The sequence below is a fragment of the Streptomyces sp. NPDC031670 genome, assembly GCF_055580545.1.
Genome location: NZ_JBVILC010000005.1, coordinates 341,196 through 397,601 on the forward strand (window position 1 = coordinate 341,196; position 56,406 = coordinate 397,601).

Sequence of the window (56,406 nt, forward strand, 5' to 3'; positions counted from 1 at the left end):
CGCAGTCCTCGGGCGAGGGGTGCCCGGTGAGGTTGGCGGAGGAGACGGCCATCGGGCCGACCTCGGTGAGCAGTTCGATGGCGACCGGGTGCAGCGGCATCCGGATGGCGACCGTGCCCCGGGTGTCGCCCAGGTCCCACTGGAGCGAGGGCTGGTGCTTGGCGACGATGGTCAGCGCGCCCGGCCAGAACGCGTCGACGAGCTCCCACGCCTGCTCGGAGAAGTCCGTCACGAGGCCGTGCAGCGTGTTCGGGGACCCGATCAGGACAGGGGTGGGCATGTTGCGCCCGCGGCCCTTGGCGTCCAGCAGGGAGGCGACGGCCTCGGCGCTGAACGCGTCGGCGCCGATGCCGTAGACGGTGTCCGTCGGCAGGACGACGAGTTCGCCGCGGCGCACCGCGGAGGCGGCCTCGCGCAGACCGGTCGTGCGGTCGGTCGCGTCGTTGCAGTCGTATCGCCGAGCCATTTAACGGGCCTCCTCGTACACGTACGCGGTCATGAAGCGGTAAGGAATCCAGGCGGTCACGGCAGCGCCTTGCGGGCCGTGGCGAAGCGCGGACGGTTGTTCAGGTCGGGGTGGTCGGCCGCGTCCGCCCAGCCGGCCTCCTCGTTGAAGATCCACGGCACCTGGCCGCCCTGGGTGTCGGCGTGCTCGACGACGACGAGGCCGCCGGGCCGCAGCAGCCGGTGGGCGGTGCGCTCGATGCCCCGGATCGTGTCGAGGCCGTCCTCGCCGGAGAAGAGGGCGAGTTCGGGGTCGTGGTCCCGGGCCTCAGGGGCGACGTACTCCCACTCGGTGAGCGGGATGTACGGCGGGTTGGAGATGACCAGGTCGACCTGGCCGTCCAGCTCGGGCAGCGCGGTCAGGGCGTCGCCCTGGTGCAGCACGACGCGCGAGCCCTCGACGTTCTTGCGGGTCCAGGTGAGGGCGTCCTCGGAGAGCTCCACGGCGTGCACCCGGGAGCGGGGCACCTCCTGCGCCATGGCCAGCGCGATGGCGCCGGAGCCGGTGCACAGGTCGACGATGAGCGGCTCGACCACGTCCATGGCCCGTACGGCGTCTATGGCCCAGCCGACGACCGACTCGGTCTCGGGGCGCGGCACGAAGACGCCGGGGCCCACCTGGAGCTCCAGATAGCGGAAGAACGCCCGCCCGGTGATGTGCTGGAGCGGTTCGCGCGCCTCGCGGCGGGCGATGGCCTCCCAGTAACGGGCGTCGAAGTCGACGTCCTTGACCAGGTGCAGCTCGCCCCGCTTGACGCCGTGGATGTGGGCGGCGAGCTCCTCCGCGTCGAAGCGCGGCGAGGGCACGCCGGCGTCGGCCAGCCGCTGGGTGGCCTGGGCCACCTCCGCGAGCAGCACACTGCGGGGGCCTGGGGTTCGCCCCCCAGAATGTTGCGGCACGCTGGTCCTCCGGGCTGCAATGGGCCTCCCCCGCCCGGTGGCGGCGGCGGGAGAGGTACCGGGTGTCTTACGGGTGTCAGCTCGCCGCGGCGAGCTTGGCGGCGGAGTCGGCGTCGACGCACGCCTGGATCATCGCGTCCAGGTCGCCGTCGAGCACCTGGTCCAAGTTGTACGCCTTGAAGCCGACGCGGTGGTCCGAGATGCGGTTCTCCGGATAGTTGTACGTGCGGATCTTCTCGGAGCGGTCCACGGTACGCACCTGGCTGCGGCGGGCGTCGGCGGCCTCGGCCTCGGCCTTCTCCTGGGCCGCGGCGAGCAGCCGCGAGCGCAGGATGCGCATGGCCTGCTCCTTGTTCTGGAGCTGGCTCTTCTCGTTCTGGCAGGAGGCGACGACACCGGTCGGCAGGTGCGTGATGCGCACGGCGGAGTCGGTGGTGTTGACGGACTGGCCGCCGGGGCCGGAGGAGCGGTACACGTCGATGCGGAGGTCGTTCATGTTGATCTCGACGTCGACCTCCTCGGCCTCGGGCGTGACGAGCACGCCGGCGGCGGAGGTGTGGATACGGCCCTGCGACTCGGTGGCGGGCACGCGCTGCACGCGGTGCACCCCGCCCTCGTACTTCAGCCGCGCCCAGACGCCCTGGCCGGGCTCGGTGGCGCCGTTGCCGCCCTTGGTCTTCACCGCGACCTGGACGTCCTTGTAGCCGCCCAGCTCGGACTCGGTGGCGTCGATGATCTCGGTCTTCCAGCCGACGCGCTCGGCGTAGCGCAGGTACATCCGCAGCAGGTCGCCGGCGAACAGGGCCGACTCGTCGCCGCCCGCGCCCGCCTTGATCTCCAGCAGGACGTCCTTGTCGTCGCTGGGGTCGCGCGGGACCAGGAGGAGCCGCAGCTTCTCCGTCAGCTCCTCGCGCTGCTTCTCCAGCTCCTTGACCTCGGCCGCGAAGTCGGGGTCGGCCGCCGCGTACTCCTTGCCCGTCTCGATGTCCTCGCCCGCCTGCTTCCAGGAGCGGTAGGTCCCGACGATCGGCGTCAGTTCGGCGTAGCGCTTGTTGAGCTTGCGCGCGTTCGCCTGGTCGGCGTGGACCGAAGGGTCGGCGAGCTTCTTCTCCAGATCGGCGTGCTCGCCGATCAGTTCCTCGACCGCCTCGAACATCGGGGGCTCTCCTGGGTATGTGCGTGAAAGGGGCTGCGGGCAACGGCAAAACGCCGGTCCCAGCCGCCCCCACGGGGGCGGCCGAAGACCGGCGCAGTGGCTCGCTACTTCTTGGCGGCAGCAGCCTTGCCGAAGCGGGCCTCGAAGCGGGCCACACGGCCACCGGTGTCGAGGATCTTCTGCTTGCCCGTGTAGAACGGGTGGCACTCGGAGCAGACCTCGGCACGGATGTTGCCCTCGGCCAGGGTGCTACGGGTGGTGAACGACGCGCCACAGGTGCAGCTGACCTGCGTCTCGACGTACTCGGGGTGAATGTCGCGCTTCAAGGGTGTCTCCTATGTTCATGGAGGGCGCCGGGTCGTCCGCGCGGGACTGCGCGCACGTGAACCGGGGCCGACGTACCAGTCTGCCAGGACTGGGCACATCTCCCAAAACCGGGGTCGGCCCCGATCTATTCCACGCGCCGCCCGGCAGGACGAAAGCGCAGGTCAGCCGGTTTTCACCACACCGCCGACATCACCCTTGTCACCCGCGGAGTCCCGGGTCGCGGAGGCGGGGACCGGCTGGTCCCGCAGCAGCGCGTCCCAGACCTCCTTGGAGTGGGCCTGCTGCGGCAGTACGCGGTTGGGGTCCGCCGGGTCGTACATCACCGGCAGGGTGATCATGTGGACGTCGTCGGAGCCCAGGCCCTTGAGCCCGTTGCCGAAGCCGATCAGCTTGTTGACCGAGTTCAGGTCGGAGTCGGTGGTGATCGCCTTGGTGGCGGCGTCCGCGAGGCCGTAGAGCCTGGTGGGGCTGCTGAAGACGCCGACGCCCTTGACGCGCTCCATCAGGGCCTTGATGAACGCCTGCTGGAGCTGGATGCGGCCGAGGTCGGAGCCGTCGCCCACACCGTGCCGGGTGCGCACCAGGCCGAGCGCCTGCTCGCCGTTGAGGGTGTGCCTGCCGGGCGGGAGGTCCAGATGGCTCTTGCTGTCCTTGATGGGCTTGGCGGTGGTGACGGGCACCCCGCCGAGCTCGTCGATGAGCTTCTTGAAGCCGGTGAAGTCGACCTCGATGTAGTGGTCCATCCGGATGCCGGACATCTGCTCGACGGTCTTGACGGCGCAGGCCGGGCCACCGACCTCGTACGCGGTGTTGAACATCTGCCGCTTGCCGCCGGGGTCCTCCTTGCCGTCCGTGGTGGTGCAGGAGGGCCGCGTGATCAGGGTGTCGCGGGGGATGGAGACGACGCTGGCCTTCTTGTGGCCCTCGTAGACGTGGACGACCATCGCGGTGTCGGAGCGGGCGCCGCCGTCGTCCTGGCCGTACTCCTTGTTGGCACCGGCCCGGGAGTCGGAGCCGAGGACCAGGATGTCCAGGGAGCCGTTGTCGACGTCCTGGGGGCGGTCGGTGCCGAGCTGGGCGTTGATGTCGACACCCTTGATGTTGCCGTTCAGCTTGAAGTAGACGTATCCGAGGCCGGCCCCGCCGACCATGATCACGCCCGCCGCGGACCAGGCCGCGATCGTCAGCACACGGCGGCGCGGAGCCGGGCGCCTGCGGCGCCGGCCGCGGCCACCGCCGGATATTCGGTCGCTGCCGCTCTCACTCTGGTCGGCCATGGTCTCCTCAGTCCTCGTCGCTGCTCCTGGTACCCCCCCGCCGTGTCTGTCAGGCACGGTTTGTCGACACTTGTCAGACGGAGAAGCACCAAGAAGGGTTGCACAGGGTTCTAAGAACCCCTTGAGAACGCCCGGGGCCTGTGGTGAAGCTCTCCGCGCGCCCCGGATACGCGAAAACGCCCCCGGCACCGAGGTGCCGAGGGCGTATCCGCAGGTCGCGGCGGTGACGTCAGTCGTTGCCGTTGCCCGGGGTGGTCTTCTGGATCTGGAGCAGGAACTCGGCGTTCGACTTCGTCTGCTTCATCTTGTCCAGGAGCAGCTCGATCGCCTGCTGCTGGTCGAGCGCGTGCAGCACCCGGCGCAGCTTCCAGACGACCGCGAGCTCGTCGCTGCCGAGCAGGATCTCTTCCTTACGGGTGCCGGACGCGTCCACGTCCACCGCCGGGAAGATGCGCTTGTCGGCGAGCTTGCGGTCGAGCTTGAGCTCCATGTTGCCGGTGCCCTTGAACTCCTCGAAGATCACCTCGTCCATGCGCGAGCCGGTCTCCACGAGCGCGGTGGCGAGGATGGTCAGCGAGCCGCCGTCCTCGATGTTGCGCGCGGCACCGAAGAAGCGCTTGGGCGGGTAGAGCGCCGTCGAGTCGACACCACCGGACAGGATGCGGCCGGAGGCCGGGGCCGCCAGGTTGTACGCACGGCCCAGACGGGTGATCGAGTCGAGCAGCACGACCACGTCGTGGCCGAGCTCCACGAGGCGCTTGGCGCGCTCGATGGCGAGCTCCGCGACCGTGGTGTGGTCCTCGGCCGGACGGTCGAAGGTCGAGGAGATGACCTCGCCCTTGACCGACCGCTGCATGTCGGTGACCTCTTCCGGACGCTCGTCGACCAGGACGACCATCAGGTGGCACTCGGGGTTGTTGTGGGTGATCGCGTTGGCGACCGCCTGCATGATCATGGTCTTGCCGGTCTTCGGCGGGGCCACGATCAGACCGCGCTGGCCCTTGCCGATCGGCGACACGAGGTCGATGATCCGCGTGGTCAGGATGCCCGGGTCGGTCTCCAGACGGAGCCGGTCCTGCGGGTAGAGCGGGGTGAGCTTGTTGAACTCGGGACGGCCACGGCCGGAGTCGGCCGCCATGCCGTTGGCGGAGTCCAGGCGGACCAGCGCGTTGAACTTCTCGCGGCGCTCGCCGTCCTTGGGCTGGCGCACGGCGCCGGTGACGTGGTCACCCTTGCGCAGGCCGTTCTTGCGGACCTGGGCGAGCGAGACGTACACGTCGTTCGGGCCCGGCAGGTAGCCGGAGGTCCGGATGAAGGCGTAGTTGTCGAGGATGTCCAGGATGCCCGCGACGGGGATCAGCACATCGTCGTCGTTGACCTGCGGCTCGGCGCCGAACTCCTCGCGCCCGCCACGACGGCCCCGGCGGTCGCGGTAACGGCCCCGACGGCCGCGGCGGCCCTCGTCGTCGAAGTCGTCCTGGGGGCCGTTGTTCTGCTGGCCCTGGTTGCCCTGGCGCTGCTGGCGCTGGCCGCCCTGGCCCCCCTGCTGGTCGTCGCCCTTGCCACGGCCGCGCTCGCCGCGCTCGCCGCGGTCGCCCCGCTCGCCGCGGTCACCACGGTCACCACGCTCACGGTCGCGCTGGCGGCCCTGGCGGTCGCCCCGCTCGCCGCGGTCGCGGCGCTCGCGCCGGCCCTCGGCGCCGTCCACGGCCTCGGTGGCCCTGGCGTCGGGCTGGGCGTCCGTCTTCTGCTCGGCGCGGGTCTCCGTCTTGGCCTCGGCCTTGGCGGTCTGCGGCTCGGCCACGGCGGTGGCGGACTCCGGGGAGCCGGCCGCGGCGGTGGCGCGCCGACGGCGGCGCTCGCCCGCGGGCTGGTCCTCTCCGCCGGTCTCCCGGCCCCGCTCGGCCTGGGCCGCGCCCCCGGCGGGCTGGCCGGGGATCTCGATCTGCTGCTGGGCGGCGGGCTTGCCGTCGGCCTCGTCGCCCGTACGGGCCTTGGAGGTGGCGCGGCGCTTGGGCTTGCTCTCGGCCGCGTCGGCGCCCTTGGCCGGGGCGGCGGAGCCGGAACCGGCCTGCGCCTCCTTGATGACCTCGATCAGCTGGCTCTTGCGCATCCGCGCGGTGCCCCTGATGCCGAGGCCGGACGCGACCTGCTGCAGCTCGGCCAGGACCATGCCGTCGAGGCCGGTGCCGGAGCGGCGGCGCCGTGCGGTGGTGCCAGAGGCAGCACCTGCGGCGGGCGCGGCGTCGTCGACAGAAGTGTCGGCTGTCACGCCCATCAGATCGGTGGTGTCGCTCACGAAGGGTCCTTCCCTGGAGCGGACGTCGGCCTGTCTGGCTCGGCGACCGGTTGTGCTGTCCGAACATGGCCCGTGACCTGGGGTCACTGACCGTGCCGGGGCGGTGGTCCGCCGCGTACGGCGGAGAGGTAAACGTGCGTGGGGTCCGGCCCGAGTTCCCCTACTCGGCCCCCTGAGGAAAAGCGGGGGGTGTCGTGCCGGTTCCGGAGCGTGCTCGGAAACTGCTCATGCAGGCTGCGCAGGCGGTTTGGGAGGCTCCCGGAAGAAAGGCGGTCCCTGAAGGGGACACGAAGCACCGCGCCACGAAGACGACCGATGCAGACTTGAGGTTAACACTACCGGATCCAACAAACATTCCCCCTCTCGTTCACCGGTAAGCCGCGCGTCCCGCCGGGACGGTCCCGGACCCCGATGGCCTAGGCCCCCAGCGGCAGAACGCTCGCGCCCGAGGCGTCGAGGCGGAGCCGGTTCGCGGCCCACCCGTCGCCCGCCAGCCGTGCGACCTTGTCGGCCGCACCGTCCTCGACCAGCGCCAGGACCGTGGGTCCCGCGCCGGAGATGACCGCGGGGACACCGTCCGCCCGAAGCCGGTTGACCAGCGCCACGCTCTCGGGCATGGCCGGTGCCCGGTACTCCTGGTGGAGCCGGTCCTCGGTGGCCGGGAGCAGCAGCTCGGGGCGCCTGGTCAGCGCCTCCACGAGCAGCGCCGCCCGCCCGGCGTTGGCCGCCGCGTCCCCGTGCGGGACGGTGCGCGGCAGCAGTCCCCGGGCGGTCTCCGTCAGCACCGGCCGGCCGGGCACGAAGACCACCGGAACGACGGAGTCCGCAGGGTCCATCCTGATGGCCCGCGCCGCTCCCCCCTCCATCCAGGAGAGTGTGAACCCGCCGAGCAGACAGGCCGCGACGTTGTCCGGGTGGCCCTCGATCTCGGTGGCCAGCTCCAGCAGCGCGGTGTCGTCGAGCCGGGTGTCGCCGCCTATGGTCACCGCGCGCGCGGCGACGATCCCGGCGCAGATGGCGGCCGACGAGGAGCCGAGGCCCCGGCCGTGCGGGATGCGGTTGGCGCACACGACCTCCAGGCCGCGCGGCTGCCCGCCGAGGAGGTCGAAGGCGGTGCGCAGCGACCGTACGAGGAGGTGGCTCTCGTCGCGGGGCAGCGTGTCCGCGCCCTCGCCCGCGATGTCGATGTGCAGGCCGGAGTCGGCGACGCGGACCACCACGTCGTCGTAGAGCCCCAGTGACAGGCCCAGGGAGTCGAAGCCCGGGCCGAGGTTGGCACTGGTGGCGGGGACGCGCACCCGTACGGCGGCGGCGCGGAATGCGGGACCGGCCATCGCTCTGATGACTCTCCTTGTGAGACTGCTGCGGGATTTTCGAAGAGGTATCCAGGAACCCGACGGCCACAGGGGCAACTGCACCGCGGCATATGCGGCGGGGCGGGTTGGGTACAGCCTATCGAAGGAAGGTTCAGTGGCGACATAGGGCGCACAGGAGGCGCACGATGCGTGTCGCGAGCCCCCTGCGCCCCTACGTGCCGAGTTACCCGGAGTTGTGCGGTTTCGACTACGCCAGACCGAGGCGCTCGGCCGCGACCGCGGCGTCCACCGGCACCGTGACCGGCTGCGGAGCGCCCGCGACGGCCCAGTCCGGGTCCTTGAGGCCGTTGCCGGTGACCGTACAGACGATCTTCTGGCCCGGGTCCACCAGGCCCTGCTCGGCGGCCTTCAGCAGCCCCGCGACCGAGGCGGCCGACGCGGGCTCCACGAAGACGCCCTCCTGGGCGGCGAGCAGCCGGTAGGCCCGCAGGATCTCACGGTCCGTCACCTCGTCGATGAGACCGCCGGATTCGTCCCGCGCGGCCTCCGCGAACTGCCAGGACGCCGGGTTGCCGATCCGGATCGCGGTGGCGATCGTCGACGGGTCCTTGACCACCTCGCCGCGCACGATGGGCGCCGAACCGGAGGCCTGGAAGCCCCACATGCGCGGGGTGCGGCCGGCGGTCCCGTCCGCCGCGTACTCCCGGTACCCCCGCCAGTACGCCGTGATGTTGCCGGCGTTGCCGACCGGCAGCACATGGATGTCGGGCGCGTCGCCGAGCATGTCCACGATCTCGAACGCGGCCGTCTTCTGGCCCTCGATACGGACCGGGTTGACCGAATTGACCAACGCCACCGGGTAGTTGTCGGAGAGCCCGCGCGCCAGCGTGAGGCAGTCGTCGAAGTTCCCGTCCACCTGGAGGATCTTCGCCCCGTGGACCAGCGCCTGGCCCATCTTGCCGAGCGCGATCTTGCCCTGCGGCACCAGGACGGCGCAGACCATGCCGGCCCGGACCGCGTAGGCGGCGGCCGAGGCGGAGGTGTTGCCGGTGGAGGCGCAGATGACGGCTCGCGCGCCCTCCTCCTTCGCCCGGGTGATCGCCATCGTCATCCCGCGGTCCTTGAAGGACCCGGTGGGGTTGGCGCCCTCGACCTTGAGGTGGACCTCGCAGCCGGTGCGCTCGGAGAGCACCTGCGCGGGCACGAGCGGCGTGCCGCCCTCGCGCAGGGTGACGACCGGGGTCGTAGCGGAGACGGGGAGCCGGTCCCGGTACTCCTCGATGATTCCGCGCCACTGGTGGGTCATTGCTCGTTACTCCCCTTCAACACGCATGATGCTGGCGACACCCCGCACGGTGTCGAGCTCCCGCAGGACGTCCACGGTCCCGGTGAGGGCCGCGTCGGCCGCGCGGTGGGTGACGACGACGAGCGAGGCCTCGCCGACCCCGTCCTGTCGGCTCTGCTGGCGCACGGTGTCGATGGACACCCCGTGCTCGGCGAAGACGGTGGCCACCTGGGCGAGCACACCGGGTTTGTCGGCCACGTCGAGGCTGATGTGGTAGCGGGTCACCACATCGCCCATGGGGCTCACGGGCAGCTGGGTGTACGCGGACTCACCGGGCCCGGTGGACTCCGCGAGCTTGTTGCGGCAGACCGCGACCAGGTCGCCGAGGACGGCGGACGCGGTGGGCGCGCCGCCCGCGCCGGGTCCGTAGAACATCAGCTGGCCCGCCGCCTCGGCCTCGACGAAGACCGCGTTGTAGGCGCCGCGCACGGAGGCCAGCGGGTGGTCGAGCGGGATCATCGCCGGGTGGACGCGCGCGGTGACGGACCCGCCGTCGGCGGCGCGCTCGCAGATGGCGAGCAGCTTGATGGTGCAGCCCATCTCCTTCGCGCTGGCGAAGTCGGCGGCGGTGACCTCGCTCATGCCCTCGCGGTAGACGTCGTCGAGGCGGACGCGCGTGTGGAAGGCGATCCCGGCGAGGATGGCGGCCTTGGCGGCGGCGTCGAAGCCCTCCACGTCGGCGGTGGGATCGGCCTCGGCGTACCCGAGCGCGGTGGCCTCGTCGAGGGCCTCCTGGTACCCGGCGCCGGTCGAGTCCATCTTGTCGAGGATGAAGTTGGTCGTGCCGTTGACGATGCCGAGCACCCGGTTGACCTTGTCGCCGGCGAGGGACTCGCGCAGCGGCCGGATCAGCGGGATGGCACCGGCGACGGCGGCCTCGTAGTACAGGTCCCGCCCGTGCTCGACGGCGGCGGCGTGCAGCGCGGCCCCGTCCTGGGCGAGCAGCGCCTTGTTGGCGGAGACGACGGAGGCGCCGTGCGCGAGGGCGGTGGTGATGAGGGTGCGGGCGGGCTCGATCCCGCCGATGACCTCCACCACCACATCGATGTCACCGCGTTTGACCAGGGCGGTCGCGTCGGTGGTGACGAGGGCGGGGTCGATGCCCTCGCGCACCTTCGAGGGCCGGCGCACGGCGACACCGGCGAGCTCCACGGGCGCGCCGATGCGCGCCGTGAGGTCGTCGGCGTGCGTCGTCATGATGCGCGCCACCTCTGAGCCGACCACTCCACAGCCCAGCAGCGCCACTTTCAGCGGACGCGTACGCATCATCCGACCTCGTCTCCTTCTACCGGCTTGAATGCCGACCAGTCTCACTCACCGGACGGGGGTTTCCGTCCCTCGTCCGGATTCTGAGACACATATTCCACTATCAATTCATCGTTCTCTTCATTTATTCGTCATCCGACGTCGAGCCGCAGGAGATCTTCCTCGGTCTCGCGCCGGACGATCGTCCGCGCCCGGCCGTCGCGGACCGCCACGACGGGCGGGCGCAGGGCGTGGTTGTAGTTGCTGGCCATGGAGCGGCAGTACGCCCCGGTGGCCGGCACCGCGATCAGATCGCCGGGCGCCAGGTCGGCGGGCAGGAACGCGTCCCGTACGACGATGTCGCCGCTCTCGCAGTGCTTGCCCACGACCCGTACCAGCATCGGCTCCGCGTCGGAGGTCCGCGAGACGAGCGCGACGGAGTACTCGGCGTCGTAGAGGGCCGTACGGATGTTGTCGGACATGCCCCCGTCGACGCTCACATACGTCCGCAGCCCCTCCAACGGCTTGATCGTCCCGACCTCGTACAGCGTGAACGCGCTGGGCCCGACGATCGCGCGCCCCGGCTCCACGGAGATACGCGGTGTGCGCAGCCCGGCGGCCTCGCACTCACGGGTGACGATCTCGTTGAGCGCCTTGGCGATCTCATGGGGCTCGCGGGGGTCGTCGTCGGAGGTGTACGCGATGCCGAGGCCGCCGCCGAGGTCGATCTCGGGCAGCTCGACGCCATGCTCGTCCCGCACCTCGGCGAGGAGCTGCACGACCCGCCGGGCGGAGACCTCGAACCCGGCCATGTCGAAGATCTGCGACCCGATGTGGGAGTGGATCCCGATGAGTTCGAGCCCATCGAGCTTCAGAGCCCGCCGGACGGCCTCGGCCGCCTGCCCCCCGGCGAGGGCGATACCGAACTTCTGGTCCTCGTGGGCGGTGGCGATGAACTCGTGGGTGTGCGCCTCGACGCCGACGGTCACCCGGATCTGGACGCGCTGGCGCCTGCCGAGGCTCTGGGCGATGTGGGCGACGCGGACGATCTCCTGGAAGGAGTCGAGCACGATGCGCCCCACACCGGCCTCGACGGCCCGCCGGATCTCGTCCTCGGACTTGTTGTTGCCGTGGAAGGCGATGCGCTCGGCGGGCATGCCGGCGGCGAGGGCGGTGGCGAGCTCGGTGCCGGAGCACACGTCGAGGTTGAGCCCCTCCTCGTGCAGCCACCGCACGACGGCGCGCGAGAGAAAGGCCTTCCCCGCGTAGAACACGTCCGCGTCCTTGCCGAAGGCGCCGGCCCAGGCGCGGCAGCGGGCACGGAAGTCGCTCTCGTCCAGGAAGTACGCCGGCGTGCCGAACTCCTCGGCGAGCGCGGCGACATCGAGCCCGCCGACGTGGACGACACCGTCGTCGTTCCGCCCGACCGTCTGCGACCAGACCTTGGGATCAAGGGAGTTGAGGTCGGCGGGCGGCGCGGAGTAGTGCCCCTCGGGCAGGACGTCGGCGTGCCGGGGTCCGGCGGGATGTGCGGAACGGCTCATGCTGTCACTCTCACAACTCTCACGACTCGTACGTCTCTGACGAGTTCACAGGAATTCAGGGGCGTCGATGCCGAACAGGGACAGGCCACCGGCGAACACCGCCCCGGCGGCTTCGGCGAGCGCGAGCCGGGCACGGTGGGCGGCCGAGGGTTTCTCGTCCCCGAGCGGCAGCACGAGGTGCTGGAAGTCGAGCAGAGCGTCGGCGACCGCTTCGAGCTGCCGGGCAACCCGGTCGGGCGCCCGGAGCTCGGCGGCACGCAGGAGGGCGGCGGGGTGGTCCGCGAGGAGGGGGAGGAGGGGGGTGGGGGTGGCGTCGTTCTGGTGCGGGCCGAGGGCGGCAGGGGTACTCGCGGAAGGGCGTCCGGCGGTATCGGCCGGGAGGTCCAGGTCGCCGGGGGCGCCGGTGAAGCCGAGGGCGCGGGCGTTGCGGGTGAGGGCGCGGGCGCGGGTGTGGGCGTACCGCACACGGAAGTACGGATTGCTTTCGCGCTGGTCGAGGAGCTCGGCGGCGGGGGCGGGCCGGTCGTGGGCGGCGGCGCGGAGGTGGGCCCAGCGGGCGGCATCCGGGCCGACCAGCTCGGCCAGGGGGGCGGCGGTGCGCGGGTCGGGCAGCACGTGCAGCCGCTCGCTCCCGTACGGCCCGATGTCGGCGGTGGCCCCCTGCGAGCGCAGCAGCGCGACGACGGCGGAGGTGACGGCGAGGGCGCGGGGCTCGTCGACGGACGCGAAGGAGAGGTGCTGCCCGGCGAGGGCGTCGCCGTACCCGTAGCGCGGCCCGAGGGCCAGCACCCGGCGGACCAGCTCGGGCCGATCCGTTGACGTGCTCAGGGTGAAGTTGAGGAACCCGGGCCCGGTGATGTCGACGCGCGCGAGCCCGGGTACACCGGCGAGCCGCCCGCGCAGGGCCTCGGCGACGGTACGGGGGGCGAGCCCGGAGGCGGCGGCGAGCTTGAGGGCGACGGCACTGGCGTAGTCCCCGCCACCCCCGGGCCGGGGCCGCTCGACCTTGACGTCCCGGGGCACGTCCACAGCGAGCACACCCTCGTCGACGACACCGCGCACGGCGCGCACGACGGTACGGGAGAGCTCTGCGGGGGTCACGGGACCAGCGTATGGGAGAGGGGGGGTGGGGCGGGTAATCGGTTTCGGGATGTGGGCAGGGGGTGGCCGGCCGGGGGCCGGGGGCCGGGTGTGTGGGGGCGGGGTGGTCGCCGGGGCCGCACGGGGCTGGGGCGCGTGGGGGCGGGGTGGTCGCCGGGGGCGCACGGGGCTGGCGTGCGTGGGGGCGGGGTGGTCGCCGGGGCCGCACGGGGAGGGCGGGGACGTTTGAGGGTGGCTGGGGCCGGGAGTCGCGGGCCGCGCGCGGGTGGTGCGGGCCGGGGTGGCCTCGGGGGCGGGGGCGGGGGCGGGAGCCCAGAGAGTGCAAGTCCCCGGAGTCATCCGAGGGAGATCCCGGGCGCTCGGGAACCCAGGCACCCAGGCACCTGGGGGCTCGGGCGCTCTTAGCCGCGGGAGGTGCCGGCGGCCCGCCCGGCGCGTCCGGGTTGCCTGTTGCCGTCGGCGGACGGCGGGGCCTCCCGGTGCATCAGCTGCCGTACGACCTTGACCAGCTCGGCCGGCTCGAAGGGCTTGGCCAGGAACGCGTCGACGCCGGACGCGAGCCCGGTCTCGACCTCGTACTGCGTACAGGCACTGATGATGGCGAGCGGCAGATGGCGCGTACGGGCGTCCGCCCGCAGCCGTGTGGCCGTACGCAGCCCGTCGAGCCGAGGCATCACGACGTCCAGGGTGATCACATCAGGACAGACCCGATGCACCACTTCCAGACACTCGGCACCATCGGCCGCGGTCACGACCTCGAAGCCCTCCAGCTCGAGGTTGACCCTGATCAGCTGCCGGATGACCTTGTTGTCGTCGACGACAAGGACCCGGCCGGACGCGCCTGGCACATCTCGAGGTTAGGTCCGCGACCACCGCCGCGTCCGGGTTTTCCCCACTTCCGCCCCCTGCGGGGGACCCCGCCCCCGCCGACCACCGGAAATACCTGTTCACAGCCACCCCACGGGAGCTGGTAGGGTTCTACCCGTCGCCGCCAAGCGCGGCGGACGCCCCCGTAGCTCAGGGGATAGAGCAACGGCCTCCGGAGCCGTGTGCGCAGGTTCGAATCCTGCCGGGGGCACCTGTTAGTAGGTGCCTAAGACCCCGCCACCAGCCATTGCGCTGGGTGCGGGGTCTTCTTGCTTGTGCGGGTGGGTACTGCGAATGCGCGTACGCGCTCTGACGCCGTGTTGGCTCAGAGCTCCGCCACTGCCTCAAAGCCCCCGCCGGCGCGTGCTCACCAGGGACGGCACCCAGCTCGTTGCCCTCCACCCGCAAGGGGAACGTGACTTCGACTCCCCTCGGCAAGCAATTCGGCCGGACGCCCAGCTCTCCGGTCACGACTGGCCAAGCTTGGCCCCGAAAGCATCACCTGACAGCGCCGCGCCGCAGGCACCTGCGCCCACTTCCTGCCTGGAGCGCAGCTAGCTAAGATCATTTTCAACCATGCCATCAGCGAATAGACGGGGGTCATGCCCGGTATGGCAGTAGCACAGCAAAGGGGCCGACTCTTCCCTATTGTGGAGATTTACGGCCATCCGCACGACTCGCGCACCCCTGAAGCTCAAGCGGCACAGAAGGCATGGCACTGCCCCTTCTCCAACAATCCCTGCGAGAAGAAGAAGCAATACAAGTTCGGCTACTGCTCTGTAACATATCAAGCCGAATGGGATGAACAGCAGCATACATATGCCGTATGCGACCACAGGCTCGATGGCATGCCAACTCAATTGGCAGTGCAAGACTACTTCGGAAATCAGCCCGTCCACCTGGTGCCCGAGGTTGCGGTGACACAACGACCGAGGCTGAATCTCGATTACGTTGCCTACACGACAAATCCCAGCCGACCCGGGGACATTTCGGCGATCGCCATCGAAACTCAAGCCATCGATCTACGCGGCGGGGGCGTCGGACCCGCTTTCAGGGCTTGGGAAGCCGGCGAGCCAGAGAAGTGGCGAGAGTACTTCACTCGGGAAGCTGCAGAGAAGAAGCGACAGGACACGGTCGCCTACGGGGTAAACACGAGCAACGTTTACAAGAGGCTCGGCACGCAAGTCGCAGAGAAGGGAACCCACCTGGAGCGCATCTCCGTCCCGCTCTATGTGGTGATGCAGCAGAAGATTTTGGAACAGCTCAGGTCGCGAGTCAACTTCATTCCGCTCGAGGACTCCGACCCGTGGAACATCACTTTCATGGGGTTCGATTACGATGGCACTCTGCTGGCGGACGGCCGACTCGCAATGTCTCATGTGGAAACTGTGCGAACCAGCATTGAAGAGTACACGCGGGCGATGTTTTCAGGTGGGGGATCCTCCCTCACCAGAAGTGACTTCGTGGAAAAAGTGAAGCGCAAATCTGCAAACCAGTTGCGGCAACGGCAGGCTGCCTCGCGACTCTTTTAGAAAAGCGCATCCTTGCCTTGTTCACTATCTGTGGCACCAAGCTCCGCGTCATCCGGCGCAAGTTGGCCCGTGACGGTCTGACGCGCGGATGCAGCAAAGTGGGGCGCAATCTCAAATCCGATTGCCCGCCTGCCGTTCCGGGCAGCAACGGAAAGGGCGCGACCTGTTCCGCAGAAGGGGTCCAGAACGAGACCTCCGGGCGGGCATGAGCTCAGGATCCTGGGTTCAATCAGCTTGACGGGGAACGTGGCTGAGTGTCCATCAGAGCCAGGTGCCGCGTTGACGGTCACGACGTCGCGTGCACCGTCCTCCACTGCCGACAGATCGTAGTAGTACTTGGCCCGGCCCTCCTTGGGGCGCTTCACAAAGTGGAAGAAGTGCTCGTGTGCCAGGCGGAGACGGTCCTTCTCCGGACGAGGCGGCACGTTACGCTTCTCCCAGATCAGGTCGTTTCGCAAGATCCACCGATTCTCCTGCATGGCGATAGCAAAACGCGCCGGGATGAGGAGCAGCTGCTTTTCCTGCCGGAATCCCCCCATAGGGGTTTTCCTTCGCATGCGAGGATTATCCCCCAACCCCTGTCGGCCGTCCATTCTGATGCTGGACCAGCGGGCGAAGTATGTGTCGCCGATATTCACCCAAAGACTTCCACCAGGCTTCAGTGCAGCGACACCCCGCTGGAAAAAATCGGCTAGGTAGGATACATACCACTCGGGCAGGGGCTCCATACCCAAGCAGCCTCCATGCAGGCGGTACCAATCGTAGGACGGCGGCTGCTCTTTGCTCCCCCCTTCGTCCAGCCACTCCTGCAGAATATTCTCATTGTGGGTCAGACCGTAGGTGCGGAGCCCCCAGTAAGGCGGCGAAGTGATGATTAGGTCGACGGACTCATTAGGGAGCTTTCCCAGCAGATCATAAGCGTCCCCCTCGTGCACCTCAGCTACTGGGTGCTGCTGGGGGATCGAGATCGCCCGGGAACTCTCCATACTCGTGACTCCATGTCGTTTCCGCTACATCTACGGTGCGGTAATTCTAGCATCACTTAATGCCGGTCCGGGCCCCGGACCGCAAAAATGGCATTTCTCGACTTGCCGCGATTGAGTGTCCGATAATGACATCAACCGACCGGCATGAATTTATCCGGCGGGTGAGTCAGCGCCCAGGTGACGGACATTTCCACCCGTGCAGCCATCCTGCGCTTTCCCGCGAAGTGTCGGCGAAAGGCCAATGTGAATTGCTGTACGAGTGAGAACCCCGTTCAAGGCGATCTCGGATCACATCAATGCGGGGCTCGGACAACTCTGGCGCGTGGTTCCCGCTCATCGCGTTCTCGGATTTGGCGACGGCCTGCCTGCCGAGCGGTCTGGGATGCACCGGATCGAGGGCAACTGGAGTCCGCGGGATCGCTGCGCAGTCGGGCTGTGTGGGCGGCGTGACTCCGGCTCCGACAGGCAGTGCAGCCGCCTCGGGAGGTCAGCAAGGGAAAACGTGACGGTCTGCCCTGCCAAGACCCCTCCCGGGGGACCGTCAGCCCACGTCTGGCCATACCTCCGGGGACCGGGGGGACCGAGGCGGCTCCGGCTCGTCCCGTTCCGTCTGCCGCGCGTTCTCCCCTCGCAGGGCTGTCAGCCACGGCCACAGATCCGGCACTGGCTGGGCCGGGCAGGCCAGACGGTGTTCTATACGGCACCGCTGGAGCTGATTCGGCGGGCAGACCCCGTAAACGGTCACCCGTCCATCGGACAACTCGATCCACCGATGCTCCGTCGGCACCGTGTGGGCCAGTGGAGCCATGTCCGGCTCCAGCATCACCCAGTCATACGCAAGCGTGGCGACCCGATCTCGCGGCAAGCCGCAGTAAGGGCAGCGTGATTGTCCGCCGCCCAGCCGACGCGGTGTCTCCTCCAAAGCCCCCATATGGTGAGGGTCGGCACCTCGGCGACCGGTGCGTAGAGGGCGAACGGGTCGGGACACCCGGGGCAGGTGTGCGCTGGTGGAATTGGGTGCGACGCGGTAGCTGAAACCAGCAACGAGCGGCAGAGGAGCCGTGGCCGAGATACGACGAAACGCCTGTACTCACCATCGCCGCCGCGACCGCACCCCCCTCACCCCGACCCCTATACCCCTACCCCTCCCCCTCCCCCGACCAGAACTCCGACCGCTCGCGAGGCCGGACATCCTCCCCCTTCGGGCCCCCCGGCTTCCCCGGTGTCCCCGCCGGATACGTCATCTCCGCGTCCTCCGCGCACGCGTAACTCGCGCTGAGGAACACGTTCCCCACACTCCCGACCTGGAGCGACACGCTGAAGCCGTCCGCCCGGGTCGCCCGCACCCACGGCATCGACTCGTCGTTTCGGACGCTCGTCACCTTGAAGCCCGCCGACTCCCAGTAGCGCTGCACCACGCCCAGGAGGCTGCCCCGGCGGTGGGGGGAGACGATCGTCAGGATGTTGCGGCTGCGGGTGACCGTCGTCCTGCCCGTCGGCTCGTTGAGGTCCGTGCTGCACGCCTCCTGCATGGGGGTGCCGTACGCCCACTTCACCGGGGGCTGGATCGCCGCCAGCGTGGCGTCCAGGATCTTCTCCGAGCCCTCGCCCGCCTGCTGCATGTTCATCTTCGGTGCCTTCTGGGTCTGTCGTACCTGCTGGTCGCTCGGACCACTGCTGCCCGTTCCACAGCCGGTCAGTGCCGCCGCGAGCAGCAGCGCGCCCACCGCCCGGCGTCCCCGGAGCCTCATCGCGGCCTCGTCGCCGTGATGCGGTCGCCGTGGCCCGTGACCACGCTCGCGATGTTGGGGAGGGAGTCGCCGCCCGCGTCGGGGTCGAAGTAGATCGAGTGCGCGGGCAGGTTGCCCGTGGCCAGGCCCGCCAGGCCGGTGTCCTTGCCCGGCGCCACGGCGAAGTGGTGGCCGCCGAAGTGGTCGTCCGCCGGGTCCGTGCCGAACCAGTTCTTCTTCGGGCCGTATTCGCTGCCCGGTGCCACGTACTCCAGAAGGTTGGGCGAGGGCAGATACGTCACCTGGTCGTTCTCCGCCGCGCCTATGTAGACGTGGTCCGCGCCCACCCCCAGGTCCGACGCCTTGTCCACGCCGACGCCGGGGCTGCCGACCAGGACCACGTCGTCCGCCGGGATGCCGCCGGACTGCTGGGTCGCCTGGCCGACGGTGAGCGAGCCGTACGAGTGGCCGATGGCCGTGACGTGCGGTGAGCCGGACTCGTGGGTGGCCCGGATGCCGCTCAGGAACTTGTCGTACGCCGGCGCCCCCGCCTTCGCGTCGTCCTCGCTCATCACGTCCGTCGCCGACCACTTGAAGCCGTCGAGCTGCGGGCAGTCGTAGCCGAGCCAGACCACCGAGGCGGTGGTGGTGTCGGGGTACATCTTGTTCGCCATGGTCGCCACGTTCCGGGCCCGGTCCACGTCCGAGGACGCGAAGTGGCCGCTGAGCTTGGTGTTGAGGCCGGGCACGTACGCGGAGACGTTCTTCGACGTGTCCGGGTTGCCGAAGGAGACTATGGCCCGGCCCTTGCCCTCCGAGCCGATGCCCAGCAGGTACGGGCGCGGCTCGCCCTCCGCCGCCAGCTGCTTCTGGATGCCCTTGAGGCCCTCGATCTTGTCCTTGAGGGCCTTCGCCTTGTCGCCGTCGGCTCCCTCGTACTCCGACTGGAGGCTGTCGAGCAGCATCGGCAGATACGTCCGGTTGGCGCGGTCGCGGTCGGTGGCCGGTATGCCGTCGCGGTTGCCGATCTGCTGCGGGTAGTCCTGGATCAGCTCGGCCTGGAGGCTCGGGGAGAGCTGGGACCACCAGGCCTGTACAGCCGCGGGCGAGCCGTTCTTGTCGGGCATGCCGAGCTCGTGCAGCAGCTCGCCGTTGAGCGCGCCCGCCGTCGACATCTCCGCGAAGTTGGTGCTCCAGTCGCCCCTGCCGCAGCGGTTGGCCGCTTCGGTGAAGAGCCTGATCGCCTTCGCGTACTCCTTGTCGGCCTTCTCCGCCGCCGCCAGCGCGTCGCCGATCCGGTCGGCGTACCCCTGGGCGCGGGTGGTCTGGTCGCGCTGCATCATCGCCACGTCACCGGGCTTCATCCCGCTGGTGTCGACGCTCGGCGCGGTGACCTTGCCGTCGTCCGCGACGTGGTACCCGGCGCCGGTCGCGTCCTCGATGGCGTGCGCCAGCTTGCCCTGCTGGGCGGCGAACACCTCGCCGCAGGCCCGCAACACCGTTCCCACGGCGTCGAGTTCCTGCTTGGCCACGAGGAGGTCGCGCTGCATCCGGGCGAGCCGGTCGGCCGCGGACTCGGCGGTGATCCCGCCCCAGTTGCCCTGCTGGATCGGCCGGTGCAGGTACTTGCCGCAGTCGGTGGTGTGCGTGGTGAACGTCTCCGCCAGCTTGTCCCAGGCGTCGCCCGCGTCGGTGAGCAGGAGCGGCTTGGCATCGCGCAGTTGCGAGACCCGCATCGGTCAGTGTCCTCCGTCGGACGCCGGGGGAAGGGTCACTCCCGGGGCTTGAGGGGTGTAGGGGGTGTGGGGGGTGTTCGGTGCGTACGGGGCGTACGGGGGGTGCACTCCCGGGGCCGAGACGCCCGGTGCGTACGGGGTGTAGGGGCCGAAGCCGAGGAACGACTGCTTGCGCGCGTGGTCCTCGCGGACGAAGCTCGTACTGGACGAGGCGACCGCGTCCGCCGCCCCCTCCACCATGCCCGCCAGCGAGCGCAGCGTCTTCGCCCACGCCTCCAGGCACTCGTCGATGGCCTTGGCGGTCTCGAAACCGGCCAGGCCCGCCACCGCCGTGTCGGTCGGCTTGTACAGGGTCTTGATCTCGTCGGGGATGTCCTTGGCCACCTTGCGGGCCGAGTCGCCGGCCTTCTGGACCTCGCCCGGCGTGATCCAGAAGCCCCGTGTGGGACCACCGATCGGTGTGGACATGCCGTTTGCCCCTCCCCTTGCTGATCTTCTTTCCGGCAGGGTACTGGGCGGATTCAGGCCAGCAATGAGTACGGGTACTCAGTCCGGCCCGGCCGTGCCCGGCCGGGCGCCCGGCGGCGCGGCCCCGATGTCCTCCGCCCACAGCCCCGGCTCCGCCGCGATGAACTCCCCCAGCAGCGCACGGCATTCGGCGTCGTCGAGCACCACGACCTCCACTCCGTGCCCGGCCAGCCACTCCTGTCCGCCGTCGAAGGTGCGCACCTCGCCGATCACCACACGGGAGATGCCGAACTGGCGGATCAGGCCACTGCAGTACCAGCAGGGGGCGAGGGTGGTCACCATCGTCGTACCGGCGTACGTGGTCCGCCGCCCGGCCGCCCGGAAGGCGGCGGTCTCGGCGTGCGTGGACGGGTCGTCGTCCTGGACGCGGCGGTTGCGGCCACGCCCGAGGAGGGTGCCGGCCGCGTCGAAGAGCGCCGCGCCGATGGGGATCCCGCCCTCGGCCCGTGAGGCGCGGGCCTCTTCCAGGGCGGCGGGGAGCAGGGTGCGTGCCGCTTGCGGGTCCATCGGGACAAGGTCCATGGGGACAGTGTGGGACACACCGTCGGCCCCGGCCCGGCGCCACGACCGGTGGCGGGGGCCGGGGCCGTGGGGCGCCCGGGGGCTCAGGTGTTGGGGCGCTTCCCGTGGTTCGCGCCCTTCTTCTTCCGTGCGCGCCGCTTGTTGCCTCGCTTGGACATGGACCGCATCTCCCTTACCGGTACGAAAATGGGCATATTGTCGAGGTCAGTCTATGAGCGGCCCTTTCCGCCCGCATGGCGGCCGTCCGGCGGCGCGCGTCGCCCGCCGGAGCCGGAGGCCGTCCACCCCCTGCTCCCCCGTCCGCGTCACCTCTCCATGAGCTCCCGCAGCGCGATGTTCAACTTCAGGACGTTGACCCTCGGCTCGCCGATGAAGCCCAGGACGCGGCCGGCGGTGTGGTCGGCGACCAGCCGCTCCACCCGCGCCACCGGCAGGCCGTCGCGCTGCGCCACCCGGTGGGCCTGGAGCCGCGCGTACGCCGGGGAGATGTCGGGGTCCAGGCCCGAGCCGGAGGACGTGACGGCGTCGGCGGGGACGTCCGCCGGGTCGACCCTGTACGTGGGCGTGGAGTTGTCCCGGACCACCGCCGCCCTGGCGGCCTTGACCTGCTGGACCAGCTTCTCGTTGTCGGCCGCGAGGTTGGTCGCGCCGGACACCAGCAGTCGGTAGCGGGTGTTGCGGGTGTTGGTGCCCAGGCCGGCGGAGGGGCGCGGCTGGAACCAGCGCAGGTCCGGGCGGGCCGCCTCCCCGGGGCCGGACGGGTCCTTCCCGGGGAGGTCGTACCGCTGGCCGATCAGCTCCGAACCGACCACCCTGCCGCGCGACTCGACCTCCGACCCGTTCGCCTTTTCGGGGAAGGCCAGTTGGGCGACGCCGGTCACCGCGAGCGGGTAGACCACTCCGCAGACCAGGGTCAGTACGAGCAGGGCCCGTAGGGCGGCGCCGGTCAGCCGGGCCGTGGTGGTTGCCGAGTTCTTCATGACGATCAGCCGATTCCGGGGATGGGGGAGACGATGAGGTCGATGAGCTTGATGCCGGCGAAGGGCGCGACCAGGCCGCCCAGGCCGTAGATCCCGAGGTTGCGGCGGAGCAGCCGGTCGGCCCCGGCCGGCCGGTACCGCACGCCCCTCAGGGCCAGCGGTACGAGCGCGACGATGACCAGGGCGTTGAAGATCACCGCGGAGAGGATCGCGGACTCGGGGCTGTGCAGGCCCATGATGTTGAGCCTGTCCAGGCCCGGGTGGACGGTGGCGAACATCGCCGGGATGATCGCGAAGTACTTCGCCACGTCGTTGGCGATGGAGAACGTGGTGAGCGCGCCCCGGGTGATCAGAAGCTGTTTGCCGATCCCGACGATCTCGATCAGCTTGGTCGGGTCGGAGTCGAGGTCGACCATGTTGCCGGCCTCCTTGGCGGCCGACGTGCCGGTGTTCATCGCCACGCCCACGTCCGCCTGGGCGAGCGCGGGGGCGTCGTTGGTGCCGTCGCCCGTCATCGCGACCAGCTTGCCGCCCTCCTGTTCCTTCCTGATGAGGGCGAGCTTGTCCTCGGGGGTGGCCTCGGCGAGGAAGTCGTCCACGCCCGCCTCCTCGGCGATGGCCCGTGCGGTCAGCGGGTTGTCACCCGTGATCATGACCGTCCTGATGCCCATCCGGCGCAGCTCCTCGAACCGCTCCCGCATGCCCTCCTTGACCACGTCCTTGAGGTGGACGACACCCAGGACCCGGGCGCCGTCCGCGTCCTCCACGGCCACCAGCAGCGGTGTGCCGCCGTCCCGGGAGATCGTGTCGGCGAGCCGCCGGGCGTCCCCCGCCACCCGGCCGCCGCGCTCCTCCACCCACGCCAGGACCGCGCCGGCCGCGCCCTTGCGGACCCTGCGCCCGTCCACGTCCACGCCCGACATCCGGGTCCGGGCCGTGAAGGCGATCCACTCCGCGCCCGCCAGGTCCTCGCGGCGGCGCTCGCCCGGCCCGTACCGCTCCTCGGCCAGGAGCACGACGGAGCGGCCCTCGGGGGTCTCGTCGGCGAGCGAGGAGAGCCGGGCGGCGTCCGCGAGCTCCGCCTCGCTCGCGCCGGGTACGGGGACGAACGCGGCGGCCCGGCGGTCGCCCAGGGTGATGGTGCCGGTCTTGTCCAGGAGCAGCGTCGACACATCGCCCGCCGCCTCCACGGCCCGGCCCGACAGGGCCAGGACGTTGCGCTGGACCAGGCGGTCCATGCCCGCGATGCCGATGGCCGAGAGCAGCGCGCCGATCGTCGTCGGGATGAGGCAGACCAGCAGGGCCGCCAGCACGACCGTCGACTGCTCGGCGCCCGCGTACGTCGCGAACGGCTGGAGGGTGACCACCGCCAGCAGGAACACCACGGTCAGCGAGGCGAGCAGGATGTTCAGGGCGATCTCGTTGGGCGTCCTGCGGCGGGCCGCGCCCTCGACCAGGCCGATCATCCGGTCGATGAAGGTCTCGCCCGGCCGGGTCGTGATCTTGATGACGACCCGGTCGGAGAGGACCTTCGTACCGCCGGTGACGGCCGAGCGGTCGCCGCCGGACTCGCGGATCACCGGCGCGGACTCCCCGGTGATCGCGGACTCGTCCACCGAGGCGACGCCCTCGACCACGTCGCCGTCGCCCGGGACGACATCGCCCGCCTCGCAGACGACCAGGTCGCCGACGCGCAGCTCCGTGCCGGGCACCCGCTCCTCCGCGGCGCCGTTCAGACGGCGGGCGACGGTGTCCGACTTGGCCCTGCGCAGCGTGTCGGCCTGCGCCTTGCCCCGGCCCTCGGCGACCGCCTCCGCCAGGTTGGCGAAGACCACGGTCAGCCAGAGCCAGCCGGTGATGGCCCAGCCGAACCCGTCACCGGGGTCCTTGAGCGCGAGGACCGTCGTCAGTACGGATCCGACCTCGACGACGAACATCACCGGGGACGCGACCATCACCCGGGGGTCGAGCTTCCTGACCGCCTCGGGGAAGGCGGCGATGAGCTGCCGGGGGTCGAACAGACCGCCCCCGGCCCCGGCCCGGACCGGGTGGTGCCCGGTGGGGTGGTCGTCGTGCGGGGCGCGGGCGGGGCTCGCGGGGGCGGTGGTGGGGGCGGTGGGCATGGAGCCGGGCTCCTCGGACTTCAGACGCGTGGTCATGCCGCCAGCCCCTCGGCCAGCGGCCCCAGCGCGAGGGCGGGGAAGTAGGTCAGACCGGTGACGATCAGGATCGTGCCGACCAGCAGACCGGTGAACAGGGGCTTGTTGGTGCGCAGGGTGCCCGCTGTCGCGGGGACGGGCCGCTGCTCGGCGAGCGAGCCGGCGAGCGCCAGGACGAACACCATCGGAAGGAACCGGCCGAGCAGCATCACCAGACCGAGGGAGGTGTTGAACCAGGGGGTGTCGGCGCCCAGGCCCGCGAACGCCGAGCCGTTGTTGTTGGCGGCGGAGGCGTACGCGTAGAGCACCTCGGAGAAGCCGTGCGCGCCCGGGTTGGACATCGAGCCGCGGGCCGAGGGCAGGACCATCGCGACCGCCGTGGACACCAGGACCAGCGCCGGGGTGATCAGGAGGTAGCAGGCCGCGTACTTGATCTCGCGGGTGCCGATCTTCTTGCCCAGGTACTCCGGGGTGCGCCCCACCATCAGGCCCGCCAGGAACACCGCGATGACCGCCATGACCAGCATGCCGTAGAGACCGGAGCCGGTGCCGCCGGGCGCGATCTCGCCGAGTTGCATGCCCAGCAGGGTGATACCGCCGCCGAAGCCGGTGAGCGAGGAGTGGAAGCCGTCCACGGCGCCGGTGGAGGTGAGGGTGGTGGCGACCGCGAAGACGGAGGTGCCGCCGACGCCGAAGCGGGTCTCCTTGCCCTCCATCGCCCCGCGCGCCAGGTCGAACGCCGGTCCGTGGTGGGCGGATTCGGTCCACAGCATCAGGGCGGTGAAGGCCACCCAGACGGTGACCATGGTCGCCAGGATCGCGTAACCCTGCCGGACGCTTCCGGCCATCCGGCCGAAGGTCCGGGTGAGCGCGAACGGGATCAGCAGGATCAGATAGACCTCGAACAGGTTGGAGAGACCATCGGGGTTCTCGAAGGGGTGGGCGGAGTTGGCGTTGAAGTAGCCGCCGCCGTTCGTGCCCAGCTCCTTGATCGCCTCCTGGGAGGCGACCGCGCCGCCGTTCCACTGCTGCGGGCCGCCCGTGAACTGGCCGACCTCGTGTATTCCGGCGAAGTTCTGCAGGGCGCCGCAGGCGACGAGGACGAGTGCGCCTGCCACCGAGACCGGCAGCAGTACGCGTACGGTGCCGCGCACCAGATCGGCCCAGAAGTTGCCGAGTTCGCCGGTGCGCGAGGCGGCGAAGCCGCGGACGAGGGCGACCGCCACCGCGATGCCCACCGAGGCGGAGACGAAGTTCTGCACCGCGAGGCCGCCGGTCTGCACCACATGGCCCATGGACTGCTCGCCCGCGTACGACTGCCAGTTGGTGTTCGTCACGAACGAGGCCGCCGTGTCGAAGGCCTGGTCGGCCGGGATCGACACGAAGCCGAGCGAGCCCGGCAGGTGCCCCTGGAGGCGCTGGAGCAGATAGAGGAAGAGGACGCTCACGGCGGAGAAGGCGAGCACACCGCGCAGATACGCCGACCGGCGCATCCGGACGGACGGGTCCGCGCCGATGGCCCGGTAGATCCACTTCTCGACCCGCAGATGCCGGTCGCCGGAGTAGACGCGGGCCATGTGGTCGCCCAGCGGCCGGTAGGAGAGCGCCAGGGCCGCGGCGAGCGCGGCGAACTGGAGCACACCGGAAAGGACAGGAGACATCGTGGAACTCAGAACCTCTCCGGGTACACAAGGGCGAGGACGAGGTATCCCAGCAGGGCGACGGCCACGACCAGGCCGACGACGTTCTCGGCGGTCACAGCTTGGCCACCCCCTTGGCTATGAGCGCCACCAGGGCGAATACCGCGATCGTGGTGGCGACGAAGGCCAGATCGGCCATCGTGAACTCCAGGACTCATAAGGCTCGTGAACGAGCGGGACCGGTACGGACCCCTTGAGCAAACCCGCCCGCGGCGCCCGCGCCGGTTTCGTTGACGGGCCCCATACGGCCACCGGCGTCTCCTTGACGCCTTTCATACGCCGCCGCCTTTCCCGCACGGTGGGGCGCTTCGTCACACTTCGGGGCCCGGCTTCGTCAATTCCATGACAGTCGGAGCCCAGGCCACCCAGTGAGTGGCAGCCAGGAGAACAGTCATGGAAGCACGGATGCCGAGCCCGGCGACGCTCGTCCCGGGGGCGATGGAGGCCGTACGGCAGCTCCAGAAGGCGACCCACGGCGCCGGGGTGCCCGCCACCACGATGCACCTGGTCCATCTGCGCGCCAGCCAGATCAACGGGTGCAGCGCCTGCGTGGACTCCGGCACCCGGTACGCGATGAAGGGCGGCGAGAGCGCGGAGCGCCTGTTCGCCGTGGCCGCCTGGCGGGAGACGCCGTACTTCACGGACGCCGAGCGGGCCGCGCTGGCCCTCACCGAGGCCGTGACCCGGCTGAACGACCGCGAGGAGCCGGTCCCCGACGCGGTGTGGGCCGAGGCCGCCCGCCACTACGAGGAGAAGCCGCTCGCGGCGCTGGTGCTGTGGATAGGCGTCAGCAACTTCTACAACCGCCTCAACGCGGCCACCCGCCAGCAGGGCGGCCAGACCTGGTGAGCGCCAACTGACGTACCCGTAAAGGAATCTGACGCTCCGTTCGCTCTGTTCGACCTTGGCACCCATGACCGCGTGGGGCATGCTCGCCGAGATCGACTCGTACGACATCCACGCGCGACGCCGAGGTGGCACCCATGGCAACCGAGACAACCACCTGCTGCATAGTCGGAGGCGGCCCGGCCGGCGCGATGCTGGGGCTGCTGCTCGCCCGGGCCGGCATCGAGGTCACCGTCCTGGAGAAGCACCGGGACTTCCTGCGGGACTTCCGCGGCGACACGATCCACCCCTCCACCCTGGACGTGCTCGCCGAGCTGGGCCTCGCCGAGCGCTTCCTGGAGCTGCCGCACCGCACCACGCCGGGGATCAACATGGTCACCGACACCCGTGATGTGCTCGTCGCCGACCAGCGGCTGCTGTCCGGCACGTATCCCTACATCGCGTTCGTCCCCCAGTGGGACTTCCTCAACCTGCTCGCCGCCGAGGCCGCCAAGTACCCCCACTTCCGTCTGCGCATGGGAGCGGAGGTGCACGGTCTGATCCGCGAGGGCGACCGGGCCCGGGGCGTGCGCTTCCGGGACGCCGAGGGCGAGCACGAGCTGCGCGCGGTCCTGACCGTGGCCGCCGACGGCCGCGACTCGGTGCTGCGCCGCCCCGCCGGGCTCGTCCCGCAGGGCTTCGGGGCGCCCATGGACGACCTGTGGTTCCGCATCCCCCGCGAGGAGAGCGACCCGCCGGACACCTTCATCCGCATGGGACAGCAGGGCCTGCTCATCGGCATCTGCCGGGACACCTACTGGCAGTTCGCGTACGTCATCCCCAAGGGCCGGTACGCCGAACTCCAGGCCGAGGGCATCGAGTCGCTGCGGGCGAGCGTGCGGGCGCTGCTGCCGTGGATGGGCGACCGGCCGGACAAGATCGAGTTCTCCGACGCGCGGATGCTGGAGGTCCGGGTCGAGCGGCTGCGGCGCTGGTACCGGCCGGGGCTGCTGTTCATCGGGGACGCGGCGCACGCGATGTCCCCGGTCGGCGGGTTCGGCATCAACGTGGCCGTGCAGGACGCGGTGGCCACCGCCAATCTGCTGGCCGAGCCGCTGCGGCGGGGCGCGGTGAGCACCGCGGACCTGGCGGCGGTGCAGCGCAGGCGGCTGCCCGCCGCGGTCGCCATCCAGCGTATGCAGATCCTGCTCCAGAACCAGCTGATCGCGCCGACGCTGCACGGCACCCGCGAGTCCACGCCGCCGCGGTTCCTGGCGGTCGCCGAGCATGTGCGGCCGATGCGGCGGCTGATCGCGCGGATGATCGGGTACGGGCCGCGGCCCGAGCACGTCCGGATTCCCGAGCGGGTCTGAGAGGCCTGCCGCCCGACGGGCGGGTGCCGGCGCGGTGAGCGCCGGTGCCCGCCCGTCGGCATTTCCGGAATTTCCCGCGCCCGGACTCGCGTACTCCCGAGCTCCCGAACTCCCGCAATTTCGTTGACGGGACAACAAGTGAAAGCCAACGGCATTGTCCGCAAGTGTCCAACTGCGGAAATCCCGCGCTCGCACAGAGCCGTGCCAGAGCTGTTCACCAGGGACCTGAGTGCCACTGGAGCCGCGCCCGACGGGCAAGTTGAGCGCTGCTTGACCCGCACCCGCAGCCCCGTGCTAAACCCATATCCACTTGAGAGAAATCAAGCCAGAGAGGGATTCATGACGACCATCATCTACCCCGAGGACCGCCCTGCCGGCCGCCGCGGGTTTGAAATCGTCCTGCCGAGCGGCGCCACGGATGGCGCCGCCGCCCTCGTGGAAGGCGAGATAGCCGCGGCCACTCCCGGACCGCCGCTGCACACACATGCCGAGTCCGACGAGACGTACTTCGTCCTGGAGGGCTCCCTGATCATGTACATCGACGGCGAGGTGACCACGCTCGGCCCCGGCGGCATGGCCCACATCTCCAAGGGCACCGAGCACACCTGGTCGACCACGGTCGAGGGCGGCTGCCACTTCCTGACACTGCATCTGCCGGGCGGGTACGAGCTCTACCACCCGACCGCGCTCGCGGCCGAGCACGAGAAGGGCGGCCCGCTGATCCAGTCCGACCTCTTCGAGCTGGCCGCGAAGTTCGACTGGCGGATGGCGGGCGGCGAGCCGATGCGTCTGACCCCCGAGGGCGTTCTCGTCCCGGCGGGCGAGGCGGACGCGGAGGCCCGACGCCTGCTCGCCGAGCACGGCGCCGGGCAGCCGGTCGCTTGAGCGGCAGCGGCTCGCCGACTATGTGAGTGCCTTTTCCGCAGCGGCGGTGTCGGCCTGTCATGAACCCGACATTGGGGGCGGGGGGGCGCTTTCGGTGCGCCCCCCCGCCTGTCCGCCGCATCAGGGGTGTGACCTGCGAGAAGTCACACCCCTCGCCCCTATGTCGTCAACTCGGTGACACACGTTTTCCTGCCGCCGCGGCAAGGAGATCCCCATATGGCACTCGTTTCATCACGCTCCATCCGTCACGACCGGGCTGGGACGGCTTCGGTCACCACGATCGGCCAGAGGTAGAAACGCCATGACTCACGACACCCACGCCGGAGCCGACCTGCCCGGCGGAAGCCGCGCGGGAGAGACGTCCGGCGAAGCGCCGGCGCTCGACCCCCGCCGCTGGCTCGCCCTGATCATCGTGCTGGTGGCCGGGTTCATGGACATGCTCGACGTGACGATCGTCAACGTCGTCATCCCGAGCATCCAGAAGGACCTGCACGCCGACTACACCCAGATCGAATGGGTCGTGGCCGGCTATGTCCTGGGCTTCGCCGCCCTGCTGATCACCGGCGGCCGGCTCGGCGACATCTACGGCCGCAAGAAGATGTTCCTGATCGGCGTGGCGGGCTTCACCGTCGCCTCGGCCCTCTGCGGTGTGGCCGGCGGTCCCGGCATGCTCATCGCCGCGCGCTTCCTCCAGGGCGCCATGGCCGGACTGATGGTTCCTCAGATCCTGGCGATCATCCATGTCACGTTCCCGTCCGAGGAGCGCGGCAAGGTGCTCGGCATCTGGGGCGGTGCGCTCGGCTCCGCCTCGGTGGCCGGTCTGATCGTCGGCGGTGTGCTGGTCGACGCGAACATCGCGGACCTGGAGTGGCGTCCGATCTTCCTGGTCAACATCCCGGTGGGCGTCGGCGCCTTCATCGCCGCCTGGTTCTTCGTCCGCGACTCCAAGTCGCCCGCCGCGCCCAAGCTCGACCCGGTCGGCGTGGTCATCGCCGTGACCGGCATCCTGATGCTGGTCTATCCGCTCGCCGAGGGCCGTACGCTCGGCTGGCCGCTGTGGACGTACCTCCTGATGGCGGGCTCGGTCGTGGTCTTCGGCATCCTGGTCGTCTTCGAGCGCCACCGCACCCGGACCGTCGGCTCGCCGCTGGTGGTGCTCAGCCTCTTCAAGGAGCGGGCGTTCACCGCGGGCATGCTGGTGTGGACGCTGTTCTGGATCGCGCTCGGCGGCTTCTTCCTGGTGTGGACGCTGTACATGCAGCTGGGGCTCGGCTGGTCGCCCATGCGCGCCGGTCTGACCGGCGCGGCCTTCGCGGTCGGCGCGGCGGCGGGCTCCGGTCTCGCGGTCGAGGTGTTCACCCCGCGCATCGGGCGCCTCACGCTGATCGGCGGCGCGCTCCTGAACGCGCTGGGCTTCGCCGCGTACATTTTCGTCGCCCACCACTACGGCCCGGGCATCCCGTCCTGGCAGATGATCGCGCCGCTGGTCGTCACCGGCTTCGGCTTCGGTCTGGTGGTGGCCCCGATGATCGACGCGATCCTCACCAAGGTGCCCGCCAAGGACGCGGGCTCCGCCTCCGGTCTCCTCGGCACCACCCAGCAGGTCGGTATGGCGCTCGGTGTCGCGCTGGTCGGGGTGCTCTTCTTCGGCCACCTCTCCAGCGACTCCGACCACGGCGTCGACAAGGTCACCCCGGCCCTGCGCCAGGAGCTGGTGGCCGCGGGCGTCCCGGCGGACGGCGTCGACGGCATCGTCAAGGGCTTCCGGGCGTGTGTGCACGACCGGTCGGCCGAGTCGGACCCGACCAAGGTCCCGGCCAGCTGCAAGCCGTCCTCGGTGCCCGGCGCCGACAAGGTCCAGCCGATCCTGACCCGGCAGGGTCAGGAGGCCGTCAGCCACAACTTCGTCAAGAGCTTCGACCTCAGCCTCTGGTACGGGGTCGGCATCCTGGTGCTGGTGGCGCTCGGCATGTTCGCGCTGCCCCGCGAGGTGCACGCGCGCGACCTCGACGCGGAGCTGGAGGCGCTGGGCGAGCCCGTCGCCCGGGGAGTGTGACGCCCCGGCGCTGACGCACGGCCCGGACGCACCCCCGACTCCCCGCAGACGTACGCCGGCCGCTCAGGCCGACGCGCGCTTGCGGGGAGTCGTCTTCTTCGCGGCCGTCTTCTTGGCCGCCGTCGAGGTGGACTTCTTGGCGCCCGCCGAGGAGGACTTGGGGGACGCCGCCGTCTTCTTGGCGGTCTTCGAGGCCGACTTCGTGGCGGTCGACTTGGCGGCGGCCCTGCCGCTGGTCTTCGCGCTGTCCCGGCCCGTGCTCTTCGCGGTCTTCTTCGCCGGGGCCGTCTTGCGGGCGGCCGTCTTGCGCGGCTTCAGCTCGGTGACCTCGGCCCGCTCGCCGGCCGGCTCCCCGGCCTCCTCGCCGCGCGCCTCCTTCGCGGCGCGCACACTGCTCTCCAGCGCGGCCATCAGGTCGATGACCTTGCCGCCGCGCGGGGACTCGGGCGCCTCGGACGGGGGCAGCGCGCCGCCCGCCTTGGAGGCGATCAGGGCCTCCACCGCCTCCCGGTAGTCGTCGTGCAGGGTGTCCACGTCGACCTCGCCGAGGGTGTCCATCAGGGCGTCCGCCAGATCGAGCTCGGCGTCGCGCACCTTGACGTCGCTGTCCGGGGCGACGCCCTCGGGGGTGCGGATCTCGTCCGGCCAGAGCAGCCCGTGCATGGCGATGACGTCGTCCACGACCCGCAGCATCCCCAGCCGCTCACGCCCGCGCAGCGCGAACTTGGCGATGGCCACCTTGCGGCTGCGCTTGAGCGCCTCCCTGAGCAGGGTGTACGGCTTGGCCGCCGGGACCCCGCTGGCGCTCAGGTAGTACGCCGCGTCGATCTGGAGCGGGTCGATGGAGTCGGACGGGACGAACGCGACGATCTCGATGGTCCTGGCGGTGGGCAGCGGCAGCGCGGCCAGGTCGTCGTCGCTGATGGGCACCAGCGACCCATCCGCGTCCTCGTACGCCTTGCCGATCTCCGAGGCGTCCAGCTCCTCGCCGTCCAGCTCGCACACCTTGCGGTAGCGGACCCGTCCGCCGTCCTCCGTGTGGATCTGCCGGAACGAGATCGAATGGCTCTCGGTCGCGTTGTAGAGCTTGATCGGAATGCTGACCAGCCCAAATGAGATCGCACCGTTCCATATGGATCGCACTATTCGTCCCCTTTGCCGGTATTAGTGGGATTCTCATCGTATGACGCCGATCACGTGGGTGGAGGGGCGACGCGTGGCGCTCTCCCGTCTGGAGAAGGTGCTGTACCCGGCGACCGGCACCACCAAGGGCGAGGTGCTGCACTACTACGCCTCCGTCGCGGGCGCGCTCCTGGCCCATCTGCACAACCGGCCGGTGTCGTTCCTGCGCTACCCGGACGGCCCCGACGGCCAGCTCTTCTTCACCAAGAATCCCCCGCCCGGCACGCCCTCCTGGGTGAAGACCGCCGCGGTCCCGCGCTCCGAGGACAGCGGCGCGCGCCAGGTGACCGTCCCGGACCTGTCGACCCTGATGTGGGCGGCGAACCTGGTGGTGGAGTTCCACACCCCGCAGTGGCAGGCGGACGCGCCCGCGCGGGCCGACCGGATGGTCTTCGACCTGGACCCGGGGGCCCCGGCGACGGTGGTGGAGTGCTGCGCGGTGGCGCGCTGGCTGCGCGAGCGGCTGGCGGCGGACGCCCTGCACGCGTACGCCAAGACCTCCGGCTCCAAGGGTCTGCATCTGCTCGTCCCGCTGGAGCCGACCGCGTCCGAACACGTCTCGCGGTACGCCAAGGGGCTGGCCCAGGAGGCGGAGGCGGCCCTTCCCGACCTGGTCACGCACCGGATGGCGAAGGCGCTGCGGCCCGGCAAGGTATTCGTCGACCACAGCCAGAACGCGGCGGCGAAGACGACGGCGGCGCCGTACACGCTCCGGGCGCGGGAGCGGCCGACGGTGTCGGCGCCGGTGTCCTGGGCGGAGGTGGAGTCCTGCCGCGCGCCCCAGGACCTGGTCTTCCTGCTCGGGGACATCGAACCGAGGCTGTCGGCCGACGGGGACCTGCTGGGCCCCCTGATCAACCTCAACCGGGCGGGACGGCTGCCATGAGCGTGCGACCGCCGGTACGGGTGGCGCTGGCGCGGTCGGTACGGGAGCTGCCGCGCGGGCCGGGCTGGTGGTACGAGCCCAAGTTCGACGGCCACCGGATGGTGGTGTTCCGGGAGGCGTCCGGGGTGGTGCTCCAGGCCCGGTCGGGCCGGGTGGTCACGGCCGCGTTCCCCGACCTGGTGGCGGCGGCGCTGGAGGTGCCGGCGGGGTGCGTGCTCGACGGGGAGGTGGTGGTGTGGACGGAGGGGCGCACGGACTTCGCGGCGGTGCAGCGCCGGGCGGCGGCCACGACCGCGCGTGCCGCGCTGCTGGCGGCGCGGCTGCCGGCGTCGTACGCGGCCTTCGACGTCCTCGCCGACCGGGGCGAGGACGTACGCCGCCTGCCGTACGGCGAGCGCCGCGCCCGCCTGCTGTCCCTGCTGGCGCCCCTGGGCCCCCCGCTCCAGCCGGTCCCGGCGACCTCCGACATCGAGACGGCCCTGACCTGGTACGAGGCGCTCCCCGCGAGCGGCATCGAGGGCCTGGTGGCCAAACGCGACGACTCCTCCTACCGGGGCGGGACCCGGGCCTGGCGGAAGGTGCGGCACACCGAGACGTGGGAGGGGGTGGTGGTCGGGTACGTGGGCCCGGCGCGGCGGCCCAGCGCGCTGGTGCTGGTACTGCCCGGGGACGACGCGGTGACGGTGTCGACGCCGCTGTCGTCGGCGCTGCGGGCGGAGGCGGGCCGGGCCGCGCTGCCACCCGGCCCGCCGACGCGGAGCGCGGTCGCTCCCGGGTGGGGGGAGGTGGGGTATACGGAGGTGGCGGTGGGGGGGTTGCTGGCGGAGGTGGAGCGGGGGTCGGCGCGGCTGGGGGTGACGACGGTGCTGCGCCTGCGCGCCGCCCCGACGCCACCGGTTGCCTGAACCGCCCCCGGGGCACCGCTTTTTGGCCGGGGCTTCGTCTGCGGGCGGTGGGTGGCTGCTCGCGCCGTTCCCCGCGCCCCTAAAACCCGTGGCCGTCTGCGGGCGGTGGGTGGCTGCTCGCGCCGTTCCCCGCGCCCCTGAAAAGCCGTGGTCGTCTGCGGGCGGTGGGTGGCTGCTCGCGCCGTTCCCCGCGCCCCTCAAACCCGTGGCCGTCTGCGGACCGTGGCTGGTTGCCCGCGCCCCTGAAATGCCGCTGCGCGGCATCCCCTGGGCGCCCCGGAGGGGCGCGTTCAGGGGCGCGGGGAACTGCGCGACCAGCACACAACCGGCCCGCAGACAAACACCCACCCAAAAAGGGGCGCGGGGGCCGCAGGCCCCGGGAGGCTGCCGGGGCCGGTGATTCACGCCCTCAGCCACGTACGGCGGTCCCGCGCCCTCCAGTACAGCGCCTCCACATCCGCCGGCTTCAGCACACCCCCCGCCCGCGCCAGCCCGGGAACGTCCGTGTCCCGCAGGACGCGCACGCCCCGGGGCGGTGCCGCGAGGTCGACCCGGGACGCGTCGCACAGCACCAGCACCCCCCGCACCCCCGCCACCAGCGCCGGCGACGCCCGCTCCGCGTCCCGCCGGACCCACCGCAGCACCGGCGCGGGGGCGGAGCGCCCGACCCCCACCAGGGGGTCGGCGATCCGCACCCGGTGCCGGCGCGCCGCGACCGTACGGAACGTCATCACCCCGGCCGGGCCGATGGCGAGATGGTCCAGCAGCCCGTCCCCCGGCAGCGGCACCGAGTGCAGCACCCGCCACCCCGCCCCCTCCAGCGCGTCCAGCCCCGCCCCCACCCGCTCCTGCGCCGCGAGCAGCACCCGCCGGGGGTCCTCCCGGAAGCGGCGCGAGGGGCCCCGCCGTTCGAGCTCGCCCAGGAGCGCCTCGCCGGGGCGGTTCGGTGCCAGGTCGTCGTCGGGGTGGAGGGACAGCCGGGCCAGGTCGGCGGAGGTGGGGACCGGCGGCGGACCCACCGTCATCCCGCCCGCCACGAAGGGCGCCAGCGCCGCGAGGACCGCCTCGCGGAACTCCTCCAGGAGGAGGCTGACCCGCCCGCTGTCCCTGTCGTACCAGGCGGCGTTCGTGCCGTCCGGGAGGCTGACGTACAGCCGTGCCCGTCCGTGCCGGTGCACCGGAGTCACCCGCAGTCCCGACATCCCGCATCACCCCCACGACCATGGGAACAGCACCGGCGGCGCACGGCAATATCGCGGCTCGTATAGTGCGAGCGCCACCGCGCGCGACGCGCGCCGCTTCACCTCGGGAGGGGACGTCCAATGCTCATTTGGGGCACCAGGGGATATCTGTACCAGCTCGCCATGATGACGCTCGTCTGCGGGAACTGCGGCAATCCGGCCGCCCACGGCCTGCGGAAGTACGTCACCAAGTTCACGTTCTTCTTCATCCCGCTCTTCCCGGTCTCCACCAAGTACCGCACGCAGTGCACCTTCTGCGGGCTGGAGCAGCAGATCGCCAAGGAGCAGGCCGAGCAGCTCCTCGCGATGGCCGCCGGGCCGCAGCCGGGCCACCAGCCGCAGCAGCAGCCGCAGGGCCAGATGCAGGGCCACGCTCCGGGTGCTCAGGGCGCTCCGGGGCAGAACCCGTACCAGCAGTAGCGGCACTTCCGCCCCGGTCATGGAGAGTTGTGACAAGGACGGGAAGGGTCCGCGACACGGACCTCCTACGGTGGTGGCCATGACCACGTCCACTCCCTCCCGCTCCCGTCCGCGCCGCACGGCCCGGCTCGTGGCCGCCGCCGCGCTCGCCCTCACCGTGGGCGGTGGGCTCGCGGCCTGCGGCTCGGGTTCGTCCAAGGCGGAGGCCAAGGCCCCCGACGTCTCCGTGCGGAACACCGCCACCAGCCGGGCCCGCCAGCAGGTGGGCCCGCTGAAGGCGGCACAGCCGACCCGGGTGGTCATACCGTCCGCAGGTGTCGACGCCGGCCCGGTGCTGCGGCTGGGGCTGGACGAGAAGCAGGAGCTGGAGGTGCCGCCGGTCGACAAGGCGGAGCTGGCGGGCTGGTACACCGGCAGCGTCACCCCCGGCGAGACCGGCGCGTCCGTGATCGTCGCGCACTACGACACCGCCGAGGGTCCCGCGCTCATGCGTGACGTGCGGAAGATGCACGTCGGGGATGTGATCAAGGTCGGCAGGGCGGACCGCTCGACGGCCGTCTTCACGATCCGCGAGACCCAGCAAGTGGACAAAACAGACTTCCCTACGAATAAGGTCTACGGGAAGACCGACCGCCCGGAACTCCGCCTCATCACCTGCGGCGGCCCGATCAAGAACGGCCACCGCTCGGCCAACATCATCTTCTACGCCGACCTGGTGAAGGTGGAGTAGCCCGGAGGCGGAGCCGCTCGCGGCGCCGCCGTCCGCACGACAGGAGCACCTTGACCCGCCACCGCCGCCCCCTGAGCGCAGCGCTCCCGCTGCTCGCCGCCGGCGCCGCGGCCCTGCTGCTCTCCGGCTGCGGCAACGCGGGCAGCCTGGAGGGCGCGGGCGCGACCCCGACGGCGGTCGGTCCGGTCCACCTCTGGCCGGACCTGCCCAAGCCGACGACGACGCCGCAGGACTACGGCGAGGGCCAGACGGAACGGGTGCCCGGTATCCGGGTCCCGGGCGGCGACGTCCGCGCGCTGGACCCGGTCGCGGTCGTCCAGGCGGAGGTGCGCGCCCACCCCGACCAGTACACCGGCGCCGACGGCCTCTACGAAGAAACGGTTCACCAGCTCAACCGGTGCCGCCAGAAGCCGAAGGCCTGCCCGGTGCTGCGCGCGTACTACCGCGATCTGACCGGCGACGGCAGGGACGAGCTGATCCTCGGCATCAAGATGCCCGAACAGCAGCTCGCGGTGCGCTGCTACATGCCCGACCGCGGCGCCCTGACCCGGATCATGTCCACCTCGGACCAGCTGATCGGCGTGGAGCTGGCCGGGCGGGACGTCATCCTGCACTCGGTCTCGGCGGGCATCCCGGGGTACGAGTACCGCACCGCCTGGTCGTGGGACGACCACCAGCGCGCGATGCTGCCCACCCGCGACGAGATCATCCGGGTCGAGCCGCAGCACTCCCTGGGCCCCCGCCCCAAGAGCCCGGGCCCGAGCCCGTCCGCCGACCGCTCCCCGCACGCCACCGCGAGTGTCCGGTGAGGGGCCCCCGGCTGCCGGCCTGGACGGCGACGCTCACCTGGAAGGCCGCGGTCTTCATCACCGTGATGTGCTGCGCGCTCGCGGCGCTGCTCGGTGTGCTCGTCCATGTCTCGGTGACCCGGCAGACCGTCGGCCAGGCCCGCGACAAGGCGCTCGACAAGCTGGAGGAGGTCTCGCGGGCGTACGAGGCGGGCGAGCCGCTGCCGCCGGGTTCCGGTCTGGACCCGCAGGACCTGCCCGCCTCCCTGCGCGCCCTCGCCGTCTCCGGCAGGCGCGGCACGATCGTGGCCGACGACCGGGGCCGGCCCACCATGTGGGCGGCGGGTCCCGCCGACGGCCGGGCGATCGCCGCCTCCATCGACTACAGCCAGAGCGCCCGCACCATCACCGGCCTCGACCAGGCGATCCTCGGCTCATCGATCCTCGCCATCGGCGCGACCCTGCTGGTCGGCGTCTTCGGCGTCACCCGGGTCACCCGCCGCCTCCACCAGACGGCGACGGTGGCCCGCCGGATCGGCGCGGGCGACCTCGACGCCCGGGTCGACGACCCCCGTACGAAGAACCCCTCACGGCCCCAGGACGAGGTGGCCACGGTCGCCGGGGCGCTGGACACCATGGCCGGGACGCTCCAGAACAAGCTGCTGAGCGAGCAGCGGTTCACCGCGGACGTGGCCCACGAGCTGCGCACCCCGCTGACCGGGCTGCACGCCGCGGCCGAACTGCTGCCCGAGGGACGCCCCGCCGAGCTGGTACGGGACCGGGTGCGCGCGATGCGCTCGCTCACCGAGGACCTGCTGGAGATCTCCCGGCTGGAGGCCGGCAGCGAGCGGGTCGAACCGGACCTGGAGCAACTGGGGCCGCTGGTGGAGCGCGTGGTGCGGACCTCGGGGACGGCGACCGAACTCACCGTCGTACGCGACACCTTCGTGGAGACCGACAAGCGCCGTCTGGAACGGGTCCTGGGCAACCTCCTGGGCAACGCCCACAAGCACGGCGCGCCGCCGGTCGAGCTGACGGTGGACGGGCCGGTGGTGACGGTGCGGGACCACGGAACCGGCTATCCCGCCTATCTCCTCGACCACGGCCCGCAGCGCTTCAGGACCGAGGGCGGCAACAAGGGGCACGGGCTCGGCCTGACCATCGCGGTCGGCCAGGCCGCGGTCCTGGGGGCGGAGCTGAGCTTCGGCAACGCCCCGGACGGCGGCGCGCTGGCGCGGCTGACCCTCCCGGAGTACGTGGACCCGGACGGCGGTCCGCAGGACCCCGGGCACCCGGACGGGCAGGCGGGAACGGGTGGCACGGGAGGGGCGCGTACTCCGTCCGGCGGTCACCGCCCCCCTGAGCGCTTTGCGGGCGGCAACGAGCGAACCTAACGTGAGCGGGGCGAGCCAAGGAGCCGCGGAGCGCGGCCCTCCCCTCCCCAGGAGGCACTGTGTCCCCACGTAACCCGCTTGCCCTGTTCGGTCTGAGCCTGGCCGCCGGGGCGGTCGCCGCCCTCGCCGCCGCCGCTCCCGCCGCCGCCGGACCATCCGCCCCCAGCGCCTCCTACAAGGGCCGGGTGACGGCCTCGTCCGGCCTGTACCTGCGGGACAAGCCGACCCGCAGCAGCAGGGTGGTGGGGTTCGCGCCGCACGGCTCGATCGTCCACATCTTCTGCAAGACCCGCGGCAGCAGCGTCAACGGCAACGGCATCTGGTATCTGCTGGAGGACGGCACCTGGGCCTGGGCCTCGGCGTACTACATCGCCAACATCGGCTCGGTGCCCCGCTGGTGCTGAGCCGTCGGCCCCCCGTCCGAGCCGTCACGCCTTCGCGGCCGTGAACTCCTCGGGGGTGGGCGGGCCCCCGCCGACGGGCCCCATGGCCGTATCCCTCCGTGAGGGCCCGTCACCATCCCCACCCTCGGCACACTATGACATAAGGGGACAGAGGGGCCCCGGCTTGCTACGTTGCCCGACATGACCGCACCGACGGCGGCGGACGAACCCCTGCCCGCCCCGCACCTCGCCCGACGCCGGGGCGTCGAACTCTCGCTGCTGGTCTGCGCCGTCCTCACCCCGGTCTACGGATACGCCGGCGTCGGCCTCGCCAGGAACGGCGCCGTCCCGCCCGACGCGGCCCGCTACGGCGCGGGGCTCGGACTGCTGGCCCTCCTCGCCCACCTCGCGGTCCGCCGGCGGGCCCCGTACGCCGACCCGCTGCTGCTGCCCATCGCGGTGCTGCTCAACGGGCTGGGGCTGGTCCTGATCTACCGTCTGGACCTGGAGACCCCGCACAGCCGGGCCGCCTCCTCCCAGCTCGTCTGGTCGACGATCGGCGTCGGGCTCTTCACCCTGGTCGTCCTCCTCCTGCGCGACCACCGCGTCCTGACGCGCTACGCCTACCTCTCGGCCGCCTCGGCGCTGGCGCTGATGGCGGTGCCGATCCCGTTCCCGGCCGTCAACGGCGCCAAGATCTGGGTGCGGCTGGGCGGACTCTCCTTCCAGCCGGGCGAGTTCGCCAAGATCCTCTTCGCGGTCTTCTTCGCGGGGTACCTCGCCGCCAACCGCCACGCCCTCGCGTACACCGGCCGCCGCGTCTGGCGTCTGCAGCTCCCCACCGGCCGGGTGCTCGGCCCGATCGTGGCGATCTGGCTGCTCAGCGTGGGCGTCCTGGTCCTGGAGCGCGATCTCGGCACCTCGCTGCTCTTCTTCGGCCTCTTCGTGATCATGCTGTACGTGGCGACCGGCCGCACCGGCTGGATCGCGGTCGGGCTGCTGCTCGCGGCCGTCGGCGCGGCGGCCGTCGGCTCCCTGGAACCGCACGTCCACAGCCGGGTGGAGGACTGGCTCCACCCCTTCGCCTCCATCGAGGCCGGCCGGGGCCCCGGCCAGCTCGCCCAGTCGCTCTTCGCCTTCGCGGCGGGCGGAATGCTCGGCACGGGCCTGGGCGCCGGGCACTCCGTCCTGATCGGGTTCGCCGCGAAGTCCGACTTCATCCTGGCGACGGCGGGCGAGGAACTGGGCCTGGCCGGGCTGGCCGCCGTGTTCCTGCTGTACGGGCTGCTCGTCGCCCGGGGCTACCGCGCCGCGCTGACCCTCAGCGACCCCTTCGGACGGCTGCTCGCCGTCGGTCTCGCCTCGATCCTCGCCCTCCAGGTGTTCGTGATCGCGGGCGGGGTGACGGGGCTGATCCCGCTCACCGGCATGGCGATGCCGTTCCTGGCCCAGGGCGGCTCCTCGGTCGTCACCAACTGGGTGATCGTGGCGCTCCTCATCCGGATCAGCGACAGCGCGCGCACCCCGCGCCCGGCCGTGGCGGCCGGTGCGCCCGCCCCCGTCCGGACGGGTAGCCGATGATCCGCTACATCCGGCGGGCCGCCGCCTGCTGTCTGGTCCTGCTGGTGGCTCTGCTGGTGAACGCGGCCCGCGTCCAGGTCTTCCAGGCCGACGCGCTCGACGCCAACCCCGCCAACCGCCGTATTGCGCTCGCCCGTTACGGCCAGCCGCGCGGTGACGTCCTGGTGGACGGCGACGCGGTCACCGGCTCCAAGGACACCCGCCAGCCGCTGCGCTACGAGCGCACGTACACCGACGGGCCGCTGTACGCGCCGGTCACCGGCTACTCCTCGCAGGTGTACGGCACCACCCTGGTCGAGGCCGCCGAGGACCCGGTGCTCTCCGGCACCTCCCCGCTGCTCAGGCCCCTGTGGGGCGGCCTCACCCGCAGGCGCCGGGCGGGCCACGCGGTCACCACCATCCGGGCGGCCGTGCAGCGGGCCGCCTTCCAGGGCCTCTCGGGCCGCCGGGGCGCGGTCGCGGCCCTGGATCCGCTCACCGGCCGGATCCTCGCGCTGGTCAGCAGCCCCAGTTACGACCCGGGGCGGCTGTCGGGGACCGGGCGGGCGGTCCGGAGCGCCTGGGACGCGCTGAACGCGGACCCCGACCAGCCGATGCTGAACCGGGCGATCCGGCAGACCTATCCGCCCGGCTCCGCCTTCAAGATCGTGACGGCGGCGGCGGCGCTCGACGCGGGCGCCGTCACCGACGTGGACGCCCCGACCACCACGCCCGACCCCTATGTCCTGCCCGGCACCAGCACCAGGCTGCCCAACGAGGCCGAGGGGTGCGGCAAGGCCTCACTCGCGTACGCCGTACTGGTCTCCTGCAACACGGTGATGGCGCATCTGGGGGTGAAGGTGGGGCTGCCGGGGATGCTGGAGGCGGTGGGGCGGTTCGGCTTCAACGACACCGGGCTGCGGATCCCTTCGGCGGTGGCCAAGTCCAACTTCGACAAGAAGATGGGCCCGGACCAGCTGGCGCTCTCCTCCATCGGCCAGTTCGACACCACGGCGACCCCGCTCCAGATGGCGATGGTCGCCGCGGCGGTGGCCAACGGCGGGGAGCTCAGACGGCCCTATCTGGTGGAGCGGACGACCACCGCGCACGGCACCACGGTCACCTCGAACGGTCCCCGCGGCTACCGCCAGGCGATGAACCCGGCCACCGCGGTGCGGCTCCAGCAGCTGATGGTGGACGTGGTGGAGAAGGGCACCGGCACCAACGCGGCGATCCCCGGCACGAAGGTGGGCGGCAAGACCGGCACCGCGCAGAACGGCGTGGGCAACCGGGGCCACCCGTACGCCTGGTTCATCTCCTGGGCGCAGGGCCGCGAGACGCGCCAGCCCGCGGTGGCGGTGGCGGTGGTCGTCGAGGACGCGGAGGCCAACCGCGCGGACATCAGCGGCGGCGGGGACGCGGCCCCGATCGCGAAGGCCGTGATGGAGGCGGCGCTCGCCGGGTGAGCGCCGCCTGCCGAGGTGTTTTCGGGGTCCCCCCGGTGGCGCGGGTCAGCCCGTGGAGCCCTGGGCGATCGCCTCCTCGACCTCCGCGACCCGCGCCGTCTCCTCCCGGCCGAACCGTTCGGCGTCCAGGCGGTCGGCGATCTCCTCGTCCTCGGCCATCAGCAGGTCGAGGTTGGAGTCGCCCAGGTCCAGCACTCCCATGTCCACGTACGCCTGCTGGAGGCGCTTGCCCCACAGGCCGATGTCCTTCACACAGGGGACGATGCGGCTGAAGAGCAGCTTGCGGAACAGGTGCAGGAACTCGTTCTGCTCCGAGAACTGCTCGGCCTCCGCCCTCGGGATGCCGAAGTTCTCCAGGACCTCCACCCCGCGCAGCCGGTCGCGCATCAGATAGCAGCCCTCGATGACGAACTCCTCGCGCTCGCGCAGCTCGGCCTCGCCGAGCTGCTTGTAGTAGTCGCGCAGGGCCATCCGTCCGAACGCCACGTGGCGGGCCTCGTCCTGCATCACATACGCCAGGATCTGCTTGGGCAGCGGTTTGTCGGTGGTGTCGCGGAGCATGCCGAACGCGGCGAGCGCGAGCCCTTCGATCAGGACCTGCATCCCGAGGTAGGGCATGTCCCAGCGGGAGTCGCGCAGGGTGTCGCCGAGCAGGCCCTGGAGGTTGTCGTTGACCGGGTAGAGCATCCCGATCTTCTCGTGCAGGAACCGGCTGTAGACCTCGGCGTGCCGGGCCTCGTCCATGGTCTGGGTGGCGGAGTAGAACTTGGCGTCCAGGTCCGGCGCCGACTCCACGATCCGCGCGGCGCACACCATCGCGCCCTGTTCGCCGTGGAGGAACTGGCTGAACTGCCAGGAGGCGTAGTGCCGGCGCAGCTCGGCCTTGTCCTTGGCGGTCAGCTTGGACCAGTGGCGGGTGCCGTAGAGGGTCATCGCCTCGTCGGGGGTGCCCAGCGGGTCGTACGGATCGACCTCGATGTCCCAGTCGATGCGTTTGGCGCCGTCCCACTGCTTGTCCTTGCCCTTCTGGTACAGGGCGAGGAGGCGCTCGCGGCCGTCGTCATAGTCCCAGCTGAAGCGGGCCGCGCCCGAGGCGGGGACCTCCCAGAGCGGGTCCTGCGGGCCGTTCACATACAGGTCGTGCGTCGACACGTGCGGCTCCTTCGCGTCGCGGATTTCCCTGACCGACCGTTACACGCGGGCTCATGGGCAGGCTCACACGTTGGTAGACGCCGGGTCAACAAGTCGGGCCCAAGGGATTGACGAGCTTGCTGACAGGCAGTCTCATAAGAGTTGACCGCCGGTAACCCCCTTCGAGGCCGACTCACCGAGGTGCCCCGCCCATGACGACCGTGACGACAAGCGACGCGCTCCGCGACGCGCTCGGACTGCTCCGGGACCGCGAGGAGGTCGCCGAGCGGCTCCTGGCGTCGTCCGCCAAGCACTCCTTCGACCCCGACAAGGAGCTCGACTGGAGCGCGCCCTTCGAGGACGGCAAGTGGTTCTGGCCGCCGGAGCTGCTCTCCCTCTACGACACCCCGATGTGGCGCCGGATGTCCGAGGACCAGCGCATGGAGCTCTCCCGCCACGAGGCCGCCTCGCTCGGCTCGCTCGGCATCTGGTTCGAGATCATCCTGATGCAGCTCCTGGTGCGCCACATCTACGACAAGCCGGTGACCAGCAAGCACGTCCGCTACGCGCTCACCGAGATAGCCGACGAGTGCCGGCACTCGATGATGTTCGCGCGCGTGATCCAGAAGGCCGGCTCGCCCGCCTACCCGGTCCCCCGGCTCTACCACAACCTCGCGCGCGTGCTGAAGACCGTCTCCACCACCCCCGGCTCCTTCGCGGCCACCCTGCTCGGTGAGGAGATCCTCGACTGGATGCAGCGGCTGACCTTCCCGGACGAGCGGGTGCAGAGCCTGATGCGCGGGGTGACCCGGATCCACGTGGTGGAAGAGGCCCGCCATGTCCGGTACGCCCGCGAGGAGTTGCGCCGCCAGATGGTCACCGCGCCCGCCTGGGAGCGGGAGCTGACCCGGGTCAGCTGCGGCGAGGCGGCCCGTGTCTTCTCCACCTGCTTCGTCAACCCCCAGGTGTACGAGAACGTGGGCCTGGACCGCCGTGAGGCCGTCGCCCAGGTGAAGGCGAGCGGGCACCGGCGCGAGGTCATGCAGAACGGCGCCAGGCGGCTCACCGACTTCCTCGACGACATCGGTGTGCTGCGCGGGGTCGGGCGCCGGCTGTGGCAGAGCTCGGGCCTACTGGCCTGAGCCCGGATGCCCTTCACTCCCGGCCAACCGCGCCCGAGCACCGGCTTCGAACCGGGACCCGGGGATTACGCTGCCCGTATGACCTCACCGGCCGCCACCCCCGCGTACCGCAGGCTCAGCGTCGAGGAGCGCCGCACCCAGCTCCTCGACGCCGCGCTGACGCTGTTCGCCCACCGGGCCCCGGAGGACGTCTCGCTCGACGACGTCGCCGAGGCCGCCGGGGTCTCCCGCCCGCTGGTCTACCGCTACTTCCCCGGCGGCAAGCAGCAGCTGTACGAGGCGGCGCTGCGCTCGGCCGCCGACGAGCTCGAACTCTGCTTCGCGCAGGCCCAGAGCGGCCCGCTGACCCAGCGCCTGACCCGCGCGCTCGACCGCTACCTCGCCTTCGTCGACGAGCACGACGCCGGGTTCTCCGCCCTGCTCCAGGGCGGCAGCGTCGCCGAGACCTCCCGGACCACCGCGATAGTCGACGAGGTGCGCCGGGCCGCCGCCGAGCAGATCCTCCTCCACCTGGGGGTGGAGAGCCCGGGTGCACGGCTGCGGATGATGGTGCGCACCTGGATCGCGGCGGTGGAGGCCGCCTCCCTCATCTGGCTCGACGAGGAGAAGCAGCCGCCGCTGCCGGAGCTGCGCGACTGGCTGGTGGACCATCTGGTGGCCCTGCTCACCGCGACCGCCGCCACCGACCCGCAGGCCGCCGCCGTCGTCCGGGCGGCCCTGGCCCTGGAGTCGGGCGACGGCCCGGCCGGACTGCTTGCCCGCCGGGTGATCCCGGTCCTCTCCGAAGCCGCCCACCTGCTCTGACGCGCGCGGCGCGGACCGTGGTGGTGTGACACTTGAGGCGTGCAGAGCGAGAACACCCTCTTCGTCGGCGGCCCCCTGGACGGGCGCGTCCTGCCCGTGCTGCTCGGCCCCACGGGCAAGCCGCCCCAGTGGTACGAGGTCCCGGTCCCGGACGCCGCCGGCGGGCCGCCGGCCGTCCACGCGTACCGGCTCGAACCCGCCGGGCACAGCAAGCGCCTGGGACTGCCGCGCGGCTGGAAGTACACCTATGTGCCCGAGGGGCGCGAGCCGCGCCGCTGGCCCTGGAGCAGGCCCCGGCCCCGGGCCTAGCCCCGGCGCGTGCTCAGCGGTGTCCGTGGGGCGCGATAGGCTCGCTGGTCCACGCCGTGCCGCAGGGGGAGTTGAACCATGGAGGCGCTGACCGCCGAGGAACCGCGCGAGCTCGGTCCGTACCGGATGCGGGCCAGACTGCGCGAGACCGGCACCGCCCGGGTCTACCTCGCCCACGGGGCGGACGGGCGCGGGGTCTGCGTCACCGCCGCCCGCCCCGACCTCGCCGCGCTGCCCGCCTTCCGCAACCGCTTCCGCGCCGAGGCACGGGCCGCCGAGCGGCTCGCCGGACCCTGGGTGCCGCCCGTCCTGGCCACCGGCCCCGAGGAGTGGCTGCCGTGGCTGGCCACCCCGTTCACGGCCGCGCTCACCCTCGCCGAGGCGGTGGCGCTCGCCGGACCGCTGCCCGAACCGGCCGTGCGCACCCTGGGCGCGGCGCTCGCCGCCACCCTGGAGCGGGCGCACGCGGTGACCGGCGAGGCCTTCCAGGGCCTGGGCCCCGACGTCGTGCTGCTCACCGCCGACGGCCCGCTGGTCACCGCCTTCGGCGTGCTCGGCGGCGCCAGCGCGGCGAGCGCCGGTGAGGGCGGCCGGCTCGGTGTCACGGTCGGCTATCTGACGCCGGAACAGGTCGCCGGGGAGCAGCCCGGCCCGGCCGCCGACGTCTTCATGCTGGGCATGCTCCTCGCGTACGCGGCGGGAGGCGCGGGGCCGTTCGACTCCGGGCCCGCCGACGCCGCCGCCCACCGCATCGCGCACGCCGTCCCCGACCTCACCCCGGTCCCGGTCGCGCTGCGCCCGCTGCTCGGGCGCTGTCTGGCCAAGTCGCCGGGGGCGCGCCCGGCCCCGGCCGAGGTGGCCGCCGAGCTGTCCCCCGGCGGCCCGGCCCCGGCGCCCGGCGCCGGCTGGCTGCCCCCGCGCCTGACGGCCGCCATCGCCGAACGGGCCGCGCAGGCCCAGGAGTTGCCCGGCGCCGTGGTGGCGGACCGGGCGCCGCGGACCGCCGCCGCGCCGCCGCTGCCCGCGCCCGGGACGAACGGGCACCCGGCCGCTCCCCCGCTGCCCGCCCGCCCGGCCCCGCAGCCCCTGCCCGTACCGCCGGAGCGGGCCCCGGCCCCGGCCGGCCCCGCCGGGGGCGTCCTGTCCCGGCTCACCGCCGACCGGCGCTCGCTACTGACGGCCGGGCTCGCGGCGGTGGCCGGGCTCGCGGTCGGCGCGGCCGGAGTGCTGGCGTTCGACGGGGACGGCACGGACGCGAAGACCCCCGCCGCCGACGGCAAGCCCGCCGCCCTCCCCCGGCCGGTGCCCGGGACGCCCCCGGCCGCCCGCTGGGGGTACGCGGTGCCCGGTGGCAAGCTCCTGGGCACCCCGCTCGTCCAGGGCGCGGTCCTGGTCGTGCCCGGCGCCGCGCTCACCGGCGTCGACCTGCGCACCGGCCGCCAGTTGTGGCACCGCCCCGAACTGGCCGGTGTCGCCCAGCTCCAGCCCGCGGGCGCGGACCCGGCGGTGGCCTTCGGCGTCGGCCCCGCTGAGTTCACCTGGTTCGCGGTGGCGGACGGCGCGGTCCGCCAGAAGGTGGCGTACGCCCGGCTCGCGCCCGGCATGGGCACCCCCGAGGTGCGTGCGAACGACGGCACGACGGTGTGGTTCACCGCCACGGCCGGCAAGGACAGCGCGCTCTACGCGTACGACATCGCGACCCGCACCGTCCTGTGGCGGCGCCCCCTGGGCCGGGGCGAAACCTTCGAGTGGACGACCTTCGCCGGCGGCCGGCTGATCTCGCGGCGCCCGGCTGCCGGCCCACCCAAGGGCGCCAAGCAGGTGCTCGCGGAGTTCTTCGCGGTCGACCCGAAGACCGGCAAGGACCTGTGGTCGCGGTCGTACGGGGCGGTGCTGCCCACCGACAACGCGGTGCTCTCGCCCGACGGCGTGCTGCTCACCACGGCGGGCGGCGGCCTCCAGGCGTACGACCTGGAGACGGCGAAGCCGCGCTGGCAGCGCGCCAGGGGCACGACGCTCTACGGAACCCCCCTGGTGGCCAAGGGAGTCGTGTACGCGCCCGACAACGGCACGAGGATCGCCGCGGTCGCGGCGGCCGACGGCCGGGAGGTGTGGGTCGGGTCCACCGACCTGGCCCCGGCGGGCGCGGTGGAAACCCACGCGGTGGCGAGCGCGTCCGGCCGTACGGTCCTGGCGCTCGACCCGTTCCAGGTGACCGCGCTGGACGCGGCGAGCGGCGAGCGGCTGTGGAAGTTCCAGGACGCGGGCGCCAAGGAGCAGTTGGCGGACCGGGGAGGCTACCGGGCGGTGGCGGCGGGCGCGGACACGGCGGTGGTGTGGCACGGGACGACGCTGTACGCGCTGCCGGTGCGCTAGGGCACCGCGGGCGAGATCCGGGGCCGCTCGGAACCACCCGTAGCCGTACCGGGCCGGATCGGCAAGCGCCCGCACCGGGGTTCGGCCGTACGGGGGGAGTATTCGCACCATTCACCCGGCTCGGCGCGCACCCCGCCGGATCACCGTGCCACCATCCGACCGGAGGTGAGCACGTGTCAGAAAGATCCCTGCGTACGGTGTGCACGGCGGCGGCCGTCGCCGCGGCGCTCGTGTCGGCGGTCCCCACGGCGCAGGCCGCACCCACTCCGCCCCGGAGTCCGGTGACCGGTCTGCTGACCCAGATGCAGACGCTGTACCGGCAGGCCGAGGAGGCCTCCGAGGCGTACAACGCGGCCGAGGAGCAGCTGAAGCTGCGCGCGGCGGACGAGAAGAAGGTGGCGGCCGGGCTGACCCGGGCGCGGATCGCGCTGGCCCGCAGCCGCGAGGCGGCGGGGCGCCTGGCCCGGGAGCAGTACCAGGGCCGCAGTGAACTCTCCGCGTACCTGCGGCTGTTGCTGGCCCGCGACCCGCAGGGGGCGCTCGACCAGGGCCATCTGATGCGGCGCGCCACGGACGAGCACCGGGTCGCGCTGGCGCGGCTCGCGCGCACGGAGAAGCAGGCGGACGCGCTCGCCCGGGAGGCGCGCAGGGCGCTGGACGAGCAGGCGACGCTGGCCGCACGCAAGCGCCGGGCGCGGGACGAGGTGCGGGCGCGCCTGGCGGACGTGGAGGGCCTGCTGGCGTCGCTGAGCGAGGAGCGGTTGGCCGAGCTCGCCGCGCTGGAGCGGGAGGGCACGGCGAAGGCGCAGCGGGATCTGCTGGCGACGGGGGCGCTGAGCGGGGTACGGGCGCCGTCGCCGGAGGGCGAGGAGGCGGTGCGGTACGCGGTGGGGCAGGTGGGCAAGCCGTATGTGTGGGGGGCGGAGGGGCCGTCCTCGTACGACTGCTCCGGCCTGACCTCGCAGGCGTGGGCGCACGCGGGGCGCGCGATCCCGCGCACCTCGCAGGAGCAGTGGGCTTCGCTGCCGAGGGTGCCGCTGCGGGCGCTCCGGCCCGGGGACCTGGTGGTGTACTACCCCGGGGCGACCCATGTGGCGATGTACGTCGGGGACGGGATGGTGGTGCAGGCGCCGCGGCCCGGGACGCGGGTGACGGTCTCGCCGATCGCGTCGAACCCTCTGCTGGGGGCGGTGCGGCCGGATCCGGGGGCGGGGGCGGGGGATTCGGACGAGGGGGACGCGGCGGATGCGCCGCCGGAGGAGTAGCCCCCGCCGCGCCCCGGACCCCGTCTCGTGTTCGTCCGCGGGCCGGTGGGGGCCGGTCGCGCAGTTCCCCGCGCCCCTGAAAGGCTCGGCCGCGCCCTCGCGCCCGTCCTCGCCGGTACCCCCGCGGGGGCGCGGGGAACTGCGCGGCCGGCCAACCATCCACCCGCAGACGAACTCCCGGGCCCGGGGTTACGCCCCGGAGACCTCCGCCAGGTACGCCCGTGCCTTCTCCTCCTCGAAGAAGTAGTTCTCGAAGTCCGACGGGTCGTCGAAGCCGTTCGCGAAGCGGTCCGCCACCGGCTGGAGTTCGGACGCCGCGCCGATCAGCTGGAGGACGTGCTCCGGCGGCACCCCCAGCATCGCGTTCGTCCACTTCACCACGGGCTGCGCGGTCGTCCAGTACCGCTCGAACGTCTCCCGCATCCACGCCTCGTCGAACGCCTCCTCCCCGTGCTCCACGATGGACGCGAGGTAGGACGCCGCGCACTTGGCCGCCGAGTTGGAGCCCTGGCCGGTGATGGGGTCGTTGGCGACGACCACGTCGGCCACGCCCAGGACGAGGCCGCCGCCGGGCAGCTTGGCGACGGGGTTGCGGACGGTGGGCGCGTACCGGCCCGCCAGCGTGCCACCGGCATCGGTCAGTTCGACCTTCGTCGCCCGCGCGTACTCCCACGGCGTGAAGCGCTCCATCAGCTCCAGCGTCAGCGACAGGTGCTCGCCCGGGTCCGTGACCCCCTGGAAGACGTCGAGCGGACCGCCGGGGATGCCCTCCCAGAAGAGGATGTCGGCCCGGCCGGACGTGGTCAGCGTCGGCATCACGAAGAGCTCGCCCACCCCCGGCACCAGGTTGCAGCGGACCGCGTCGAAGTCGGGGTGCTCCGGGCGCGGGCCGAGCCCGTGCACATAGCTGACCGCGAGCGCCCGCTGCGGCTCGGTGAACGGTGAGCGCGAGGCGTCGCGGCCGAACATGGACACCAGCTCGCCCTTGCCCGCCGACACCAGCACCAGGTCGTAGGTGCGGGCGAAGAAGTCGAGGTCGGAGACGGCCGCGCCATGGATCACCAGCTGGCCGCCGCGCTGCGCGAACGTCTCCATCCAGCCGGCCATCTTCACGCGCTGGTCGACGGACTGCGCGTAGCCGTCGAGGCGGCCGACCCAGTCGATGGGGCGGGAGGCGTCGGGGGCGGCCACCGAGACGCCCAGGCCCTCGATGCGCGGGGCCTGGGACTCCCAGAAGTTCAGGCCGAGGTCCCGCTCGTGCTGGAGCGCCGTGTGGAACATGCACTGCGTCGACATGACCCGCCCGGAGCGGATCTCGTCGGCCGTGCGGTTGGACATCAGGGTGACCTCGTACCCCTTCGACTGGAGTCCGAGGGCCAGCTGGAGCCCGGACTGACCGGCCCCGACTATCAGGATTCTGCGCATGCGAATGTGCTCCGATACGTCAGCAGATACGAAACAGGGAAGGAGGGAAGACAGGAAGGGAGGGGAGAAGCGCGGGTCGGGCTTCCGATGGGTCGCGTCCCGCTACTCCGGCAGCTCTTCCAGCGCGTGCGCCACCAGACTCAGCAGTGACTCGACCACGGTGATCCGGTCGCGCGCGTCCATGATCACGACGGGGATGTGCGGCGGCACCGTCAGCGCCTCCCGGACGTCCTCCGGCTCGAAGGACTCCGTGCCCTCGAAGTGGTTGACCGCCACGATGTACGGCAGGCCGCAGCTCTCGAAGTAGTCGAGCGCGGGGAAGCAGTCGGAGAGCCGGCGGGTGTCCGCGAGCACCACCGCGCCGATGGCCCCGCGCACGATGTCGTCCCACATGAACCAGAAGCGCTGCTGCCCGGGTGTGCCGAACACGTACAGGACGAGGTCGTCGTCGAGCGTGACGCGGCCGAAGTCCATGGCCACGGTCGTGGTGGTCTTCTCCGGGGTCGACGAGAGGTCGTCCGTGTCCTCGCTCGCCCGGGTCATCACCGCCTCCGTCTGGAGCGGTGTGATCTCCGAGACGGACGACACGAACGTCGTCTTGCCCACGCCGAAGCCGCCCGCGACGACCACCTTGGTGGCGATGGGCGCCCGGGTGCGGTCCTGCTGCCAGGGCTGCAGCTCCTCCTCGGCGGACGCGGGCGCCGGTGGTGCGCCGGGCGCCAGGAGTTCAGAGGCGGCGGAGTCCACTCATGACCCTTTCGAGCAGCGCGCGGTCGGGCCGCCCGGGGCCGTGCCCGGTCCCGTACACACGGATTCTTCCCTGGTCGGCCAGGTCGCTCAGCAGCACCCGGACGACCCCCAGCGGCATGCGCAGCAGCGCCGAGATCTCCGCGACCGTACGCATCGCACGGCAGATCTCCACGATCGCCCGCATCTCCGGCATCAGCCGCAGCGGCGACCCGCCCAGCGCCCTGCGCTCCTCGGGGGCCTCGATGGCCGCCACGAAGGTCTCCACGAGCAGGACGTGGCCGAAGCGGGTACGGCCGCCGGTCAGGCTGTACGGGCGGACCCGCGCCGGTTTGGAGCCGGCTCCGCGTATCGGCAGTTTGGGGGCGGACGAGGTCACTGGACGGCCTCCATCGACTGGCGCAGCTCGCTGCGGAGTTCGGGGGTGAGCACATGTCCGGCGCGGCCGACGAAGAGGGCCATGTGGTACGCGACGACGCTCACGTCGCAGTCCGGGGTGGCGTGCACCCCCAGCAGGGAGCCGTCGCTGATCGACATGACGAAGACGCTGCCCTCCTCCATCGCGACCACGGTCTGTTTGACGCCGCCGCCGTCCATGAGCCGCGCGGCCCCGTGGGTGAGGCTGCCGATGCCGGAGACGATGGTGGCGAGGTCGGCGCTGGAGCCGCGCGGGCCCTCGCGGCGGGGCTCGGTGCGGGTCTGCCGCTGGTCCGGGTCGGACGAGAGCAGGAGCAGGCCGTCGGAGGAGACGACCGCCACCGACAGCAGGCCGGGCACCTCCTCGACCAGGTTCCGCAGCAGCCAGTGCAGATTGCGGGCTTCACTGCTCAGTCCGAACGTGCCGGTGCCGGTCGCGGTCAACTGCGTGCCTCCTCGACTGTCTCCCCCGTCTGTGGCCTCTGGGTCTTCTTCTCGTCTTCGCTCGGTGTTTCCCGTACTTCCTGGATCTCGGTCTCGGCGTGCCTGCGGCCCTCCAGGGCCCCCTGCTGGAACCCGCCTAGCCGCCGCCGGAGCGCGTCGGCCATCTCGGTGCCGCCCTTGCGCTGCGCGGGGGCGGCGGGGCCCTGCTTGACCACCTTAGGGGTGCGCTTGGGCAGGCCCTTGTCCGTGACGCGCTGGGCGGGGACGGTGGGGCCGGGCTCCGCCTCCGGTTCCGGTTCCGGTCGGGGTTCCGCCTCCGGTTCCGGTCGCGGTTCCGGTCGGGGTTCCGTCCCCGGCTCCGTCTCTTCGGACTGCGTCGCGGGGAGGCGCATCTCGAACGTCGGCTCGTCCACCCGCCCGTGCTCTTCCGCCTCCGCTTCCGGCTCCGCGTCGGCCGCTTCCGGCTCCCGCGCCCGCACCGGCTCGGGCGCCCGCGTCGGCAGCGGGATCTGCGCCGTGCGCTCCGCCCGCTCGGGCAGCACGTTGGAGTTGGCCTCCGCCAGCGCGCCCGGCAGCGTGAAGCGCGGCGCGTCGCCCTGGGCCGGTACCACGTGCGGCGCCGCCGGGGGCGCCTTCGGCAGGATCGCCTCGGGCAGCACGACGACCGCCGCCAGCCCGCCCTGCTTCTGCTCGCGCAGCTCGATCCGGACGCCGTGGCGCCGGGCGAGCAGCGCGGCGACATGCAGTCCGAGCCCGCCGGACTCGGTGCCGGGCTCCCCCGGCTCGTACGAGGAGGGGTCCGCGAGCCGCATGTTCAGCTCGGTGCGGCGGGCCGGGTTCACGCCTATGCCCTCGTCCTGGACCGAGAGCATGACCTCGCCGCTCTCCAGCTGCCAGCCCGAGAGCTGGACCTGCGCGTCCGGCGGGGAGAAGGAGGTGGCGTTCTCCAGGAGCTCGGCGACCAGATGGCTGAGGTCGTCGGCGGCGAACCCGGCCACCTGGGCGTGCGGGGGCAGGGCCTGGATGACGACCCGCTCGTACCGCTCGATCTCGCTCACGGCGGCCCGCAGGACATCGACGAGCGGGACCGGTCCGGGGTGGTTGTGGTGGTGCTCGGCGCCCGCGAGGACCAGCAGGTTCTCGCCGTGGCGGCGGATGACCGTGGCCATGTGGTCGAGCTTGAAGAGCGTGGCGAGCTGCTCCGGGTCCTGCTCGTGCTCCTCCAGGCCCTCGATGATGCCGAGCTGGCGCTCGACCAGGCCGAGGCTGCGCAGGCCCAGGTTGACGAAGGTGTGCTGCATGGTCCCGCGCGCCCGCTCCAGCCGCGCGGTCAGCTCCCGTACGGACGCCGTCAGTTCGGCGCGTTCGGCGGCGAGGCCGACCTGCTCCGCGCGGGCCTCGTCCAGGTGCGCGCCGAGGGTGTCGGCGCGGTCCGCGTGCTCGCGCAGCCGCTCGTGGAGCGTGTTGAGGGACCGTACGACCTGGGCGAACTCGTCGTTGCGGCCGGTGAAGCGGACCGGCTCCCGCGTCTCGGGGTCGTCGGCGAGGCGGGCCGCGCCGCGCCGGAGCACCGCGAGCGGCCGGGTCAGGCTGCGGGCGGTGGCGGAGGAGATGCCGACGGCGAGCAGCAGCAGCGCGCCGATGAGGGCGACCCGCAGCTCCAGGCCGGTCACGTCGTCGTCGCGCAGCGACTCGAACCGCTTCACCTCGGCGGCGGCGAGCGCCGACTCGGTGCCGCGCATCCGGTCGATGCGGGCGGTGAGCGCGGTGGCGACCTTGTCGGCTCCCAGCTTGCGGTCCGAGGGGCTGAGTTGCGGCTGGTCGGTGAGGCGGGCCAGATAGCGTTCGGCCGCGTCCACGTCCGGGCCGGTGACCGTGGTGGAGAGCTTCTCGCGGGCGGTGGCGGGGGCGGACTGGTCGAAGTCGGCGAGCGCGGACTGCTCACGCACCCGCGCCTGCTGCCCGGCGGCGCTCAACGCGTCCCGGGTGCGCCCCTCTTCGCCGTCGCCCGTGTCCTTCTGGACGTACCGCCCGGTGATCGGGTCGTAGACCGGGGTGGCGGCCTTCTGCGGCACCGAGAGCGCGGCGACCAGCAGGCCCCGGGCGGCGGAGGCCTGTTCGACGGCGCGGCCGAGGTCGGCCGGGGCGCGGCCGGCGCCGGCGGCGCGCGCGGGGGTCCGGGCGGCCAGTTCGTCGGCGAGGCCGAGCAGCTTGGTGATGACGTCGGAGTAGGTGCGGTGCGCCTCCAGGGCGGTGCCCTTGCCGGTCAGCGCGGTGCGGCGGAGCGAGGGCACGGTGGCCAGGTCGCGGCCGAGGGCGGCGGGGGCGGTGGCGCGGATCTCGTCGACGCGGCGGTCGACGCGGGTGGCACGGTCCTTGAGGGCGGCGTCCTCGCGGGGGTCGCGCCCGCCGGCGATGTAGGCGGTGACGTCGTCGCGTTCGTCGGCGAGGGCGTGGGCCAGGGTGACGGCCTGCTGGTCGAGCTCGGCCAGGGTGACCAGGCGCTGGGACTCGTTGAGGTCCGAGGAGGCGGTGAGCAGCGCGGGGGTGCCCGCCCCCAGGACGGTGAGGGAGACCAGGGCGACCGAGGTGACCAGCCGGGTCCGTACGCGCACGGGGCGCCCGGCGACGGGTTCCGTCGTGGCGTGCTCGGTGCCCTTGACGGTCTCGCCGTCCTTGCCCCGAGGCCGCTTGTTCTGCACCGGTGCTCTCAATCTTGACTCGTCCACCATGAAGCCGAGGTGACGACCGGTCATGCGTCTCGTGCGTCGTGTGCGACGCGTTCCCACCTCTGCACGGCTTCCGACCATTCCAGTGGTTTTGGGAAGGAGGCATGCAACATCCACTCCGCCACCCGAACGAGTGAACAACACTCAGGAGTTGGCCTTCAACTCCCGCGGAATGCCCGCCCCCGCTCGTGTGGGAGGCCGGTTGGAACTTCCGCGCGGGCTTTGGCAGGATGCCCGCCCACAGCTTTCCCCCGGGCCTCTCGCCAGGGCCGCGGGGCGCCTACCGGTCAACTGGTCCAGGCCAATTGGCCGTCATGGGGGCGCTGTGAAGGTGTCGTGCAGACTGACTCCATGCGCATCGAGCTCGCCACGGCCCCCGGAGGCCCCGCACGCCCCAACGAGGACTGGGCCGCCACCGCGCTGCCCGCCGCCGGGCGGGGCGGGGTGCTGGTGGTGCTCGACGGGGTGACCCCGCCGCCGGGCAACGGCGACTGTGTGCACGACGTGCCCTGGTTCACCGCCCGGCTCGGCGGCGCCCTGACCGAACTGTCCGGTTCGCGGCGCGACCTGCCGCTGACGCGGATCCTCGCGGAGTCCATCCGGCGCACCGCCGACGCCCATCGGGGTACCTGTGACCTTTCTCACCCGCGCACCCCTCAGGCAACCGTGGTCCTGGCGCGTTGGGACGAGGAGGCGGTGGAGCATCTGGTGCTCTCCGACTCCGCGCTGCTCCTTCAGTCCCCGGACGGTACGGTCCGGGCGGTCCTGGACGACCGGCTCGACCGCCTCCCGGCCGGCCTGCTCGTCTCGGACGAGGTGGCCGACGCCCGCGCCCGCAACAAGGAGGGCGGCTTCTTCACCGCCGCCGCGGACCCCTCGGTGGCCACTCTGGCGGTCACGGGCCGTACCCCGGTCCGGGAGGTGCGCGCGCTGGCCGCGCTAACGGACGGCGCGACGCGGTGGGTGGAGACCTTCCGCGAGGGCGACTGGGCGGACTGTCTGGCGCTGACGGCCAAGACGGGCCCGCAGGGCCTGATCGACCGGGTGCGGGAGCTGGAGCGCGCGGACGCCGACGCCGGCCGTACGTATCTGCGGCGCGGCAAGACGCACGATGACGCCACCGCCGTGTACGTCGAGCTCTGAGGCTCGGGCTGCGGGGCCGGGGCGTGTCGTACGGTTCCCGGCGCTGCTAGGGGCGCGGGGCGCCCGGCTCCTGCATGTCGGCCCTCGCGTTCAGCTGGTGCAGCAGCCTCGCCAGCTCCGCGATCTCCCCGCGGTCCCAGTCGGCCAGCTTGGTGACGTACTGGGCGCGGCGGGCGTCGCGGACCCGGCGGAAGCGGTCCAGGCCCTCCTCGGTGAGGCGCACCAGCGAGGCGCGCCCGTCGGCCGGGTCCGGCTCGCGCGCCACCAGACCCAGGTCCTCCAGGGCGCGCAGCTGGCGGCTCATGGTCGCCTTGCCCACGCCGAAGTACGCGGCGAGTTCGGTGGCCCGCTGCGGGCCGCCCTCCTCCAGGCGCACGAACAGCCCGTAGGCCGCGGCCTCCAGCTCGGGATGGACCGCGCGGGCCATCTCGCCGGAAGATGCCCTGGCACGCCTCAGGAAGACCGCCAGCTCGCGTTCGAGTGCGAGAAACTCCTGGTCCGGACCGTGCACATCAGCTCCCATTCCACGCTGCCTGGACGGGACAGTATTTCCCAGTCCCCTGTGGCCCGGGCCCCCGGCGTCGTGCGCCGGGGGCCCTTTGGCTCAATCACGTGCCGCGCCCGGA

General features: G+C 71.9%; 52 protein-coding genes and 1 tRNA gene (1 of these 53 cut by a window edge). 21 read left to right on the forward strand and 32 right to left on the reverse strand.

What is annotated here, in order from left to right:
• The 12 genes from ACZ5ID_RS13015 to ACZ5ID_RS13070 all read right to left on the reverse strand — a co-directional run.
• Positions 1-466, reverse strand: the 5' portion of a protein-coding gene (locus ACZ5ID_RS13015; RefSeq protein ID WP_365102388.1) for an L-threonylcarbamoyladenylate synthase. It extends 182 nt beyond the left edge of the window; only the first 466 of its 648 coding nucleotides appear in the window; it begins with the start codon at positions 464-466; its stop codon lies off the left edge, out of view.
• A 56-nt stretch (positions 467-522) separates the two neighbouring features.
• A complete protein-coding gene (prmC, locus tag ACZ5ID_RS13020) occupies positions 523-1,404 on the reverse strand; it encodes a peptide chain release factor N(5)-glutamine methyltransferase (RefSeq protein WP_468896798.1) in 882 nt (293 codons plus the stop codon).
• A 76-nt stretch (positions 1,405-1,480) separates the two neighbouring features.
• A complete protein-coding gene (gene prfA, locus ACZ5ID_RS13025) occupies positions 1,481-2,560 on the reverse strand; it encodes a peptide chain release factor 1 (RefSeq protein WP_406551635.1) in 1,080 nt (359 codons plus the stop codon).
• A 104-nt stretch (positions 2,561-2,664) separates the two neighbouring features.
• Entirely contained in the window at positions 2,665-2,886 is a 222-nt protein-coding gene (gene rpmE / locus ACZ5ID_RS13030; RefSeq protein ID WP_468896800.1) for a 50S ribosomal protein L31, read from the reverse strand.
• A gap of 162 nt (positions 2,887-3,048) precedes the next feature.
• On the reverse strand, positions 3,049-4,164 hold the full coding sequence (locus ACZ5ID_RS13035) for an LCP family protein (RefSeq protein ID WP_468896802.1): 1,116 nt from the start codon (positions 4,162-4,164) through the stop codon (positions 3,049-3,051).
• A gap of 229 nt (positions 4,165-4,393) precedes the next feature.
• Positions 4,394-6,463, reverse strand: coding sequence for a transcription termination factor Rho (gene rho, locus ACZ5ID_RS13040; protein WP_468896804.1), 2,070 nt, complete (start codon positions 6,461-6,463; stop codon positions 4,394-4,396).
• Positions 6,464-6,879: 416 nt separating this feature from the next.
• Complete coding sequence (thrB, locus tag ACZ5ID_RS13045; protein ID WP_468896806.1) at positions 6,880-7,797, reverse strand: homoserine kinase; 918 nt, start codon at positions 7,795-7,797, stop codon at positions 6,880-6,882.
• A 229-nt stretch (positions 7,798-8,026) separates the two neighbouring features.
• Positions 8,027-9,085: a threonine synthase gene (thrC, locus tag ACZ5ID_RS13050; RefSeq protein WP_468896808.1), complete on the reverse strand. Its 1,059-nt coding sequence runs from the start codon at positions 9,083-9,085 to the stop codon at positions 8,027-8,029.
• A gap of 6 nt (positions 9,086-9,091) precedes the next feature.
• Positions 9,092-10,393: a homoserine dehydrogenase gene (locus tag ACZ5ID_RS13055; protein ID WP_468896810.1), complete on the reverse strand. Its 1,302-nt coding sequence runs from the start codon at positions 10,391-10,393 to the stop codon at positions 9,092-9,094.
• Positions 10,394-10,521: 128 nt separating this feature from the next.
• The gene (gene lysA / locus ACZ5ID_RS13060) at positions 10,522-11,913 is read right to left on the reverse strand and encodes a diaminopimelate decarboxylase (RefSeq protein ID WP_468896812.1); all 1,392 of its coding nucleotides are present in this window, start codon (positions 11,911-11,913) and stop codon (positions 10,522-10,524) included.
• A 45-nt stretch (positions 11,914-11,958) separates the two neighbouring features.
• Positions 11,959-13,014, reverse strand: coding sequence for an ArgS-related anticodon-binding protein NrtL (gene nrtL, locus ACZ5ID_RS13065; protein ID WP_468896814.1), 1,056 nt, complete (start codon positions 13,012-13,014; stop codon positions 11,959-11,961).
• A gap of 401 nt (positions 13,015-13,415) precedes the next feature.
• A complete protein-coding gene (locus tag ACZ5ID_RS13070; RefSeq protein WP_468896816.1) occupies positions 13,416-13,862 on the reverse strand; it encodes a response regulator in 447 nt (148 codons plus the stop codon).
• A gap of 158 nt (positions 13,863-14,020) precedes the next feature.
• Between ACZ5ID_RS13070 and ACZ5ID_RS13075 the strand changes: the two genes are divergently transcribed.
• A tRNA-Arg gene (locus ACZ5ID_RS13075) sits at positions 14,021-14,092 on the forward strand.
• 439 nt (positions 14,093-14,531) lie between these two features.
• On the forward strand, positions 14,532-15,413 hold the full coding sequence (locus tag ACZ5ID_RS13080) for a hypothetical protein (RefSeq protein ID WP_468896818.1): 882 nt from the start codon (positions 14,532-14,534) through the stop codon (positions 15,411-15,413).
• Here ACZ5ID_RS13080 and ACZ5ID_RS13085 read toward each other — a convergent pair.
• The 11 genes from ACZ5ID_RS13085 to kdpF all read right to left on the reverse strand — a co-directional run bounded on the left by ACZ5ID_RS13085 (position 15,410) and on the right by kdpF (position 25,813).
• A complete protein-coding gene (locus ACZ5ID_RS13085; protein ID WP_468896820.1) occupies positions 15,410-16,399 on the reverse strand; it encodes a DNA-methyltransferase in 990 nt (329 codons plus the stop codon). The two genes, ACZ5ID_RS13080 and ACZ5ID_RS13085, sit on opposite strands and share 4 nt — an antisense overlap.
• 541 nt (positions 16,400-16,940) lie before the next feature.
• The gene (locus ACZ5ID_RS13090; protein WP_468896822.1) at positions 16,941-17,330 is read right to left on the reverse strand and encodes a DUF6083 domain-containing protein; all 390 of its coding nucleotides are present in this window, start codon (positions 17,328-17,330) and stop codon (positions 16,941-16,943) included.
• 208 nt (positions 17,331-17,538) lie between these two features.
• Positions 17,539-18,150, reverse strand: a complete 612-nt coding sequence (locus ACZ5ID_RS13095; protein WP_468896824.1) for a hypothetical protein — start codon at positions 18,148-18,150, stop codon at positions 17,539-17,541.
• Positions 18,147-19,865 carry an alpha/beta hydrolase gene (locus ACZ5ID_RS13100; protein ID WP_468896826.1) on the reverse strand — a complete coding sequence of 573 codons (1,719 nt, stop codon included), beginning with the start codon at positions 19,863-19,865 and terminating at the stop codon, positions 18,147-18,149. The genes ACZ5ID_RS13095 and ACZ5ID_RS13100 overlap by 4 nt, the downstream gene beginning before the upstream one ends.
• Positions 19,866-19,868: 3 nt before the next feature.
• Entirely contained in the window at positions 19,869-20,333 is a 465-nt protein-coding gene (locus tag ACZ5ID_RS13105) for a hypothetical protein (protein WP_468896828.1), read from the reverse strand.
• A gap of 78 nt (positions 20,334-20,411) precedes the next feature.
• Positions 20,412-20,915, reverse strand: coding sequence for a nucleoside deaminase (locus ACZ5ID_RS13110; RefSeq protein ID WP_468896830.1), 504 nt, complete (start codon positions 20,913-20,915; stop codon positions 20,412-20,414).
• A gap of 83 nt (positions 20,916-20,998) precedes the next feature.
• Positions 20,999-21,073, reverse strand: a complete 75-nt coding sequence (locus ACZ5ID_RS13115; RefSeq protein ID WP_372460710.1) for a 50S ribosomal protein bL37 — start codon at positions 21,071-21,073, stop codon at positions 20,999-21,001.
• 147 nt (positions 21,074-21,220) lie between these two features.
• The gene (locus tag ACZ5ID_RS13120) at positions 21,221-21,895 is read right to left on the reverse strand and encodes a potassium-transporting ATPase subunit C (protein WP_468896832.1); all 675 of its coding nucleotides are present in this window, start codon (positions 21,893-21,895) and stop codon (positions 21,221-21,223) included.
• 5 nt (positions 21,896-21,900) lie between these two features.
• A complete protein-coding gene (gene kdpB / locus ACZ5ID_RS13125; RefSeq protein WP_468896834.1) occupies positions 21,901-24,054 on the reverse strand; it encodes a potassium-transporting ATPase subunit KdpB in 2,154 nt (717 codons plus the stop codon).
• Positions 24,051-25,715, reverse strand: coding sequence for a potassium-transporting ATPase subunit KdpA (gene kdpA / locus ACZ5ID_RS13130; protein ID WP_468896836.1), 1,665 nt, complete (start codon positions 25,713-25,715; stop codon positions 24,051-24,053). Before kdpA ends, kdpB begins: the two co-directional genes overlap by 4 nt.
• Before the next feature lie 8 nt (positions 25,716-25,723).
• Positions 25,724-25,813 carry a K(+)-transporting ATPase subunit F gene (kdpF, locus tag ACZ5ID_RS13135; protein WP_366074503.1) on the reverse strand — a complete coding sequence of 30 codons (90 nt, stop codon included), beginning with the start codon at positions 25,811-25,813 and terminating at the stop codon, positions 25,724-25,726.
• Between the two features lie 334 nt (positions 25,814-26,147).
• On the opposite strand from kdpF, the gene ACZ5ID_RS13140 reads away from it, so the two are divergent.
• From ACZ5ID_RS13140 to ACZ5ID_RS13155, 4 genes are all read left to right on the forward strand, one after another.
• Complete coding sequence (locus tag ACZ5ID_RS13140) at positions 26,148-26,603, forward strand: carboxymuconolactone decarboxylase family protein (protein ID WP_406556168.1); 456 nt, start codon at positions 26,148-26,150, stop codon at positions 26,601-26,603.
• 134 nt (positions 26,604-26,737) lie between these two features.
• Entirely contained in the window at positions 26,738-27,952 is a 1,215-nt protein-coding gene (locus ACZ5ID_RS13145; protein WP_468896838.1) for an FAD-dependent oxidoreductase, read from the forward strand.
• Between the two features lie 339 nt (positions 27,953-28,291).
• Entirely contained in the window at positions 28,292-28,837 is a 546-nt protein-coding gene (locus tag ACZ5ID_RS13150; protein WP_406556170.1) for a cupin domain-containing protein, read from the forward strand.
• A gap of 301 nt (positions 28,838-29,138) precedes the next feature.
• Complete coding sequence (locus tag ACZ5ID_RS13155; RefSeq protein WP_468896840.1) at positions 29,139-30,893, forward strand: MFS transporter; 1,755 nt, start codon at positions 29,139-29,141, stop codon at positions 30,891-30,893.
• 63 nt (positions 30,894-30,956) lie between these two features.
• On the opposite strand, the gene ku is transcribed toward ACZ5ID_RS13155, so the two are convergent.
• The gene (gene ku, locus ACZ5ID_RS13160; protein ID WP_468896842.1) at positions 30,957-32,036 is read right to left on the reverse strand and encodes a non-homologous end joining protein Ku; all 1,080 of its coding nucleotides are present in this window, start codon (positions 32,034-32,036) and stop codon (positions 30,957-30,959) included.
• A 40-nt stretch (positions 32,037-32,076) separates the two neighbouring features.
• On the opposite strand from ku, the gene ligD reads away from it, so the two are divergent.
• Both ligD and ACZ5ID_RS13170 read left to right on the forward strand, forming a co-directional pair.
• On the forward strand, positions 32,077-32,961 hold the full coding sequence (gene ligD / locus ACZ5ID_RS13165) for a non-homologous end-joining DNA ligase (protein ID WP_406556255.1): 885 nt from the start codon (positions 32,077-32,079) through the stop codon (positions 32,959-32,961).
• Positions 32,958-33,866 carry an ATP-dependent DNA ligase gene (locus ACZ5ID_RS13170; RefSeq protein WP_468896845.1) on the forward strand — a complete coding sequence of 303 codons (909 nt, stop codon included), beginning with the start codon at positions 32,958-32,960 and terminating at the stop codon, positions 33,864-33,866. The genes ligD and ACZ5ID_RS13170 overlap by 4 nt, the downstream gene beginning before the upstream one ends.
• A gap of 401 nt (positions 33,867-34,267) precedes the next feature.
• Here the strand turns inward: ACZ5ID_RS13170 and ACZ5ID_RS13175 are convergent, their stop codons facing one another.
• On the reverse strand, positions 34,268-35,068 hold the full coding sequence (locus tag ACZ5ID_RS13175; RefSeq protein ID WP_468896847.1) for an NERD domain-containing protein: 801 nt from the start codon (positions 35,066-35,068) through the stop codon (positions 34,268-34,270).
• Positions 35,069-35,188: 120 nt separating this feature from the next.
• On the opposite strand from ACZ5ID_RS13175, the gene ACZ5ID_RS13180 reads away from it, so the two are divergent.
• From ACZ5ID_RS13180 to ACZ5ID_RS13210, 7 genes are all read left to right on the forward strand, one after another.
• Entirely contained in the window at positions 35,189-35,527 is a 339-nt protein-coding gene (locus ACZ5ID_RS13180; protein ID WP_468896849.1) for a zinc-ribbon domain-containing protein, read from the forward strand.
• 79 nt (positions 35,528-35,606) lie between these two features.
• On the forward strand, positions 35,607-36,257 hold the full coding sequence (locus ACZ5ID_RS13185) for a class F sortase (protein WP_468896851.1): 651 nt from the start codon (positions 35,607-35,609) through the stop codon (positions 36,255-36,257).
• Between the two features lie 50 nt (positions 36,258-36,307).
• Positions 36,308-37,066: a hypothetical protein gene (locus tag ACZ5ID_RS13190; protein ID WP_468896853.1), complete on the forward strand. Its 759-nt coding sequence runs from the start codon at positions 36,308-36,310 to the stop codon at positions 37,064-37,066.
• Positions 37,063-38,439, forward strand: coding sequence for an ATP-binding protein (locus ACZ5ID_RS13195; protein WP_468896855.1), 1,377 nt, complete (start codon positions 37,063-37,065; stop codon positions 38,437-38,439). Before ACZ5ID_RS13190 ends, ACZ5ID_RS13195 begins: the two co-directional genes overlap by 4 nt.
• 59 nt (positions 38,440-38,498) lie before the next feature.
• Entirely contained in the window at positions 38,499-38,843 is a 345-nt protein-coding gene (locus ACZ5ID_RS13200; protein ID WP_468896857.1) for an SH3 domain-containing protein, read from the forward strand.
• 180 nt (positions 38,844-39,023) lie between these two features.
• Complete coding sequence (locus ACZ5ID_RS13205; protein ID WP_468896859.1) at positions 39,024-40,403, forward strand: FtsW/RodA/SpoVE family cell cycle protein; 1,380 nt, start codon at positions 39,024-39,026, stop codon at positions 40,401-40,403.
• Entirely contained in the window at positions 40,400-41,848 is a 1,449-nt protein-coding gene (locus tag ACZ5ID_RS13210; protein WP_468896861.1) for a penicillin-binding transpeptidase domain-containing protein, read from the forward strand. The genes ACZ5ID_RS13205 and ACZ5ID_RS13210 overlap by 4 nt, the downstream gene beginning before the upstream one ends.
• Before the next feature lie 45 nt (positions 41,849-41,893).
• Here ACZ5ID_RS13210 and ACZ5ID_RS13215 read toward each other — a convergent pair whose 3' ends face one another.
• The gene (locus ACZ5ID_RS13215; RefSeq protein WP_468896863.1) at positions 41,894-43,000 is read right to left on the reverse strand and encodes a ferritin-like domain-containing protein; all 1,107 of its coding nucleotides are present in this window, start codon (positions 42,998-43,000) and stop codon (positions 41,894-41,896) included.
• A gap of 191 nt (positions 43,001-43,191) precedes the next feature.
• On the opposite strand from ACZ5ID_RS13215, the gene ACZ5ID_RS13220 reads away from it, so the two are divergent.
• From ACZ5ID_RS13220 to ACZ5ID_RS13240, 5 genes are all read left to right on the forward strand, one after another.
• A complete protein-coding gene (locus ACZ5ID_RS13220) occupies positions 43,192-44,121 on the forward strand; it encodes an AurF N-oxygenase family protein (RefSeq protein WP_468896865.1) in 930 nt (309 codons plus the stop codon).
• A gap of 78 nt (positions 44,122-44,199) precedes the next feature.
• Entirely contained in the window at positions 44,200-44,925 is a 726-nt protein-coding gene (locus tag ACZ5ID_RS13225; RefSeq protein WP_468896867.1) for a TetR/AcrR family transcriptional regulator, read from the forward strand.
• A gap of 39 nt (positions 44,926-44,964) precedes the next feature.
• The gene (locus ACZ5ID_RS13230; RefSeq protein WP_468896869.1) at positions 44,965-45,234 is read left to right on the forward strand and encodes a hypothetical protein; all 270 of its coding nucleotides are present in this window, start codon (positions 44,965-44,967) and stop codon (positions 45,232-45,234) included.
• Positions 45,235-45,312: 78 nt separating this feature from the next.
• A complete protein-coding gene (locus ACZ5ID_RS13235; protein WP_468896871.1) occupies positions 45,313-47,610 on the forward strand; it encodes an outer membrane protein assembly factor BamB family protein in 2,298 nt (765 codons plus the stop codon).
• 173 nt (positions 47,611-47,783) lie between these two features.
• Positions 47,784-48,875, forward strand: coding sequence for a C40 family peptidase (locus tag ACZ5ID_RS13240; protein WP_468896873.1), 1,092 nt, complete (start codon positions 47,784-47,786; stop codon positions 48,873-48,875).
• A gap of 189 nt (positions 48,876-49,064) precedes the next feature.
• Here the strand turns inward: ACZ5ID_RS13240 and ACZ5ID_RS13245 are convergent, their stop codons facing one another.
• The 5 genes from ACZ5ID_RS13245 to ACZ5ID_RS13265 all read right to left on the reverse strand — a co-directional run bounded on the left by ACZ5ID_RS13245 (position 49,065) and on the right by ACZ5ID_RS13265 (position 54,610).
• Positions 49,065-50,300, reverse strand: coding sequence for a styrene monooxygenase/indole monooxygenase family protein (locus ACZ5ID_RS13245; RefSeq protein WP_468896875.1), 1,236 nt, complete (start codon positions 50,298-50,300; stop codon positions 49,065-49,067).
• Between the two features lie 102 nt (positions 50,301-50,402).
• Entirely contained in the window at positions 50,403-51,047 is a 645-nt protein-coding gene (locus ACZ5ID_RS13250; protein ID WP_468896877.1) for a GTP-binding protein, read from the reverse strand.
• A complete protein-coding gene (locus ACZ5ID_RS13255; RefSeq protein WP_468896879.1) occupies positions 51,028-51,426 on the reverse strand; it encodes a DUF742 domain-containing protein in 399 nt (132 codons plus the stop codon). Before ACZ5ID_RS13255 ends, ACZ5ID_RS13250 begins: the two co-directional genes overlap by 20 nt.
• The gene (locus ACZ5ID_RS13260; protein ID WP_468896881.1) at positions 51,423-51,908 is read right to left on the reverse strand and encodes a roadblock/LC7 domain-containing protein; all 486 of its coding nucleotides are present in this window, start codon (positions 51,906-51,908) and stop codon (positions 51,423-51,425) included. The genes ACZ5ID_RS13255 and ACZ5ID_RS13260 overlap by 4 nt, the downstream gene beginning before the upstream one ends.
• A complete protein-coding gene (locus tag ACZ5ID_RS13265) occupies positions 51,905-54,610 on the reverse strand; it encodes a sensor histidine kinase (RefSeq protein ID WP_468896951.1) in 2,706 nt (901 codons plus the stop codon). The genes ACZ5ID_RS13260 and ACZ5ID_RS13265 overlap by 4 nt, the downstream gene beginning before the upstream one ends.
• Before the next feature lie 378 nt (positions 54,611-54,988).
• Here ACZ5ID_RS13265 and ACZ5ID_RS13270 point away from each other — a divergent pair, with 378 nt between their 5' ends.
• Positions 54,989-55,780, forward strand: a complete 792-nt coding sequence (locus tag ACZ5ID_RS13270) for a hypothetical protein (protein WP_468896953.1) — start codon at positions 54,989-54,991, stop codon at positions 55,778-55,780.
• Positions 55,781-55,826: 46 nt separating this feature from the next.
• Here the strand turns inward: ACZ5ID_RS13270 and ACZ5ID_RS13275 are convergent, their stop codons facing one another.
• Entirely contained in the window at positions 55,827-56,303 is a 477-nt protein-coding gene (locus ACZ5ID_RS13275) for a MarR family winged helix-turn-helix transcriptional regulator (RefSeq protein ID WP_406554249.1), read from the reverse strand.
• Between the last annotated feature and the right edge of the window lie 103 nt (positions 56,304-56,406).

What these genes read in the sequence shown, in the direction of transcription:
- prfA (WP_406551635.1), bottom strand. Translation starts at nt 2,560, where the DNA reads ATGTTCGAGGCGGTCGAGGAACTGATCGGCGAGCACGCCGATCTGGAG.
- ACZ5ID_RS13035 (WP_468896802.1), bottom strand. Translation starts at nt 4,164, where the DNA reads ATGGCCGACCAGAGTGAGAGCGGCAGCGACCGAATATCCGGCGGTGGC.
- thrB (WP_468896806.1), bottom strand. Translation starts at nt 7,797, where the DNA reads ATGGCCGGTCCCGCATTCCGCGCCGCCGCCGTACGGGTGCGCGTCCCC.
- thrC (WP_468896808.1), bottom strand. Translation starts at nt 9,085, where the DNA reads ATGACCCACCAGTGGCGCGGAATCATCGAGGAGTACCGGGACCGGCTC.
- ACZ5ID_RS13055 (WP_468896810.1), bottom strand. Translation starts at nt 10,393, where the DNA reads ATGATGCGTACGCGTCCGCTGAAAGTGGCGCTGCTGGGCTGTGGAGTG.
- lysA (WP_468896812.1), bottom strand. Translation starts at nt 11,913, where the DNA reads ATGAGCCGTTCCGCACATCCCGCCGGACCCCGGCACGCCGACGTCCTG.
- ACZ5ID_RS13085 (WP_468896820.1), bottom strand. Translation starts at nt 16,399, where the DNA reads ATGGAGAGTTCCCGGGCGATCTCGATCCCCCAGCAGCACCCAGTAGCT.
- ACZ5ID_RS13090 (WP_468896822.1), bottom strand. Translation starts at nt 17,330, where the DNA reads ATGGGGGCTTTGGAGGAGACACCGCGTCGGCTGGGCGGCGGACAATCA.
- ACZ5ID_RS13095 (WP_468896824.1), bottom strand. Translation starts at nt 18,150, where the DNA reads ATGAGGCTCCGGGGACGCCGGGCGGTGGGCGCGCTGCTGCTCGCGGCG.
- ACZ5ID_RS13100 (WP_468896826.1), bottom strand. Translation starts at nt 19,865, where the DNA reads ATGCGGGTCTCGCAACTGCGCGATGCCAAGCCGCTCCTGCTCACCGAC.
- ACZ5ID_RS13105 (WP_468896828.1), bottom strand. Translation starts at nt 20,333, where the DNA reads ATGTCCACACCGATCGGTGGTCCCACACGGGGCTTCTGGATCACGCCG.
- ACZ5ID_RS13110 (WP_468896830.1), bottom strand. Translation starts at nt 20,915, where the DNA reads ATGGACCTTGTCCCGATGGACCCGCAAGCGGCACGCACCCTGCTCCCC.
- ACZ5ID_RS13120 (WP_468896832.1), bottom strand. Translation starts at nt 21,895, where the DNA reads ATGAAGAACTCGGCAACCACCACGGCCCGGCTGACCGGCGCCGCCCTA.
- kdpB (WP_468896834.1), bottom strand. Translation starts at nt 24,054, where the DNA reads ATGACCACGCGTCTGAAGTCCGAGGAGCCCGGCTCCATGCCCACCGCC.
- kdpA (WP_468896836.1), bottom strand. Translation starts at nt 25,715, where the DNA reads ATGTCTCCTGTCCTTTCCGGTGTGCTCCAGTTCGCCGCGCTCGCCGCG.
- ACZ5ID_RS13140 (WP_406556168.1), top strand. Translation starts at nt 26,148, where the DNA reads ATGGAAGCACGGATGCCGAGCCCGGCGACGCTCGTCCCGGGGGCGATG.
- ACZ5ID_RS13145 (WP_468896838.1), top strand. Translation starts at nt 26,738, where the DNA reads ATGGCAACCGAGACAACCACCTGCTGCATAGTCGGAGGCGGCCCGGCC.
- ACZ5ID_RS13150 (WP_406556170.1), top strand. Translation starts at nt 28,292, where the DNA reads ATGACGACCATCATCTACCCCGAGGACCGCCCTGCCGGCCGCCGCGGG.
- ACZ5ID_RS13155 (WP_468896840.1), top strand. Translation starts at nt 29,139, where the DNA reads ATGACTCACGACACCCACGCCGGAGCCGACCTGCCCGGCGGAAGCCGC.
- ligD (WP_406556255.1), top strand. Translation starts at nt 32,077, where the DNA reads ATGACGCCGATCACGTGGGTGGAGGGGCGACGCGTGGCGCTCTCCCGT.
- ACZ5ID_RS13170 (WP_468896845.1), top strand. Translation starts at nt 32,958, where the DNA reads ATGAGCGTGCGACCGCCGGTACGGGTGGCGCTGGCGCGGTCGGTACGG.
- ACZ5ID_RS13175 (WP_468896847.1), bottom strand. Translation starts at nt 35,068, where the DNA reads ATGTCGGGACTGCGGGTGACTCCGGTGCACCGGCACGGACGGGCACGG.
- ACZ5ID_RS13180 (WP_468896849.1), top strand. Translation starts at nt 35,189, where the DNA reads ATGCTCATTTGGGGCACCAGGGGATATCTGTACCAGCTCGCCATGATG.
- ACZ5ID_RS13185 (WP_468896851.1), top strand. Translation starts at nt 35,607, where the DNA reads ATGACCACGTCCACTCCCTCCCGCTCCCGTCCGCGCCGCACGGCCCGG.
- ACZ5ID_RS13205 (WP_468896859.1), top strand. Translation starts at nt 39,024, where the DNA reads ATGACCGCACCGACGGCGGCGGACGAACCCCTGCCCGCCCCGCACCTC.
- ACZ5ID_RS13210 (WP_468896861.1), top strand. Translation starts at nt 40,400, where the DNA reads ATGATCCGCTACATCCGGCGGGCCGCCGCCTGCTGTCTGGTCCTGCTG.
- ACZ5ID_RS13220 (WP_468896865.1), top strand. Translation starts at nt 43,192, where the DNA reads ATGACGACCGTGACGACAAGCGACGCGCTCCGCGACGCGCTCGGACTG.
- ACZ5ID_RS13225 (WP_468896867.1), top strand. Translation starts at nt 44,200, where the DNA reads ATGACCTCACCGGCCGCCACCCCCGCGTACCGCAGGCTCAGCGTCGAG.
- ACZ5ID_RS13235 (WP_468896871.1), top strand. Translation starts at nt 45,313, where the DNA reads ATGGAGGCGCTGACCGCCGAGGAACCGCGCGAGCTCGGTCCGTACCGG.
- ACZ5ID_RS13245 (WP_468896875.1), bottom strand. Translation starts at nt 50,300, where the DNA reads ATGCGCAGAATCCTGATAGTCGGGGCCGGTCAGTCCGGGCTCCAGCTG.
- ACZ5ID_RS13270 (WP_468896953.1), top strand. Translation starts at nt 54,989, where the DNA reads ATGCGCATCGAGCTCGCCACGGCCCCCGGAGGCCCCGCACGCCCCAAC.
- ACZ5ID_RS13275 (WP_406554249.1), bottom strand. Translation starts at nt 56,303, where the DNA reads ATGGGAGCTGATGTGCACGGTCCGGACCAGGAGTTTCTCGCACTCGAA.